This window comes from Desulfoluna sp. CLI2B, assembly GCF_056847375.1.
This window is the reverse complement of sequence record NZ_CP186557.1, coordinates 5,558,959-5,616,629: the sequence shown is the minus strand read 5'-3', so window position 1 is coordinate 5,616,629 and position 57,671 is coordinate 5,558,959. Positions and strand designations below refer to the sequence as shown.

Sequence of the window (57,671 nt, the reverse complement as noted above, 5' to 3'; positions counted from 1 at the left end):
ATGGACCCCGAGTCCGACGAGGTCACGAAAAAGCTCACCACCACGAGAACCCCCAGCACACAGGAGATGCCGGATAAAGGAAAGTGCTCAAGAAGGACAAACAGAGAGACCGGCACGTTCTTGGCCACAGCCTCGGCAATGCCGCCGCCACCGAACATCTCGATGAACAGCGCGGAGTTCCCGAACACCGTCAGCCACACAAAGGTGACAAAGGCCGGAATGCAGAGGACCCCCATGATAAACTCACGAACGGTGCGCCCCTTGGAGACTCGGGCGATAAACATCCCCACGAAGGGAGACCAGGCAATCCACCACCCCCAGTAAAAAACGGTCCAGCCGTTCTGCCAGTTGGTGTTCTCAAAGGTTTCGCTCCAGGTGGCCAGCTTGGGAAAGTTCTGAATGTAGGATCCGATGTTTTCGAGGAGACCGTTGAAAATAAAGAGCGTGGGACCGCACACCAGAACAAAGAGCAACAGCCCCGTGGCCAGCCAGACATTGAGCTCCGAGAGCCTTCGGATCCCCGCATCCAGCCCCTTCACCACAGATGTCGTTGCAATGGCCGTGATCCCTGCGATGAGCCATAGCTGGGTGGTGGCACTCTGCTCCCACCCGAAAAGGTGTGCCAGACCGGCGTTGATCTGCTGAACACCGAACCCCAGAGAAGACGCCACACCAAAAAGGGTGGCCACCGTGGCCAGGATGTCGATGAGTGACTGCTTCAGAGCTGTGGGGCATCCCGAGAGAAGGGGGTAAAACACCGCGCGGATGGAGAGGGGAAGCCCTTTGTTAAAGCTGAAAAAGGCCAGGGCCAGTCCCACGATGGAGTAGACGGCCCAGGGGTGGAATCCCCAATGGAGAAAGGTAATGGCCATGGCGGTTCGCGCTGCTTCCGTGGGGCCATCTGAAGGAAACGGGCTGGCACCGAAGTGGTACATGGGCTCTGCCACCCCGTAAAAAAGAAGGCCGATGCCCATGCCCGCTGAAAAGAGCATGGCAAACCAGCTGAGGGTGCTGAAGTCAGGTTCGGCGTCTTCCCCTCCCAGCCGGATGTCTCCGTATCGGCTGAACATCAGGTAGAGGGCAAAGAAGAGGATGATGTTCATGGTCCAGATAAAAAACCAGCCGGCATTGGAGGAAATCGCCGCCTGAAGCGGCCCAAAAAAATCGCCAACCTTCTGATGAAAAAAGATGGTAAACACCACAAAGCCAACAATAATGGCTGCTGAGGTGAAAAAAACCTGGGGATGGACATCAAAGCGGGGAGACGCACCCGAAGGCGCAGAAGAGGCATCGGAAGACCCCTGAGGGTTTAACTCGCTGTCTGTCATAAGAAAAATCCACTGAGTGTTTCAAGAAACCCGAAGGGCGATGAAGATCCCTGGCCGCCGACCCTGTTTAACAGGGCCTTCAGAGCATCATGAAACCCTGCAGCACACCCGAGGAAATCAAGCCATAAACCTGATTTCCTCGGGTGTTGCTGCCGGAAAGCTGCCGTGCGGGTCCCATGCAAAATATGCCTGCAGATCCTTCTCGCCTCTCCGGAACAACCGGAATCCGCCCCACGGACATTAAGGACAACCTTACCGGGGGCCGGGAAAACATGCGGGATGATCACTCACTTCATACCTTACACGAGCAGCATACCACCCGAAATTTAAAATACTAAGAAAGCAATAAAGCAACAATTTGTTTTCAAATAACTTTTCAAAACTTGATCGCACATAAAAAGCGCGGCAAAGTCAGTCATCTCGCAAAAACCGAAACAGGCTAACATAAATAAAGGAACTTTAAAACCCTTGTAATTATGATGCTAACAGCGCCCCATCCCCGCCTTATGGCGCAGACGTACGCCCATCAAGGGAATCTCGCCATACACGTAACCCTCTGTTTCACAGTTTTAAATTTTCGGACAACGGGACATTTGCAACACAAGGATTCCTAATATTAGATGGGAATTCAGCGCCATACCGTATTCGGCCTGCCGCCCCTGAAAATCTCGCGTGATACCCGACCCTTGCCCCGGATCTCCCCACTCTTTTCTTGACTTTTGATATGAATTATATTTTTATTCTGAATATCATTCAATTCTGGAATTGCGTTTTATCCAAGCTTCCCGCCGGCCCTGCCTTTTCGCCGGATCCATCCATCCCACCCCTGGAGGCCTTATGGAATTCGCGTTTACCAAAGACCAACTGATGTTCAAAAAAGAGGTGATCCGATTCGCCCGGAAAGAGATCGTCCCCCGCGTGGAAGAGAACGATCGGAACCACACCTTCGACTTTGACGCCTTTCGAAAGATGGGAGAATTCGGCCTTCTGGGCCTCCACCTCCCGGAAACCTACGGCGGCTCCGGCGCCGACGTGGTCACCACGGTACTGGCAGGAGAAGCCCTGGGAGAAGCAGGAGTGGACGGAGGGCTCACCCTCTCCTACGGCGCCCACTCCTTCCTCTGCGCTGACACCCTCTGCTGCCACGGCACCGAAGCCCAGAGGCAAACATACCTGCCGGACCTCATCTCCGGCGCAAAAATCGGCTGCATGGGACTCACCGAGCCCAGCGCCGGCTCCGACGTCGCCTCCATGAAAACCACGGCCACCAGAAAGGGCGACACCTATGTGTTGAACGGCAGCAAAACCTTCATCACCAACGGCCCTGATTGCCCGACGCCGGCCCTCATCTACGCCAAAACCGACCCGACCAAAGCCCACGACGGCATCTCTGCCTTTATCGTGGAGAAAGGCACCCCCGGCTTTGAGGCAGGGCCGCCCATGAACAAACTGGGCTGCAGAAGCTCCCAGACATCGGAACTCTTCTTCTCGGACTGCGCCATCCCTGCAGAAAACCTGGTGGGCGCCGAAGGCACGGGCTTTCTCATGGCCATGCAGACCGTGGAGTGGGACCGCAGCGCCCTGCTCTCCCCCATGGTGGGCGGCATCAACCACGCCCTTGCCCGGTCTGTGACCTATGCCAAAGGACGGGAACAGTTCGGGCGCCCCATCGGCGCGTTCTACGCCACCAAAGAGAAACTCGCCTCCATGAAGATTTTTGCTGAAGCGGCCAACTTGTCTACCGCATCGCCTGGTGCAAGGAACAGGGCAAGCCCGTCAACCACCTGGAAGCAGCCGTGGCCAAACTCTTTGTGGGCGACTGGCTCCTTGGCCCCAGCAACGACGCTCTCCTGCTCCACGGCGGCTACGGCTACTGCCACGAATACGGCATGGAACGCATCTTCCGGGACGGACGCCTCGCCCCCATCGGCGGCGGCACCTCCGATGTCCAAAACGCACCCTCGATGATATAGGGGGACCTGCCCATGAATTTCGACCACACCCGGGAATAAATGCTAACCTGTTCCTCTCCCTTGAAACCATCCTCGGCACCCACCCCGACGAGCACCCCAAAGCCCTCATTACCCTGCTCTCGGACACCGGCTACACCACCCTGAACGCCCCGGGCCTCGCCACGGCCCTTCCCGGCGCACAGGAACGCCTGGCCCGAAGCCTAACCCCACCGCCTACCGCACGATTGAATACGGCCTGCGCATTCCAGCGCCCCCTTCCAGAGCGGTTTGGCCAAAAATCCTGGCACGACAGACTGGCGGACCCTGTCCAAAACGGAACGTCTTGGCCACCGAGCCCTTCCACACCCCTCCGGGCGCCGAAGGCCTCACCGGAACATCCCACAAAAACGAGACCCTCATATCCGGAACCTTAACGGGCATCCCCGGTGCCGACATCGCCGACCTTATCGTGGCCGCAGGCACCGTGGACGAAGCCCCGGCCCTGTTTCTCATCGAGCAGGGAACCCAGGACATCTCCCTCACCCGGGGAGCCACCGGCCTGTTTACCCTGACGGCCCGCAGCGCAAGCCTTGCCCACACGCACGTATCCGTCCTTGAGCCGGGGGCCCCCATGGCCCCGCTTCTCACCCTCCTGAAAACCCAGCTCCAAGCCTCCGAAGCCACCGGACACGCCGCCGCCCTTTTCGAGCAGGCCAAAAAAGCGGCCAAAACCAAACCCGACGGTGGCAAGCCCCCCATCGCACGCCAGGAAGTGGGCTTCACCCTGGCCACCATGTACACCCTGCTCCAGACCAGCCGCCTCATGAACGCCAACGCCTCAGCCCTCATCGCCACCGAAGAGAGCGACGCCGCCATGGCCGCCCACTGCGCCCGGGTCTTCTGCAGCGACGCCGCCGAAGAGATCGTCTCCTCCGCCCTCTCCGTCATGGGCGAACAAGGCTTTGAAAAAGGAGGCCCCGCCGACCGCCTGGCAACCATCCAGGCCCTGCGCGTGGAAGGCGCCTCCGTGGGCCAGACCAAAGAGGCCATCGGCAACATGCTGCTGAAATATTAGCGGGATAAAGCGCTTCGGCGGCCAGGCTGGGCACCTGGAAACCCTATGGCGAATGCATGGAGGCAGCCAGGTAAAAACGCCTCCGGCGGCCCTGCCGGGGGCCAAGCTTTTGAAAAGCTTGACAAACAGGTTTTGAAGTTTCCCGACTCCTTTGGAGATAGGCCGGTTTAAGCCAAATAGTCAACGAGTTACGATAACGAATCTTAGCCCTTTAAGGCTTGTTGCATCGCTCTATACAAACCACCAACACAGACGTTTGGGTGAAGCCCGAGCCCAAGGCCCTTGTGCTTTGACCCGAGGAACGAGGGACAAAGCGCAAGGGCAATCAGCTTTCGAGGTGTTTTTCGCTATAGTGGCTTCGCCACCCTCGCCGCCGGAGACAGGCTTTTCCTTGCACTTTAACCATAGAAGGCACGCTTTTGTTTTTTTCCTGTGCCCTAAAAAATGATTCCAAATACGGAGGATATATGGCTGTTATCAGATCTGCGGTGGATACGACGTCTGAGACCTACCGGAAGAATGTGGAGGCGATGTCCGAGCGGGTAGGGATGTTGAAGGAACGGCTCAAGGAGGCACGGGAGGCCCGGTCGGACAAGGCAAAATCCCGGCTGGCCCAGCAGAACAAGCTGTCGGTGCGGGAGCGGCTCGACCTTCTCTTGGATCGCAACACGCCTTTTCTGGTGGAGTTGGGAGCCCTGGCAGCCTACGGCCAGTACGACGGCAAGGTCCACGGTGCGGGCAGCGTCATGGGCATCGGGGTGATCCACGGCCGGGAGGTGATGGTCCACGCCAACGACCCCACCATCAAGGGGGGCACGGTCTATCCCATGGGGGGTGAAAAATACCTTCGGCGCCAGGTGTGGCCATGGAGACCGCCTGCCCACGGTCTACCTCATTGATCGGCGGCCTCTGACCCCTGCAGTCCGAGGTGTTTCCCGACATCGACGACGGAGGCCGGGTCTTCTACAACCAGGCCATGATGTCCAAGATGGGCATCCCTCAGATCACCTCGGTCATGGGGCTTTGCACGGCCGGGGCCGCCTATATCCCGGCCATGAGCGACGAGGTGGTCCATGTGAAGGGCACCGGCGCCGACCTCCCTGGCTATGCCCTGGTCAAGGCCGCCACCGGCGAAGAGGTCACCGCCGAAGAGCTTGGAGGGGCAGACCTCCACTGCCGGGAATCCGGGGTCTCGGACTACCAGGCCCAGGACGATGCCCAGGCCCTTGCCATGGTCCGCGAATCCGTCCGGCAGCTTCCCGGAAACGGCAAAAGCACCATGCCCATGGCCGAGCCCACCGAGCCCCTCTACGACCCCGAAGAGCTCTACGGCATTGTCAGCCATGAACTGAAAATACCCTACGACGTCCGGGAGATCATCGCCCGCCTGGTGGACGGCAGCGACTTCCACGAGTTCAAGCCCCTCTACGGCCCCACCCTGGTGTGCGGCTTCGCCCATATCCACGGCTACCCCGTGGGCATCCTGGGCAACAACGGCATCCTCTTCTCCGAGAGCGCCCTCAAAGCCACCCAGTTCATCCAGCTCTGCGACCGGCGCGGCATCCCCCTGGTCTTTCTCCAGAACATCAACGGCTACATCATCGGCAAAGCCTACGAGGCCCAGGGCATCACCAAGGACGGCCACAAGATGGTCAACGCCGTGGCCACCGCCTCGGTACCCAAGTTCACCGTCATGGTGGGGGCCTCCTTCGGTGCCGGAAACTACGGCATGTGCGGCAGGGCTTACAGCCCCCGACTCCTCTGGACCTGGCCCTGCCACGAGATCGGTGTCATGGGCGGCGAGCAGGCCGCCGACGTCCTGGTCACCGTCAAAAACGACCAACTCACTCGGGAAGGGCAGCCCCCCCTCACCGACGAGATGGTCGATCAGATCAAGGTCCCGGTCATGGCCGCCGCCCGAAAGGAAGGCGACGCCTACTACAGCACCTCCCACCTCTGGGACGACGGCATCATCGACCCCAAAGACACCCGCACCGTCCTGGCCCTCTCCATCTCCGCAGCCCTCAATGCCCCCCTGCGCGACGACAAAGAGGGGTTTGGAGTATTTCGCATGTAAGGGGAAAAGCCTCCGGCGGCGAGGTGTGCCACCTCGAAAGCGGGTGGCGAATGCTCCCGCCCCTCGTTCCTCGGGTCGATCACATTCGCTGACGGGCTGCGCCCGTGGGTAAAGAAACTGAGAAACAAAACGTATCGAAAACGCTAAAACAGCCTTAAAAAAAGTAAGAGACCTCACCAAAGGCACCAATATTAAATCCTATTTGCGGCAAAAATATAACACCGTGACCACACTCTTACGAAGCTTGTGAGTCAGCCCGCATAAACCATCGGCGTTTATGTCGGGCGAAGCCCGAGCCGAAGGCCCTTGCGCTTTGGCCCGAGGAACGAGGGACAAAGCGCAAGGGCAATCAGCTTTCGAGGTGGCTCACCTCGCCGCCGGAGGCACGCTTTTTAACCCGATGTTAACGACGAGGCAAAAATGACTCAAACCATTGGTAAGGTATTGATCGCCAATCGAGGGGAAATTGCAGTTCGGATTATGCGCACCTGCCGTGAGATGGGGATTGAGACGGTGGCGGTGTATTCGGAGGTGGACCGCAAGGCGGCCCATGTGCTGGCAGCGGATGAGGTGGTGTGTATCGGGCCTGCCGAGGCGGCGCAGAGTTATCTCAACATGGACGCCATTGTTGGGGCGGCACGTAGCACTGGGGCTCAAGCGATCCACCCGGGGTACGGATTCCTGGCGGAGAACGCCGAGTTTGCGGAACGATGCAGGGCCGAGGGGTTTCTCTTTATTGGGCCTGATCCCGAGGTGATCCGCCTGCTGGGTAACAAGACGGCGGCAAGAAAAAGACTGTCTGCCGAAGGGCTTCCCATCATCCCGGGGACCTTGGGGGGTGAGGCCTCCCTGGAAGAGCTGGAGAAGACGGCCCTTGCCATGGGGTATCCTGTGGTGGTGAAGGCGGCTGCCGGGGGCGGGGGCAAAGGGATGCGAACCGTCATGCGGCCTGCGGAGCTGGAGGCAGCACTGGCGGCAGCTGCGGCCGAAGCATTGGCTGCCTTCGGAAGCGGCGAGGTCTACATCGAGAAATACTTAGAAGGGCCCCGCCACATCGAGGTACAGATCCTGGCCGATACCCACGGCAACGCCATTCACCTTATTGAGCGGGAGTGCTCGGCCCAGCGCCGCCACCAAAAGATCGTGGAGGAGTGCCCCTCGCCTGTGGTGGACGAAACGCTCAGGCACACCATGGGCATGGCGGCGGTCAACGCGGCCAAAGCCGTGGGCTACACCAACGCTGGCACCTTTGAGTTCCTGGTGGACCAGGAGATGAACTTTTACTTTCTGGAGGTCAACACCCGCCTCCAGGTGGAGCACCCCGTCACCGAGATGGTCACCGGCGTGGACCTGGTGAGAGAGCAGATCCGCATTGCAGCGGGCGAGCCCCTGGCCTTGTCCCAGGAGGAGATCATCCCACGGGGCCACGCCGTGGAGTGCCGCATCTACGCCGAAGACCCGGCAAACAACTTCATGCCCTGCCCCGGCACACTACAGAACCTGGAGGAACCCTCAGGGCCCGGCGTCCGCGTGGACAGCGGGGTCTACCAGGGGTGGACCGTGCCCATGGAGTACGACCCCATCCTCTCCAAGCTCATCACCTTCGGCCAGGACCGACAGGCCGCAACCCAGCGCATGGTCCAGGCCTTGAAACAAACCGTCATCACCGGAATTGCAACCCCCGTGCCCTTTCTCATCGACCTCCTGGAATCCGAGACCTTCCGGAACGGCCAGGTCAAAACCGACACCATCGACACCACCCTCTCGGGCTGGTCCCCGACCCGCCCGGAGGTGGAAGCCCTCCTCGCCTACGTTGCCCACGACCTCTTCGGCCAGGCAAAGGCAGCGCAGCCCCAAGGCCCCTCTGCCCACCCGTCCCCCTGGACCCGGCTCGGGCCTTTTCGAATATAAGCAGGGGATAAATCCCTTGCACCGCAGGCTCGCGAATGCTCCCGGCCTTCGTTCCTCAGGCCGATCCCATTCGCTGACGGGCTTCGCCCGTAATCATCATAAAAGGCAAAGCGCTTCACCAAAAGCCATCAAACGAAGGTTCATTCCACATGGAGAAGCCCATGGACTACCGATGCAAAACAGGAGACACCGAAACAACTCTTACCTGCGCCGCCCATAAGGACAGATTCACAACTGAAATCGACGGAACCCCCTACACCGTCTCGGCTGTACCCGTGGATAAGACAAAACTCCATCTGTTTATCAACGACCGAAGCCTCCTTGCCCATGTCGAGGAGATCGAAGGCGGCAAACGCGTCACCATAGGCGGCGTTCCCGTGGAAATCTTCGACGCGGACCGGCTTGCCCACGCACCAAGCCCCCCCGACGAGCTGCCCGGAGACGTCACCCCGCCCATGCCCTCGGTGGTGGTGGCCGTCCTCGTGGCCCCAGGCGACCAAGGTGGAAGGTCTCCTTCCGCCACCGTCTCCGCCATGAAGATGGAGACCACACTGGCAGCCCCCTTTGACGCCAGGGTCTCGGCCATCAACACCAACCCGGGCGATCAGGTGATGCCGGGTGAGATCCTTGTAAGCCTTGAAGCCAAAGGGCAGGAGGAAGAAAAAACAGGAACCGGCGGCTAAACCGGACAATCAGCAATGTTAAAACCACGACTCATGCGACGTCGACGCTTGCGACCCTGTCCAAAGAGACCGTGTATCTATTCAGCTCAAAAAGCAGCCTCCGGCGGCAAGGTGTGCCACCTTGAAATCAGGTTGCGGATGCGCTTTGCCCCTCGTTCCTCGGGTCAAATCACATCCGCCTTTAAAGTGACATTCATAAAAATGTTTATTTATGACCTGTTTGTTAAACTTTTTAAAAGTTTAGCCCCCGGCAGGGCCGCCGGAGGCATAAGCTGAATAGTTACGGCGGTTTTTCCCAGCGTTGATCATCAGAAGGTATCGCTTTCCACACCAAAGGAGATTGCCATGACAGACGCACCCCACCTGCTTTACACGGTCACGGATGCCGCGGCCTGCATCACCATCAACCGCGAGGCCCGTAAAAACGCTTTGAGCCCGGAGGCCATCGCCCTTTTCCACGATCATCTGGATGCTGCTGAGGCGGACTCCTCGATACGGTGCGTCCTCATCCGGGGTGCGGGATCCCGGGCTTTCTGCACCGGGGCGGACCTGGGTTCGGCCATCAAGACTGACGGGGACGCCCTACCCACGGCCCTGGCCTACGCCCGGCTGCTCCACAGGCTCCACACCTTTCCCAAGCCCACGGTGGCCATGGTCCAGGGGTACTGCCTGGCCGGGGGCATGGGCCTGATGCTCGCCTGCGACATGGTCCTGGCCGACGACAAGAGCCGCTTCGGCACCCCGGAGGTCAACGTGGGGCTCTTCCCCATGATGATCGGCGCCCTCATCTTCCGCAACGTCCCCCGCAAGAAAGCCATGGAAATGATCCTCACCGGGCGCATGATCGAAGCGTCCGAGGCCATGGCCATGGGTCTTGTCACGGCCCTCCATCCCGCAGAAGACCTTGAGACCGAGACCCGTGATCTTCTCTCCCTGCTGGCGTGCAAAAGCCCCATCGGCCTGCGTCTGGGCAAGGAGGCCTTCGCGTCCGTGGAGGCCCTTCCCTTTGACAAAGCCGTTGACAGCCTCGCCCAGGCCCTCACCCGCGTCATCGCCACACAAGACGCCGCCGAAGGCCTCAAAGCCTTTATGGAAAAACGGACACCGGAGTTTACCGGAACATAATAATAAAAAAGCCTCCGGCGGCAAGGTGTGCCACCTTGAAAGCAGGTCGCGAATGCGCTTTGCCCCTCGTTCCTCGGGTCAAATCACATTCGCCTTTAAACGAGATCTCTTCAAAAATGAGTTTTTAAGACCTAATTTGTTCAACTTTTTAAAAGTTTAGCCCCCGGCAGGGCCGCCGGAGGCATAAGCTAGCAGGAGGCCTCATGCCACACGAACATGCTGACAAAAACTTGATCATCGCCAATTGCAGCGGATTTTACGGGGATCGGTTCACGGCCATGAAGGAGATGGTGGAAGGCGGGGAAATCCATGTGCTCACCGGGGATTACCTGGCAGAGCTGACCATGGCCCTGTTGTTCAAGGCCCGGCGCAAGGACCCGTCCCTGGGGTATGCGGGAACTTTTTTAAAGCAGATGGAAGAGGTCATGGGCACCTGCCTGGAGCGCGGAATCCGCGTGGTGGCCAACGCAGGAGGGCTCAACCCCAGGGGGCTTTGCGCGGCCCTTGAAAAGGTGGCGGCGGCATTGGGGCTTTCGCCGGTTATTGCCTGCATCGAAGGAGACGACCTCATGCCCAACCTTGCAGGCCTTCAGAAGGGCGGAGAAAGCTTTTGCCACCTTGACCGGGGCACGCCCCTGTCCGAGGGCGGGGTCTTTCCCATCACGGCCAACGCATATCTGGGGGGTTGGGGAATTGCCGAGGCCCTGGGTCAAGGGGCGGATATCGTTATCGGCGGGCGCCTTGCCGACGCATCCCTTGTGTCCGGTCCCTGCGCCTGGCATTTCGGCTGGAAACGGGATAACTGGGACGCCCTGGCAGGGGCGGTGGCGGCCGGCCACGTCATTGAGTGCGGCACCCAGGCCACCGGGGGCAACTACTCCCATTTCGAAGAGGTCCCCTCCTGGACAAAGGTGGGCTTTCCTCTGGCCGTCATGGAGCGCGACGGCTCGTCGGTCATCACCAAGCACAAGGACACCGGAGGCCTGGTCTCCGTGGGTACCGTCACGGCCCAGCTCCTCTATGAAATCGAATCTCCAGCCTACCTGAACCCGGACGTCACAGCCCGCTTCGACACCCTGCGCATTACCGGTGACGGAAAAGACCGGGTGCGGCTCTCGGGCTGCAAGGGGTCATCGCCCCCTGCCACGGCCAAGGTGTGCATCAACACCATCGGAGGCTACCGGAACACGGTCTCGGTGCTCCTCACGGGCCTTGACCCGGACGGAAAGGCCCGCATCGTGGAAGAGATGCTCTTTGACGGCCCCGAAGGGCGGAAGCGGTTTGCCTCGGTGGAGACCCAGCTCTTGCGCAGCGCCCACCCGTACCCCCGATGCATGGAAGAGGCCATGAACCTCCTGCGCATCACTGTGCGGGACCCGGACGAGAAAAAAGTGGGCCGCGCCTTCACCGCAAAGGTGGTGGAGCTCGCCCTCTCCTCCATCCCTGGCTTCAACCTCACGGCCCCTCCGGCACCTGCCGTTCCGGAGATCATCCACTGGCCCGCCCTCATCCACAAAGGCAACCTCTGCGAAGCTGTCCACATCCATAACACCACCACCCTCGTGGACCCCGTAGAGGGCAATGGCGCAGGAGCCCTGCCCCCGGATACGCCCGGGAATGAAGCGCCAACGACAGGTGCCACCATCACCCTGCCCATGGGCCACCTGTTCGCCACCCGCTCCGGGGACAAAGGAGGCAACGCCAACCTGGGCGTCTGGGCCAGGACCCCCGAGGCCTTTCACTTCTTGCAGGAGACCCTAACCCCGGCGCGCCTCAAAGAGCTCCTGCCCGACCTGGCGCCCTTTGCCGTGGACCGCTGGTCCCTGCCCAACCTGAACGCCGTCAATTTTTACATCCGGGGCCTCCTGGGCGACGGCGTGGCCGCCTCCTCCCGCATCGACGCCCAGGCCAAAACCCTGGGGGAATACCTCCGGTGCCAGCCCATGGAGGTGCCGAAGGCGTTGGGAGACGGAGTGAGATAAGTCGGCTCAAAAAGCGTGCCTCCGGCGGCGAGGTGAGCCACCTCGAAAGCTGATTGCCCTTGCGCTTTGTCCCTCGTTCCTCGGGCCAAAGCGCAAGGGCCTTCGGCTCGGGCTTCGCCCGATACAAACGCCGGTGGTATAGGCGGACATGCTCTCTCCCATCGACGGTATGGGATACGCTATCGTAACTTGTCCATTATCGGTTTTACCGGAAGAACTCCGGTGGGATGCTGTGCCATCTTGAAAACAGCTTGCGGGTGTGCCGTATGCACTACTTGATTTACGAGGCACGATGACGGCTCGCGTTGCGCTAATCGGTGCGGGAGCCACACCCTACAGGCCACGGATACTCCGATGCGGCTCGAGCAAAACGTAAGAATACGCCGTGCGTACCGCGTGACGCACGATGCACGCTGGCGGATCGCGTTGCGCTAATCGGTGCGGGAACCTCGCCCGACGGGCCACGGCGACTCTGATGCGGCTCGAGCAAAGCATAGGATACGCCTACGCCGTGCGCACCGCTTAACGTACTATGCACGCTGGCGGCTCGCGTTACGCAAAGTGGACCGAGAACCACCCATACTTTGCCTTGGCCCGCGTTGTGGGGTTTGCTATGGAATGTGGATGGATTGCGCGGAAATACAGACTTTGGAGAGCTTGATGCAGGAAAACACGGACACCACCAGACAAGAAAAACCCTCAACGGCCAGGCGCAGGCGGGAAAAAGCCCACCGGGAGCGCACCATTCTTGATGCGGCTTTAAATCTCTTTGTGGCAAAGGGCTTTCACAAAACCAGCGCCAATGAAATCGCCAACGCCGCCGAAGTGTCCGTGGGCACGGTTTACTTCTACTTCAAAAACAAAGAGGCCCTTCTCATCCGCCTCACCGAAGAGATCTCTTATGAACTCAGGAAACTGGTGGGCTCGGAGTTCACCAACTCCGACGGCACCCTGGACGGGTTCAGGCGGGCCGGGATCTCCTTCTTTAAAGGTTTCTGCATTCCTCACCCTGAAAAGGTCACCCTCCTCTTCCGGGAAGCGGTGGGACACAGCCAGGCCGTGGAAAAAGCCAGGAAAAAAGGCTTTACCCAGCTCACCGAGGATGTGCGCAAAGCGATTCTATTCATGGCGGAAAACATGGACCGGCCCCTCACCGACCCGGAGTCGGCGGACGTCATGGCCGTCAGCATCGTCGGTATCTACGAACGAGTGGCTTACAACTATCTCTTCTGGAACGATGACAAGGCGGATATCCTCAAGGTAGGTGACGACGCGGTGACCTTTCTCATGGCCGGAGTGGAGCGGTTTATCAACCCGTAAGGGCATGCACCTTTTTTTACGACTCCGGAGCAGGTGATTCCGCTTTCCGGGCAAGCTCCTCATGGAGCCAGCTGGGGATCGGCTCATTGAAGTAGGCCCTCACCACGGCGTGGCCGATTTCATGGCGCAGGATGCGGATCTCACACTCCATGGGGATCACGATAAGATTCTCCACGGCAGCATAAAAGGCGGGCACCTTCGTGGGGCGTCCGAAGATACGGTTGTGCTCCTTGGACACGGCCTCTCTGTCCGGAACGATCAGGATGCTGTAATCTGTCTGGGAGGGATAAAGCTGGAGGGTGTTTGATACCTCACGCTCCAGCTCCACCGTGTTCACTTTCCATTCCGAGGTAGACGCACAACCCATGATACTCAGCACACAGGTAAAAACCATCAAATATTTCATAGCCGACTCCTGTTTTTAGTAGAACATGATGCCCCATGTCTAAAACGGACACTTGACCGATAGAGTCGGATGCAAAAAGAAGAGCTGAGCCTTTGGTACACGAATCGCGAAAACTTGGGGGTTGCTTATTCATTTTGCACGTTGTGTTCCACTATTGGTAAAAAACAGATCGGTTCAATCAAAATATCAATAATTATTAAAATTCAGAGACTTACACAGAACAAAGAAATATCTTCACTTTCCACAGCAGAAGCACGGCCCTTACACACTGTTTTTCCACGACCACTATCGTGGATGAATACCTGTTGTTCAACATGATGAATCACACCTCGTTCAATAAATTGTACATTTTAGACAAAAAAAGCCGTAATCGATCCAGCGAAGGATCAATCACGGCCATTAATATATTATTCGAAAACATCTGCTTTAGATTTTTTATGACACTTCGTAATCCACCACCACCCTGTCGGAAATGACAGATCGGATATAGGCCAGAACCTCCAGGTGCTCGGGATGGCCCGCGTAGACGCTCAGGGCCTCTTTGCTGACATGGGTGGTGGTGAGAACCACGTCAAAAGCCGCTTCCGTGGGGTTGAAGTTGATGCCCACCTCCACGGTCTCCAGCTCGGCTATCTTCGGAGGAAGGGCCTCCAGAAGGGTTTTCATTTTATGCATCGCGTCGTTTTTGTCCTCTGCGCTCAGGTCCTTGTTTATTCGAAATGCGACGACATGCTTGATCATCTGATCCTCCTTTTGGTGTTGTCCCGGCGCCACGGCCGGGCTCGTGGTTGCCCACCCCCCGTCTGTCCTGACACTCCTTGATCCGGCCACTGCACCGCAGCGCCCATCGGGGGAAAGTGTACCAGCCGCCATGCAACCTGTCAGCCCATTTTCATGCTCATTGTCCCCCTACCACACACACCCATACCACCACACAACCCATTGATACATCCCCTATTGCCTAATATTTGATACGGGTCGTCGCCCTTGGGAAAGCCCACGAAACGCTTCCCTCACACACAGGCATGTCTCTTTCTTAATCGGTTTTCCGGCTTATCGGACAACATTCCGATATACCGGGCAAAACGGCCAAGCCGTATTATTTTATCAGTCAAATTAGTTGATTTAAATTCCATGGACGTAAAATCAGACAAAAAAATTGACAGGGCCTACCTATTAATGAGAATCAAAGTTCATCTTATTTTTTATAATCACTGGAGGTTTTCAATGAATCGAACGCTCTCGTTCAGCCGTCTGGCCAAGGGCGGCCTGGTGGCCCTGCTCGCCTGTCTGATTGCAGCGCCCAACGCCCTTGCCCGTACGTCCAAGCACCCCGATACCCTTGTTGTCGCCACCACCTACGACGCAAAAACCCTTGATCCCTATATGACCAACGACGTGGCCTCGTCCAACGCCATGCGCCAGATCTATGAGACCCTGGTGGCCATCGACGCCGAAGGAAACGTGATTCCCTCCCTGGCCGAAAAAATCGACCGCGTTGACGGTAAGACCTATCGCTTCACCCTGAAAAAAGGGGTCACATTCCACAACGGCGAGACCCTCACCGCAGACGATGCCCTCTACAGCCTAAAGCGTGCCTACGAAAGAGGCGCTTCTGTCCGCCACATCCTGGGTGTCATCGACCCCGCAGGCTTCAAAAAAATCGACGACCTCACCTTTGAAGTGAAGACCAAGGAGGCCATGAGCTCCTTCCTGGCCGCCCTCACCCACTTCGGCGGTGGTGTCATCATCAACCAGAAAGCAGTGGAAGCAGCCGGCGACGACTACGGCTTCAAGCCCGTGGGCACCGGCCCCTACAAGCTTGCCTCCTGGAAAAAAGGTGACCGCATGGAGCTTGAGCGCTTCGAAGCCTACCACGGCACCAAGCCCGAGTTCCCCAAGATGGTCCTGCGCGTGATCCCCGAGGCATCCAACCGCACCATCGAGCTGGAGAGCGGCGATGTGGACATCTCCTTTGAGGTCTCTTCCCTGGACGTCTCCCGCGTAAAGGCCAACAAAAACCTGGAGCTCCTCACCCTGGTGGACACCGCCACCACCTACATGGGCTTCAACTGCAGCAAGGCCCCTTACGACAATGAAAAGCTCCGTCAGGCCCTGACCCTTGCCATCAACATCCCCGGCAGCGTCAAAGCCGTGTTCCGTGGCAACGCCTTCCCCGCATACGGTCCCATCGCTCCCAACGTCAAGTACTCCAACAACGACCTTCAGCCCTCCAAGACCGACATCAAAAAGGCCAAAAAGCTCCTTGCCGAAGCCGGTTACCCCAACGGCCTGACCACCACCCTCTGGACCAACTCCAAGAAGGTGCGCGTGGACATGGCCACCATCATCCAGGCCCAGCTCAAAAAGATCGGCGTCACCGTCAAGATCCAGGTTCTGGAGTGGGGTGCCTACCTCCAGGGTCTGAAGGACAACAAACACGAGCTCTTCATCGTGGGCTGGACCTGCCAGACCCCTGACCCGGACATGGCCGTATTCCCCACCTTTCACTCCTCGCAGATCGGCGGCAACAACTTTGCAGCCTTCGGCGATGCTGAGGTGGACGCCCTGCTGGACAAGGCCCGCATCACCCCCGACGGTGCCGAGCGTAAGGCCCTCTACTTCGACATCCAGGACAAGCTCCGTGAAAAAGCGCCCTGGGTCTTCCTGGCCAACAAGAAGATCGCCTACGGCATGCAGAACTATCTGGAAGGGTTCACCCCCAGCCCCTACGGCTTCCACGCCCTCTACGAAGTAAAAATGAAGAAGTAAGCAGAAAGAAGCATGCTCTTCAGGGTGCAGCTTGCACACCATGTGGTGCCAGGCTGCACCCACGCTTTTTTGTAAGAAACATGGTAACTATTCAGCTTATGCCTCCGGCGGCCCTGCCGGGGGCTAAACTTTTAGAAAGTTTAACAAACAGGTTTTAAAAAATCTTTTTGAGTGAATTTTTACTTTAAAGGCGGATGTGATTTGACCCGAGAAACGAGGGGCAAAACGCATCCGCAACCTGCTTTCAAGGGCGGCAACACGCCGTTAGGCTGTTTTTTTTGAGCTGAATAGTTACGAACATGTCCATTTTCAGGAAAAGGCCTTCTGAAGAGTCACTTTGGAGGGCCGCCTTGCTTTTCCCTGAGAAACAAAGGGAAAAGCAAGGCGGCAACCAAAAGTTTTTTGCGGAGCTTTTTTTCAAAAAAGCGACCCGCCGGAGGCGTTTTTTTTAAACGAAGGAGGTCGAATTGCTCGGCTATATTTTGAGACGATGCGCCATGCTGATCCCCGTGATCCTTGGCGTTGTCTTTATTGTTTTTGTCATGATGTACGTCACGCCCGGCGATCCGGCCCGTATGGTGTTGGGGGAGCAGGCGCCCCAGGAGGATGTGGACAACCTGAGGGCGGAGATGGGCCTTGACGACCCCTTTCTCTTTCAATTCGGACGCTATGTCTACAAAGCCGTGGTGCACGGGGACATTGGCCGTTCCTACATCACCAAGCGCCCCGTGTGGGACGAGCTGATGACGGCCTTTCCCATCACCTTGAAGCTCTCGGCACTTGCCATGGGCATCGCCCTTCTCGTGGGGATTCCCTGCGGCATTGTCACGGCCGTGAAGCAGTACTCCATCTTCGACAACATCGTCACCCTCTTTGCCCTCATCGGCATCTCCATGCCAGTGTTTTGGCTGGGGCTTCTATTAATACTGCTCTTTACGGTAAAACTCGCCTGGCTGCCGCCATCGGGTTTTGACTCCCTTGCCGCCATGATCATGCCCGCCGTGACCCTGGGCCTCCAGAGTGTTGCCATCATCACCCGAATGACCCGCTCCAGCATGCTGGAAGTGGTTCGCCAGGACTACATCCGCACGGCCCGCTCCAAGGGCCAAAAAGAGAGCGTGGTGATCCGCAAGCACGCCCTGCCCAACGCACTGGTCCCGGTTGTCACCATCGCCGGTATCCAGTTCGGCATCCTCCTGGGCGGAGCGGTCTTAACCGAAATCATCTTCTCCATCCCGGGGCTGGGACGCCTCATGGTGAGCTCCATTGAAATGAGGGATTACCCCATGGTCCAGGGAGGCGTTCTCTTCATTGCCCTGGCCTTCTGCCTGGTGAACCTGGGAGTGGACCTGCTCTACGCCTGGCTCGACCCCCGTATCAAATCCCAGTACACGTAAAGGAGCCTCCGTGCAGACCAAGAAAAATTCTCTCTGGGGCCAGGTCTTCGGCCGCCTCAAAAAAAACCGCATGGCCATGATGGGCCTTTTTATCCTCTTTGCCCTGCTGCTCACGGCCCTCTTTGCCAATGTCATCGCCCCCTTTCCCTTTGACGAGCAGGACCTCTTCGCCACCCTGGAAGGGCCCTCTGCCGCCCACTGGTTCGGCACCGACGAGTTTGGACGGGACATCTTCAGCCGCATCATCTACGGCAGCCGCATCTCCCTGCAGGTGGGCTTCGTGGCCGTGGGATTTTCTGTCATGGCCGGGGGCTTCATCGGCGCCGTGGCCGGATACTACGGAGGCCGCACCGACAACATCCTCATGCGCCTTATGGACATCCTGCTCTCCATTCCCCAGCTGCTGCTGGCCATCTCCGTGGCCGCTTCCCTGGGGCCGGGCCTCTTAAACCTCATGCTGGCCGTGGGCATCGCAGCCATTCCGCAGTACGCCCGCCTTGTCCGGGCTTCGGTGCTCTCTATCCGGGACCAGGAGTTTGTGGAGGCTGCCGTCTCCGTAGGATCCAGCGACCTGCGCATCATCTGTCGCCACATCCTGCCCAACTGCATGGCACCCATCATCGTCCAGGCCACCCTGGGCGTGGCCTTTGCCATTCTCATTGCAGCGGGCTTAAGCTTCATCGGCCTCGGCCTGGAGCCCCCCACACCTGAGTGGGGCGCCATGCTCTCCGGCGGACGCGAGTTCATCCGGGACTACCCCTACATGACCGTCTTCCCCGGCCTGGCCATCATGATCACCATCCTGGGCCTCAACTTCCTGGGCGACGGCCTTAGGGACGCCCTGGACCCGAAACTCAAGAACTAAGTTTGAAACCAGCTCTGATTTGGAGTCACGATATATGTCCGACACACCTTTGCTATCCATCCGGGACTTAAGCGTCCGGTACAGCACCGACAACGGTGCGGTGAAAGCCATCTCCGACTTTCACCTCGCCATCGACAAGGGCGAAACCTTAGGGCTCGTGGGAGAGACCGGCGCAGGCAAGACCACCATGGCCCTGTCCGTCATGCAGCTCATTGCCGACCCTCCCGGCCGCATCACCGGAGGGGAAATCCTCTTTGAGGGCCAGGACCTCACCAAGACCTCCGAGGCCGACATGCGCAAGATCCGGGGCGGCAAGATCGCCATGATCTTCCAGGACCCCATGACCTCTCTGAACCCCATCATCCCCGTGGATGAGCAGGTGGCCGAGATGATCGCCCTGCACAACAAGGTCTCCAAGGAAGAGGCCCTGAAGCGGGCCCTTGCCATGCTGGAGACCGTGGGCATCCAGCCCGACCGTGCCGGGGAGTACCCCCACCAGTTCAGCGGAGGCATGAAACAGCGGGTCATCATCGCCATTGCCCTGGCGTGCAACCCGGCCCTGCTCATCGCCGACGAGCCCACCACGGCCCTGGACGTCACCATCCAGGCCCAGGTGCTGGAGCTCATGAAGGCCCTGAAGAAAAAATTCGACACCGCCATGATCATGATCACCCACGACCTGGGCATCGTTGCCGAGACCTGCGACCGGGTGGCCATCATGTACGCGGGCCGCATCGTGGAAGAGGCCACCACCGAGCTGCTCTACGCCGACCCCAGCCACCCCTACACACAGGGGCTGTTTGCCTCCATCCCCAACGTGGAAGAGGAGCGCGAGAGCCTGGCCGTGATCCCGGGCCTTCCCCCGGACCCCACGGACATGCCCAAAGGGTGCCCCTTTCACCCCCGGTGCGACAAGGCCATGCCCCGCTGCAGCACCGAGATCCCGCAACCCGTCGTCCGCGAAGACGGCCACATGGTGGCCTGCTTCCTGGAAGGAGGTGACGCATGAGCGCCCCGTTTATCCAGGTCAAAAACCTGAAAAAGTACTTTGACACCAAAAAAGGCCCCCTCCACGCCGTGGATGATGTCACCTTCGACATCAACAAAGGGGAGACCCTGGGCCTCGTGGGCGAGTCCGGCTGCGGCAAGTCCACCACGGGCCGGGCCGTCATCCGGCTCCTGGAGCCCTCCTCCGGGGAGGTCCTCTTCAACGGCAGCGACATCCTGCCCCTGCCCAAAAAAGAGATGAAGGCCATGCGCGCCAAGATGCAGATGGTCTTCCAGGACCCCTACTCCAGCCTCAACCCGCGCCTCTCGGTCTCGGAGATCATCTCCGAGCCCTTAGACGTCAAAGGCCTCGGCTCCGGCGCAGACCGCACCAAGCGCGTGGCCAAGCTCATGGACATCGTGGGGCTTGGCTCTCGGCTCGCCAACGCCTACCCCCACGAGCTTGACGGCGGCCGCCGCCAGCGCGTGGGCATTGCACGGGCCCTGGCCCTGAACCCCGAGTTCCTCGTCCTGGACGAGCCGGTGTCCGCCCTGGACGTCTGCATCCAGGCCCAGGTCCTAAACCTTCTGGACACCCTCCAGAAAGAGATGGGCCTCACCTATCTCTTCATCTCCCACGACCTCTCCGTGGTCCATCACGTCTCTGATCGCATCGCCGTGATGTACCTGGGCCGCATCGTGGAGATGGCCGACTACAAGACCATTTTCAACGCACCGGTCCACGCCTACACCAAGGCGCTCCTTTCGGCCATCACCATTCCCAAGCCCAACCTCGACCGGGAACGGATCATCCTCGAAGGCGACGTGCCCAGCCCCATCAACCCACCCCCGGGTTGCCGCTTTGCGGGCCGCTGCTACTACGAGAAGATCGGCGCCTGCACCAGCGAAACCCCGGCCCTCAACGAGGTGTCCCCCGGACACTTCGTGGCCTGCCACCTGGCCGAACAGGTCATGGCGGACCAGGTGCAGGGTGAAGCCAAGGCAGTGTAAGGAAAAAGCCAAAAGCCTGCCTCCGGCGGCGAGGTGAGCCACCTCGAAAGCTGATTGCCCCTGCGCTTTCCCCTTCGTTCCTCAGGGAAAAGCGCAGGGGCGTTCGCCGCGGGCTCCGCCCGAAGACAACTTTAACGCTTTGGAGCGCCGCACTCCCGTGCGGCATTGCGATGACGGACCAAAAACGCGTCAACATTTGCCGCACCTGCAAACGTTTGGCTCAAGAGTTTAACCATTGAGCTCGCGCCACAAGGCAAATTGGCCTGAAACTGCTTATAAAAACCTGTTTGTTAGACTTTTTGAAAGTTTAGCCCCCGGCAGGGCCGCCGGAGGCATAAACTGAATAGTTACAGAGAATTTCCGGTCTTTTTAGGAAGGGGACAAGTGCCTGCTCCCTGAAAGCCCATAGAATGACACCAGTGAAACGAGGACCACGCAATTGGGTATTCGTTAAAACCATCGGTGACCGGGCGTGGAATCGCTATGCTCCTGCCGTTACAACAAACGACTCGCCAGCTCCCCCTTTTCATCCCAGCCTTTCCCGTGGCATGATCGAATCAGCCCGCCATTGCATGTGTAAGGACTCGCGCAAAAAATAGATGCCCACTTTTTATGAAAGAGGCCGCAGTGATTTGACCCGAGGAACGAGGGGCAAAGTGCTGCGGCAAACCGCTTTCAAGGTGACTCACCTTGCCGCCGGAGGCACGTTTTTTGTCCCTTTCTCTATGCATCGAATCAAAGGAGACACCATGTCTGAAGCACGCATCAACACACTTGAAGAACGATTTGTCCGATACTGCAAAGTCGACACCCAGAGCGACTCAACCTCCCCCACTGCTCCCAGCACGGCCTGCCAGCTCGACCTCTCCCGGATGATGGTGGAAGAGCTGAAAAACGTGGGCATCGAAGACGCCTATCTTACGGACTACGGCGCCGTGTTCGGCACCCTTCCGGGCAATGTAAAAGACAAAAAAATCCCCACCATCGCCTTTGTGGCCCATGTGGACACCGCCCCCTCCTTCCACGCCAAAGGGGTCAAACCCATCGTGCATCACAACTGGGACGGCACCACCATCGTGCTGCCCGATGACCCGGCCGTGGTCATCGCCCCGGATGAGAACCCGCACCTGAACGGCAAAAAAGGCGAAGACATCGTCACGGCAAGCGGCACAACCCTTTTGGGGGCTGACGACAAGGCGGGCATTGCCATCATCATGGGCCTCATCGACTATTTGAACGAACACCCGGAGATCCCCCGGGGCGATGTGCGCATCTGCTTTACCCCGGACGAAGAGATCGGCCGGGGCGTCAGCGACGCCCTCATGGAAGACATCCACGCCGACTTTGCCTACACCCTGGACGGAGAAAATCCCGGCGACCTTGTGGCCGAGACCTTCTCCGCCGACCAGGCCGAGATCAACATCAAGGGCGTCTCCATCCACACCTGCTGCGCCAAAGACCGCCTGGTCAACGCCCTCTACCTCGCCTCCAAGATCATCGAACTCCTGCCCAAGCACCGCCTGAGCCCCGAGTCCACCGAAGGCCGGGAAGGGTTCATCTTTACCGAAAGCATCTCCGGCAACGCAGCCGAAGTCACCCTGAAACTCAACCTCCGGGACTTTGAGCTGGATGGCCTTGAAGAGCAGGCCACCCTCCTGCAGGAGACTTGCGCCCTGGTGGCCAAAACCGAGCCCCGCGCCCGCATCACCTGCAGCATCCGACCCGAATACCGCAACATGCGCTACTGGTTGGAAAACGACATGCGACCGGCCGACATCGCCAAGAAAGCCTACGTCGATGAAGGGTTCATCCCCAACATGCTCGCCTTCAGGGGCGGCACGGACGGCTCCCTCATGACCGAAAAAGGAATCCCCACCCCCAACATCTTCTGCGGCATGCAGAACCCCCACGGCCCCATGGAATGGGTCAGCCTTCAGGACATGGATAAAGCCCTGCGGATCTGCGCGCGTGTTGTGGGATACTGGGCGGAATAAAGAAGGATAAAAAAAGCCTCCGGCGGCCCTGCCGGGGGCCAAACTTTTGAAAAGTTTGACAAACAGGTTTTTAAAAACAGATTCAGGCCAATCCATATCAAAGGCGAATGTGATTTTCCCCGAAGAATGAGGGGTAAAGCGCATTCGCAACCAGTGATGTCCGGTTAGGTCTTTGCACGTGGCTTTTTACGCTTTTTTGACCGTTTTTTTTTGACCACTATACATCCTTTTCTATGATGAAGACCCGAGTTGAAACGTAGGGTGCGCTTGCGCACCATCGAAGCACAGTATCTCCCACCGAAGCCGAGGTGACAGAGGCCGCGTATTGCTTGGATATGACGATGGGTGGCGGTCTTTCAGGCAAATGGTGCGCAAGCACACCCTACGGTCCTCGGTTCCCGGAACGTAAGACATGACAAGCGGCCTTCAAGAACGATGGTGGGCTGAATAGTTACGATTAATTTAATGCAAAAAGCTAACCGGACACTACTGATTCGCAACCTGCTTTCGAGGTGCCTCACCTCGCCGCCGGAGGCAGATTTTTCCATGCTCTTTAACCATAGAAGTCATCGCTTTTTCTCGCTCCCAGGCGAAGCCTGGAAACGAAGGCGAAAGAGCATTCCCGAACCTGGGGTCCAAGGGATGTATCCCCTGGTTTTTTGAACTGGCTTTGACTTTTGAAGGCAAACTGAACGGGTTTATGACGCCTTGAACAAACAGGACACACGCCCATGATTTTAAAAGGTTCCTTTTATTCACAGACCCTTGAGATGGAAACGGGATTGTCCGTTCTGGTTCCCAACAGCTCTCTCACAACGGGTAACCACAGCGTGGTCTACCTGCTCCATGGGCTCTGCGGCAGAAACGACGACTGGCTCCATTATTCCATGCTGCCGGTGTACGCGGAGCGGTTCGACTGCGTCTTTGTCATGCCGGAGGTGGCGCGAAGCTTTTACACGGACATGGCCTACGGCCAGCAGTTCTTCCGCTACATCACGCAGGAGCTGCCTGCCGTCTGCGCCTCGGTGTTTCAGATATCATCACGCCGCGAGGAGACCTATGTCATGGGCACCTCCATGGGCGGGTACGGTGCGCTAAAATGTGCCCTGAAGGACCTGGATACCTACGCCCGCGCGGCGTTCTCCTCTCCCTGCCTCTTTCTCAAGGAAGGTCTGGATGCCCAGAGAGACCCTGCCAACCGGCCTTATTTGGAGAAAACTTACGGTCGCCAGCTCCTCAACGATTTCGAGGCCGCCTTTGGCCCCGACCTCACCTGGAAGCCGGAGCACGATATCCTTGCCCTGGCCGCAGCGGCGGCCCAACGAGGGACCACACCACGGATCTACGCCGCATGCGGCGCCCAGGATCCCATGTATCAGGAGAACAAACGATTTGAAGGCGAAATGAAAAGGCTGGACCTTGATTTTTCCTTTGAGGCGTGGGGCGGGGAACACAATTGGGTGTTCTTTAACAGCGCCCTGGAAAGAGCGCTGGGTTGGTTTTTCATCGAAACGCAGCACGAAGAAGCCGAAGACTAATCGGCCTTTCCATCATCTTGCAAGGCTGTCGGCCAGTTGGCGGATAACCGGAGCGGTATCACGGCCTGCGGAGTAACACAGGCCGATACGCCGGAACATCCGGGGCCCGTCAAAGGGACGGGTCACGATCTGGCGACCATATTCGGCCACGCCGTCCGGCAAAAAAGAGATCCCGAAGCCAGCCTGGATCAGGTGGAGAACCTGCCCCTTGTGCTCGGCCCTGCAGGCGATATTCAGGCTGATGCCCTCCCCTGCAAGGATACCCATGGTCTGCTGATGGGCCTCACAGGGTGGGCATTCCACAAAGGGATAGGTGTGAAGCAACTCGGAGGTGATGAGGCTCTCTTGTTCCAGGGGATGCCCCTCGGGCATACAGACCCTGTAATCCTCTTCCCACAAGGGGATAAACAGCTCATCCTCCCGTTTAAAGACGTCCAGAGTAATGCGTCCGTCAGCTTCGGCATCATGGTCCACGATCTCCGGCTGGATACCGGGTATCGATTGGCGCGCGTGGGACAACACAGCCTTGAGATGGGTGGGGCTCAGGTCCGGAAAGAGCCCCAGCCTCACCTTCAGGGGCGCCCCGCCTTTTGAAAAAAGGGAGGCTATCTCAGCGGCGTCCCGAACCAGCTTCTTGGCAGACGGGTAGAGATGATGGGCCGCATCGGTAAGGCGCACCCCTTTTTTGTGGCGCTGGAAAAAGGTAACGCCCAGAGTTTCCTCAAACTGTTTGATCGCCGTGGACAAAGAGGGCTGAGAGATGTTGCACCGCCGGGACGCCCCGGTGATACTCTTCTCCTCGTACACGGCGATAAAGTAGCGCACCAAGCGAAGGTCCATGGATCAGGGCTCCTGCTTGGTCGTGGCAATAACAATTTCCCGAATGCACACGGACTGGGGCTGGGCATAGGCAAAGCCAATGGACCGGGCGATGTCGTCGGCGGACAAGACCCCTCCCATCTCCTCTTTCCAGCTCTGGTAGCCGTCGACAATCTCCTCGGAGGTGGTGTGGCCCAGCAGCTCGGTTTCGACCGCACCCGGCGCGATGGTGGTCATGCGGACATTGCTTGAGGCCACTTCTTCCCGAATGTTTTCCGTCATGGCATGCACGGCAAATTTGGTTCCGCAGTACACGGCGTGATTGGGGAAGGTCTTGCGGCCTGCCACGGAGCTGATGTTGATGACCGTGCCGGAATTTCTCTCCTTCATGCCCTTGAGAATCACGTGAATCCCGTTCAAAAGTCCCATCACGTTCACATCGAACATGGTTTTCCACTCTGCAGGGTCCTGAACATCTGCCTGGCCCAGGAGCATCACACCGGCGTTGTTCACCAGGCAATCACAGGGACCGTACTGTGCTTCTGCCTTTTCCACGGCCTTCTTCAAGGCGTCCAGATCCGTTACATCCACGGCCTCACACAGGGTGTTGGGAAGATCCAGGGCCTTGAGGCGATCAACGCGACGTGCCACCAGGAGAAGGGGATGCCCAAGGGCAGAAAAATGGCGTGCGGTTGCCGCACCGATACCAGAGCTTGCGCCCGTCACAATGACAAGAGGTTTCATAGCTTATCCTTTTTTCAATTACGTTTACAAAGGGTTAACGTGTTTTTAAAGCCATTATCAACGGAGCTTCTGAGAAAGTAAAATACCGTTTCAATATGTGAAGCATAGCCGAAAACTATGACACCAGAAAAAAATCAGTAAACGCCCTTGGCCTTTGCCGAAACAACCCCGACACCATCCTCAACATTTATTTTTGTATGCTCCCCTTGATCTTTTTCCCAGTTTCCCGGTGGCCCACCTCGGAAACAAACCTATAGTATTTTTAAATAACAACAAAATAAGATTGTAACTATGAAATACATAATAATTTAAATTTATGTTAAGCAAAAAACATCGACATAGCTCACTGGTTTCATACCCAAACGGAGATAAAAAGCCTGGCACCAGGACAGCCCTTGAATGCCCCGATTTAGGTAAAACCATGGACATTCAAGGTTAGCTTACCCCCCTTAATGCTTCAGCCCCCCACACGGAGTATTCCTATGAAAATAACTGACTCCTCCTTGCTTTTCTCCTCATCCCGCTGGCCTTTGCCGCCTGCGACGACAACGACTCCAAGTCGGTGGTGGACCCGGACAAAGCCGCGCATTTCGACTATATTCTTGAACAAAGTTCCGACATGATAGCCGTATACGGTTCCAAAACCATAAGCAAAGCTCAGTATGATCGTGTCGTCACAGACGTTCGACACGTTCTTTCCACCTTGGACAGCCAAATCAAAAACGGGCTTTTCGCCTCCCATGCCAAATTGCTTGTGGTGAAAGATGAAGCCGAAGTGGAAGGGGATATCAGCTATTACACCAAACTGCTCCCTCTTGAAGCCATTTTCGCCGACAACGGGGGCACGGACGAGACGCTTCCCTCCTCCACCGATGTGGGGTTATCCAATACAAAACTCGAAATGATGTACCTGTGCGTCTACTACTCTCTCCTCACAGACCCCGGCCTCTCCTCCATTTACGAAGAGCTCAAGGCAGCCTACAAAGAGGCCAGCGACAAGGGGATTTTCACACCGGGGGATGCATACAAAGACGGCTATGTGGACGAAATCCATCAAAATGCATCGGACCAAAACGCCTTGAAGTACGGAAGTTACCTGTATAATCTTTACAAAATCTATTTTGGAAACCAGTCTGGGGCCCCTGGAGAGTTTACCATCACCACCAAGGCACAACTGAAGGCCCAGAACGTGAAGGGCCACGACTTCATCCGAAACTACTTTGAATAAGACCATAAAATAGCGCCGAAGCGTAAACGCGTTCTTTCCCCTAAGAGCGCGTTTTGCTTGGACCTGATCAGCGACGGTGGTATATTGGGTAACAAGATACGACCGCAAACGTGCGGATACCCACGACCCTGAAACAGCGTTTTTTCGCTCCATCCTTTTTTCACCTCCCGAACCATCCGACACATGGCAACGACCCGTAATCATGGCAGCAGCTGGCTTGGCTTCGTCATGACCTGACACCTCGAGTTGGTCTGCTTCTACGCAAGGAGACACCATGGCAAAAGGATTTTCGATCAATGAATTGCTTGAGGCGATCCAGTATGCGGTGGTTGAGGCCCAGGAAGTCGCTGAAACTCAGCATGCACGGCAAATCGCAGAGTATTTCACGGACACCGGGGAACCCGTCACCATTCCTCTGAAGCTCCCCAACCCCCACCCCGAGGCAGGAAAACTCGACGACAACGGCAACGAAATCGCCCCGGCCATGGTGTCGGTGGACGTCCCCAAGATCACCCTGGTGCCTCAGAATTCCATTGTTCTTAAAGAGCTTGAAGTGGAAATGGAAGTCCCCATCGGCAGCCTTGATATCACGGAAGAGGACCCCGACGCCGAAGAGGCCACAGCTCCCTTAAGCGAGGAGGAGTGGGAAAAAAAGAAGATGAGCCTGAGGCTGGCAAGCCGAAAGTCCAAACGGGCCATGGTGGATCGGATGAAACGGCGGCTTCAGGTGGCCGGAGGCGGCTCCTTTTTTGGGGGGCGTAACAAGAAAACCGCCAGAATACGCATCACCTTTGAAGGAGGGGAGCCCCCCGAGGTGGTGGCACGCATCGAACAGAGCCTTGCAAAGTTTGTGGAGACATAAGGGGGGCAAGGGATGAGGGTCTGGATGATTGGATGATGGACACACATAAACGCAATCAGTCAAGGAGGTTGGTTATGGGTGACATGGCAAATCAATTCAGCGGACTTCCCATGGAGTCCCTCATCGGCGGGCCGCTTCAGGCGGCATGCAACGCACAGGTGCAGCTGGCCAAGGCCGAAACGCAATTCATCAACGAGGTGGGCCTGATTAAAAACGGTAGCGACGACTCGCTGACGACTCGCACAGTGGATTTCGAGGCCACCCGGCCGGTGAACCTTCCCGACGGAACCATTACGTCCGAAACCATGAACATCAAAGCCCCGGTGCTTTCCATCGTACCGATTCCCGCTCTGTTAATCGACGAAGTGGATGTCAAATTCAACATGGAAGTCAAGACCAGCGCGGAGTCCTCGTCCCAAACGGACGCAAGCGCCTCTTTGTCGGGCAAGGCGGGGTGGGGACCTTTTTCCGTAAAAATCAGCGGATCGGTCAGTACCCACCGTGAAAACACCCGCAAGACAGACAACAGCGCCAAGTACGAGGTGCATGTTCACGCCAGCCAGTCCGAGCCCCCAGAAGGCCTCATGCGGGTGCTGGATCACCTCATCACTGCCTGCGAACCGCGCTCTGTCACAGAAGCCAAAACCGAAAGCAAATAGAGCGGTTCTCTGCGAGAACACACAAGGGGCGGTGGCGGTCCAATCCGGACCGCCACCGCTTGCGCTCCCCTTTTGCCATGCTGCCCGTTTCCCTTGATGCGGCAGCCTTCAAAGGGAGACGTCCTGCATGCCCCCCAACGGAATCATGCACCATGATTTTAAATCCATCAACCTCTCCGGAATGACGCGGGACAAGGAGGCACACACCCCATGGGACGCAAATTTGGTCTTGATGAAGTCACGCATATCGAGCGTATCGTGGTGGGCCCAACCCGGGTAGACAGGCTTCCCTCCCAGGATGAAATCAATGCCCAGATGGACTTTGTGAATCGCTGCCTCTCCGAAGGCCGCGGGCAACTGGTGGGCACGGAAAAAGGGGTCATGGTCATCCAGGCCGGGGACCAGCAGCTGATGGTCCAGCATACGGTCTACCATATCGGATTCAGGCGATCTCCCATCTGGCTTGCGCACCGTCGCCCTGCCAGGGGCCCAGGCCCGTCCCATCCCACCGGAACCCTGCCCTGACAAGAAGGGGCGCATACCGTCCCCAGGCACTCCCTCACACAATCAAAAACCGCCTTGAAACAGAGCGGTTTTTTGATTTCATGCGAGTTCCGTGGACCCTCCGAACGTTATCGTCCAGCCAACTATTTCAAGCGTACCGAACACGCACATTTGACAAAATTACCACAACCCCGAAAATCAATTCTCTACGACACCAAAACCAACACAAATCCACAGGCAATCTTTTCACCATACGCCCAAAAGGAGCCCCATAACTCTACCTGTTAAACTGAGCGACGTCATCGAGCAGCTGGAACTACAGCCCGAGGAATTTGAAGCGTTTTTTAACAAAAAAACCGGGGACTTTATTCTGGTAAACACAGATTACATCTGCATTGTGGAAGACGGCGAAGACACCTCAGACCACCCGGCCTGGGAACAAGAAGCCATTGACGAGGTCCGGGAATTTCTGGACACCCAGAAGGACCACATTGCCCTGCCCACAAAGTTTGAGATCCACGAGTACCGGATCATGGAGCGATTCTGCCAAACGCTCCCGCAGGAAAACATTCGAGAGGCCATGTGCAACGGTCTACAGGAAAGAGGTGCCTTCAGGAGGTTTCGGGACAACCTCCGCCGCTACGGTATAGAAGACGATTGGTATCGTTATTTAGGGGAAGCCCACAAAGAGATTGCTGTGGCCTGGTGCGAGGACAATGGTATCACGTACACACCGTGAGCCGCCCCGCAACCCCTCGCCTTTAAAAGGGGTTTTAAAACCTATTTATCAAGCTTTTCAAAAGCTTGGCCCCCGGCAGGGCCGCCGGAGGCTTAAAGTGAATAGTTACGTTACTTTTTCCCGACATAAACCCCATTTTCAGCGGTGTTCCCCTGGATGGGATTCTCAAACTCAACCACATGCCCGTGGACCTCATCGAAGACACTCGCTAACGTATCCAGAAATCCCTTCTCCGGGGCATCGTTGGACCACATGGCAAAGATGCCGCCAGGCTTGAGGAAGGTGCGGAGGCGCGTCAGCCCCTCTACGGAATAAAGGTCTGCGTGGGACGGGTTCAGCAGGGCATCCGGGGTATGGTCGATATCAAGAAGGATGGCGTCAAACTGGTTCCCCGGCTCATCCGGATCAAAGCCATCGCCCCGTGCAAGGGCGAAAAAGTCTGCGTTGAGGTAGCGACACCTGTCATCGTTGGAGAGCAGTGCGCCGTTGGGTACCAACTCCCGCTGGTGCCATTCAATGACCGGGGCCAGCGCCTCAACCACCGTCATGCGGGCCACCTGGCTGTATTTCAATGCGGCTGCAGCTGTGTACCCCAGGCCCAGGCCTCCGACCACGATATCCCATGCATCACCTGCAAGGCCTGCCAGCCCCAGATCCGTAAGCGCCACTTCGGCGTCATGAAACAGAGAAGACATCAAAAACTCTTCATTGAGTTTCACCTCGTATACCTCACGCCCGCCCATTTCCAGCGCTCGCCGCCGCCTTAGGATCAATTCACCAAGGGCCGTCTGCTGATAATCCAGTTCTTCAAAAAACGCACTCATCGTATCTCTCCTGTTCAATAAAGCCGCGACACAGCATATCGTTTTTCCACCTTATTCAAAAATGCAGGCAGCCTTTATAGTTGATTCTCTACAGTATCGATTTTCTACAGGAAAGACACAAAAAAATTACCCCCAGCCAGGCGCCAATAGGCATGGACTCACCGATGAGCCCTTTCGCTATATAGGTCATAACGAATGTGAACACCCTGAGGAACGAAGGGTGAGAGCATTCGCAACCTGGAGAGCTGGGGATGTATCCTCTGCCCGCCGGAGGCAGTGCGGTTAAAGGTGCCTCCGGCGGCCCTGCCGGGGGCTAAACTTTTAAAAAGTTTAATAAACAGGTTTTAAAAACAGATTCGGTTTAATTTGAGTCAATAGCGAATGTGATTTTCCCTGAGGAACGAAGGGGAAAGCTCATTCGCAACCTGCTTTCGAGGTGGCACACCTCGCCGCCGGAGGCATTGCTTTTATTTTTTCCTGAGCTCTCTTGCCCCTGTGATTCATCAGACTTTAACCATAGAAGGCACGCTTTTTAGCCCTTTAATCGTTCTTCCACCTCAGACAAACACCTCCGCCTCTTTACGATCAGCAAATTCAACCTCCAGCTCATGCTTATGCCGAAGGTAGTTCTCGTCGTCGTAGTACTTGGCCTGAACCGGACATGCTTTGATGCAGGCCCCGCATTTGATGCAGATGCCGTTGATGGTCGAGACGTCCTCAGGATCGATGGAGCCCATGGGGCAGACGGTGACGCACAGCTTGCAATCGGTGCAGTCGGAGCTGGTTTTGGGGACGACTTTTCGGATGTCCACGGGCACCCCGTCCGGATTTTTTGGCTTGTAATAGGGCCGGTAGGGGCGATGGCCCTTGAGGGGGACCGGGGCGGCTGGGTCAGGGCCTGACAGCTTTGCTGCAATCTTGTCCGCAAAGTCGGCCACGAGGGCATTGTCCTTGTCATCGGGGCGTCCTTTTCCCAGGGTTTTGGAAAAGGAGTGCTCACCCACAAAAGCGCCTCCGGCAAGGATGGAAAAGCCCTTTGCCTCCAGGATATCGGCCAGCTCCACAAGGGCATCGTCGTAGTGCCGGTTACCGAAAAGTACCACAGGCACGACCCTTGCCCCCCGGCCTTCGATGGTATCCAGGTATTTCAGCAGGACATTGGAAACCCGCCCGGCATAGACCGGAACCCCGAAGACCACAAGGTCCTGGGGACCAAAGGAGACAACGTCTTTCCTTGCGCTCGGCAGGGTAAAGTCCTTCTGTTCCACCTCTGCGCTGCCGAGCACCTTTTCTGCAAGGGCCGTTGCCAGCCCGCACACCACGTGCCGGGTTGTGCCCGTGGGGCTGAAGTACATGGCCTGGATCCTTGATATTGTCATATCGTCCGCCTTTCATGCATTACAAAGGCCTCCGGCGGCCCTGCCGGGGGCTAAACGTTTAAAAAGTTTAACAAATAGGTCATAAAGAATAGTTACATGAATGCCGTTATAAATGCGGATGTGATTTGACCCGAGGAACGAGGGGCAAATCACATCCGCTATCTGCTTTCAAGGTGGCACACCTTGCCGCCGGAGGCTGTTTTTTGGAGCTGAATAGTTACCAGTTATTAAGCATTCCACTATTCCTACGACCAACGCCAGAAGAATAGCCACCGTCACTGGCAAAAAGCAAAAAAAAAGCGATTCCGGCAATGAGCCGAAACCGCTTTTCACAGACTTTTTTTTAAAGCCAACCCACCGGCAGATCGGCCGGGTTCTTTACCCGGATACTCCGGGAGCGGCCACCACAGTATTGGGGGTGGGTTCTTTTTTTACGGGAAGGTATCCCTTGCCCTTGAGTCCAAGCACCAGGGAGTTGATATAATTTTTGGAGATCTCTTTTTCTGCGGTTGAAAGATTTTTGAAGAGGCCCACGGGCAGCAGGGGGAGCCACCACACCTGGGTAACCTCCTCCCGGGAGAAAAAGGATTCGGCCTTTTGCCCGTGCTCATACAAGGTGGCCACCCATTCGCAGTTGTGGGAGTACCACACGGGAAGAAGGAGCTAAACCCGGCAAGAGTGTAGGACCCGCTGGCTTCATTGGGGCTGGGGTTCATGGTCACGTCGAAGCGAATATGAAAGTCCCCCGGGTCCCGCACCTCTTTGACGCTATTGAAGTAGCCGTTCTCGGCAAAAGCCTGCTATGCCCCTGCTAATTTCAGATTCCGTGGCCATCCACTCCGATCCCGCTCAGTGTCACCCCATGCATAGAGACGCTTGCGCTCCCGCAGTGGTCCGTCAGTTCACCAACGCGCGTCATGTCCCCCCTGGCATCCGCACTCAATGACACCGGCTGGCACTCAGTGACCGGAATGTCGTGTTTGACAATGGATGCGCACCCGCTGAGTAAAAACGAAGGGCCATCACCAGGCCCGCCTTCATATACCTCATCCCTCTTTTCCTTTCACCTGCAATATCAGATACCACCTGCGGCACGGATATCTTATTTCTCAATACATCGCCCATCAGGCCACAAAAGGATCAGGTTTCATCGATGCCCAATGCGACCGAACCGACCCTTTTTTTGGCCGATTCTTCAGTAATTGTCTACTTATTTTTGTAAAAGTTGATTCAGTTGCCTCCTGGTGTGTAGGCTTAAAAGGCTTGCTTCAAACCTGTTTGTCAAACTTTTTAAAGTTTGGCCCCCGGCAGGGCCGCCGTGAAAGGCTTCTTTGAACTGAATAGGTACCCTTAGTTTTTTGTATTTGATCACTTTCCTATACCCTGCCTCATTCCTCCTCCCCATCCAACCGATCCTGCCACTCCACCACGTACTTTTTAACGGTCCTGCGGTCGAGGCTGGTGCGCCGGGCCACCTCTTCGAATTTGCCGTATTTCTGGTAGAGCATGTGGCAGTAGGCGGTGACGAGTTCGTGGGCAGAGAGTTCGCCCCGTTCCAGGTCACCGAAGCCTTCGGGGACCTGTCCGGTGTGGCGGGCGGTCTGGGAGGCGTCTCCGTGGTAGCTGCGGTTGAGGAAGACGCGCCGGATACACTGCTCCAGCTCCCGGACATTGCCGGGCCAGGGGTAGCCTTTGGGCAGGTCGGTTTCGATGACGTCCAGAACCATGTCCGTGAGGTTGGCTGAGCGCTTGCCCACGGTGCGGGCCACGAGGAGTTCCACAAGGTCCACCAGCTCCCGCTTATCCTCTTCGATGCGCTGGCGCAGCGGAGGCACGGTGATGACATCCGAGCAGAGGCGGTAGTAGAAATCATCCCTGAACCGGCCTTCGCTCCTCAGCTGCTCCACGGGCTTGTTGGTGGCTGCGATGACCCGGCCTTTGAAGCGCACCTCGTTGTGGCTCCCCACCGGGGAGAAGACGCGCTCCTGGAGCACCTGGAGAAGTTTGATCTGCACGGGACTGGACAGACCTCCCCACTGTCGCAAAAAGATGGCCCCCCAGGGGCTGCACCGGGACATGGAAGTCGTCGATGCCGGTAAAGGAGCCTTTGCGGTGGCCGAAGAGCTCGCTTTCGATGAGGGCTTCGGAAGCCTGAAGTTGATGGAGAGAAAGGAGCGGGTAAAGCTCTCCTTGAAGCAACCCCGTTTGCGGTCGTAGTCAAAAGTGCTGCAGCGTCACGGCGGGTGCGCCTGCCTGCTGCGGCCGGTTTCGCCTAATATCAGGGTGGAAAAATCCTCCATGCGGTTCCAGAGGATCCCGCTGTAGAGCTCCATGTCATGGGTGAAGACGTTGTTCCAGAGCCGGTAGCGCAGGGCCACCATGGACTCGCTGGGCCCCACCAGGGAGTAGTGGATAAAATGATAGGCGCGGCGGAGCTGGTAGCACCCCTCCACGGTTCGGATGGCTTCGTCGCGATCCAGGCCTGCGGCCTCCAGGCCGCTGATGGCTTCCCGCAGGAAGCTGGCGCGGATCTGGTGCTCTCCGGCCCTTGCCTGGGCCTTAATGAGGCGGTCGAACTCTTTTCTGTATCGGTAAAAAAAGACAAAGGTCACCACGCCGGTAAGGAGCTTGCGATCTTCGCCTTTGTACATTCGAAGGTCCAGGCGGTTCTCTTTTTCCATGCGATCCCTGTTTTTACTCTCCACACGCTTCACCGCCGCCTCCACGGCGCGGGACGGGGAGGTGGATTCCGGGACCCCGGCGATCTTCCGGTCCAGGACGATCCGCTCTTCCCCAAAGGGGTTGACCCGGGGGGCGCGGCCCACCAGGGTAAACAATTCGCGTTCTTCCGGGGTGAGTTCTCCGACTCGCGTACTTCGTTTGAGCATCACTGGCATATTCCTTTCCCCACACTGTTCCTTTCATGCACACCGAGTGCACGGGGTGTCGACTTTTTACCATAGCACCCTCCCAAGGTACCCGGCAAGCATGGGCATCAAAGGTCGGCAAATCGAGAGCTTACCCCAGTTTAAAATAAATGGCACGCCTTTTGCATCCGTTTGGGACTCAAAATTTATGAATGCTATTCATTTTTTTCTGCATCAGGGCCATATTCAACGGCCCGCATAACGGGCGCCGAGTCTGCCCGGCCAAGACAGCATGTATTCACGACCGCCTCACGTAAACGTAATTATTGTAAGATTATTGGCCCCAAGACCCCATGGCGCTCAAACACGATGCAGAAGATGACACAACCCCGGCCCCTACGAGCACTCTAGCCCCTTCGGGTCCGGACTACAGAAGCTTCAAACCATCAAACGAAGTCTCAGGATCCACTGCCTGCACACCCGGCCACAAACCCCACAGGCGCTTTCGACATCGGCTATTTCCGCGCGCTCTCCAGGGCCGGCGTGCTCCCTGTGTTCGACACCGAAATGATGGACGAAAAAACTGCCATTGAAGGCGTGAAAACCCTTTCCAAGGAAGGATTCCCCTTCGGCGTCCGGCTCCGCACCTCCATGGGCGGGCTGATTCACTTCCTCGACACCAGCAGCATCCCCACCCTGGACCTGGTGGTTGTGGCGGCTGCGGCTGCCAAACACTTCTCCGCCATCTCCAAGAGCCGCCTGGGCTGCAAGGTGGTGGTGGAAGCCGTGAACCTGGGCACCACCTTTCCCCTGGCCGACGGCAAGCCCGACGCCGTGGTGGTCCGCGGTTCGGAAGCGGGCGGATGCATCTCCCGCTACACCTCTTTTATCCTGCTCCAGTGGTACCTGGAAAAGAGCGAGTTCCCTGTCTTTGTCCACGGCGGTGTCGGTTTCCATACCGCTGCTGGCCTCTTCGGTGCCGGTGCCTCGGGCGTCGTCCTCGACTCCCAGCTCTACCTCACCGACGAAGCGCCGGTGGCCCCGGCCTTTAAAGAGCAGCTCAAAAAACTCGAAGAGTTCGACTCCATCTCCATCGGACGCACCCTGCCCTTCCGCTTCCGTTTCTTCTGCAAGCTCGCCACCAAGGTGGTCAAGGAGCTCGGGGAGATGGAATCCGCGCTCCTCAATCACGCGGACGAAGCCGAGGTGCTGCGCCGCGAAATCGAAAAGCGGTTCACACCCATCAACACCGAAGGGGCCAACCCGGTCCAGAGCCTCTTCTTCCTGGGGCAGGACGGGGTCTTTGCCAAGCGCTTTGTGGCCGAAGGCACGGATGTGGCCTCGGTCATCGACCGCTTTTTCACCCGCGTGGGTGAACTCACCGCCCTGGTGGATGCCCACGATCCGTTAAAAGAGAACTCTCCCCTGGCCCAGGAGCTCGGCACCCGCTACCCCATCATGCAGGGCCCCATGGCCAACATCAGCGACAACGCCGACTTCGCCGAGACCGTCTTCCGCGAAGGGGGCCTTCCCTACTTTGCCATGGGCAGCCTCCCGGCCGACCTCGCCGAGAAGATCATCGAAGAGGGCTCCCGCAAGGTGCCTCGCTTCGGTGCGGGCCTCATCGGCATCGAAGCCCTGAACAAGGCCGTTGCCGGTCACATCGAGACCGTGAAAAAATACAAGGTTCCCTTTGCCCTGTTTGCCGGGGGCATCCCCTCCCAGGCCATTGAGCTGGAAGCAGCAGGCACCAAGACCTTTTTGCACACCCCTGCCTCGGGGATGCTTAAAAACGCTCTCTCCTCGGGCTGCAAGCGCTTCATCTTCGAAGGCACCGAAGCGGGCGGCCACGTCGGGCGCCTGAGCAGCCTGGTCCTCTGGGAGATGGGCATCACCCACCTCCTGGCCCAGCCTGAAGGGGCCCTTGCAAACCAGACCGCCATCTTTGCAGGGGGCATCGCCACCCGCACCGGCTCCTGGTTCATTTCCGCCATGTCCGCGGTCCTGGCCGAAAAAGGGGCCAAGGTGGGCATCCAGCTGGGCACCCCCTACCTCTTCACCGACGAGATCGTTGAAACCGGCGCCCTGATGAAAAAATACCAGGACGTGGCTCGGGAAGAGATCACCACCCTGCGTATCGGTACCACCGTGGGCCTTGCCTGCCGTACCATCAAGACCCCCTTCTCCATGGAGATCGTGGCCAACGAATACCAGCGCATCGTGGAAGATCTTTCCTCTCGCACCCGTCAAGTGTGCCTTCTCAAGAAGGACAACATCGGCTCGCTTCTCATCGCGGCCAAGGGCTTCTCCCCGGATTTTGACAAGCTCAAGAAGGGCGAGCCCCTCTCCTACATCACGTACAACGACGACGAGGCCTTCCACAAGGGCAACTACTCCGTGGGCAACAGCCTCGCTTTCTTTGCTGAGACCACCTCGGTCAAGGCGGTTCACGACGGCCAGATGCAGAGCAAGGAAGGCCTCTCCGCCAACTTAAACGAGCTGGAAGTCATGACCGCCAAGTGCGGGATGATGAACGATGAGATCGCCATCATCGGCATGGGCTGTGTCTATCCCGACGCCCATGACACCGACGACTTCTGGAAAAACATCGAGTCCAAGCGCTACTCCATCAAAGAGGTGGACCCGGCCCGCGTGGACCTTGCGCCGTTCTACAACGAAAACCGCAAGGCCATGGACAGCACCTACACCAAGATCGCCGCCACCGTGGACGACTTCGTCTTCGACCCGGCTGCCTACGGCCAGGATCCCAAGGCCGGGCAGCAGATCTCCCGAAGCCAGAAGATGGCCCTCACCGCCACTTTCGAGGCCCTGGAAAAAGCAGGGTACCCCCAGGGCAAGGGCCTTCCCCTGGCCACCACCGCGGTGATCATGGGCAGCTGCCTCGGCAACGAGACCAGCCACCATCTCAACCTCAAGTACTACTACCCGGAGCTGCGCTGGCACTTAGAGCAGAGCGACGCCTTCAAGGCCCTCACCGAGGATGAAAAGGTAAAGGTCCTGGCCCACCTCAAGGACCGCATGGCCGGTGACTACCGCAACGAGTCCCCGGACTGCGCCACCCTGAACATCGAAGCCTCCCGCGTGGCAGCCGCCATCGGCGCTTTGGGCGCCAACTACGTGGTGGACGCGGCCTGCGCCACAAGCTTTGCCGCCCTGGACTCCGGTATCAAGGAGCTCCTCTCCGGCAGCCACGACGTGGTCATCACCGGCGGCATCAACACCAGCATCAACCCCGAGACCTTCATCGGCTTTGCCAAGATGGGGGCCCTCTCAGCCAAGGGTTCCTGGCCCTTTGACGAACGTTCCGACGGCTTTGTCCTGGGCGAAGGCGCCGGTGTGGTGGTCCTCAAGCGTGCCAAGGACGCCCTGCGGGACGGAGACACCATCCTGGGTATCGTCAAGGGCGTGGGCGGCAGCTCCGACGGCAAGGGCAAGGCCATTGCCGCACCCAACCCCGACGGACAGGAGTACGCCCTGAGGCGCTGCTTCGACCAGGCCCGTGGCCTCACCTTCGACGACGTGGACTTCATCGAAGCCCACGGCACCTCCACCATCCTGGGGGACATCACCGAGATCAAGACCCTGAAGCGGGTCTACGACACGGGCAGGCCCAAGGGGATCAGCTCCGTGAAATCCCAGATCGGCCACCTCCTGGGCGGTGCGGGCGCAGCAGGCCTTATCAAGGTACTTCTGGCCATGAAACATGGCATCCTGCCCCCCAACGGCCAGTTTGAAAAAGCATCCCCCAAGCACGAGCTGGACGACAACTCCAAGCTCTACATCATCAAGGATGCCAAGCCCTGGACCACCGAAGCCGGAAAACCCAAGCGAGCGGCTGTCTCCGCCTACGGGTTCGGCGGCATCAACTACCATGCGGTGGTGGAAGAGTTCACCTCAGACTACCAGCCCCCGGCGCGAACCATCTTCCCGGACACGACCTGGGACTACAACGACGACCGCATCGTCATCAGCGGCATGGGCACCGTCCTTCCCGGCGGCCTCTCCACGGACCAGTTCTGGGAGACCCTGGTGGACGGCAAGAAGATCCTCTCCGAGATGCCGGAAAACCGCCTGCACCTCGACTACTTTGTGGATGAAGAGAACGACTTCAGCCTGCCCAGGGTCAAGGCCGGGGTGATCCCCGACTACACCTTCAACAACCTGAAGTACCGCATCCCGCCCAAGACGGCCAAGTCCATTGACCGCGCCCAGTTCTTCGCCCTGGACGCCGCCACCCAGGCCATTGACGAAGCCTGCGGCGGGGACCGCGAGAAGATGTTCGGCAAAGCCAACAAGACCGCCGTCATCATGGGCAGCATCAGCGGGGAGAAGCACGTGGAGAACATCGTGCGGACCCGCGCCCCCCTGGTTGCGAGCTTTATCGCCGAGACCCCGGGCGTGGACCCTGCCAAGGCAGCCAAAGCCGGTGAAGCCCTCATGGAGAGCATCCGCGAGCGGTTCATGGAGAACAACGAGGACACCACCCCGGGCCTTCTCACCAACATCATCACCGGACGCATCGCAAACTTCTTCGGCGCCAACGGGGCCAACTTCGTGGTGGACGCAGCCTGCGCCTCCGGCGGCATTGCAGCCGACCTTTCTGTAAAAGGCCTGAAGGCCGGGGACTTTGACATGGTCGTGGCAGGGGGCGTGGACGCCAGCTTCTACCCGGCCATCATGATGGTCTTCAAGCGCCTCGGGGTTCTCACCGACGCCGAGACCTTCATTTGCGACAAGCGGGCCAAGGGCATCCACCTGGGCGAAGGGGCCGCAGCCCTGGTGCTCACCACCTATAAAAAGGCCAAAGAGCTGAACATGCCCGTGTTCGCCGAACTCTCTGAGATCGGCTTCCGCTCCAACCCGGCCCGTAACCTCTACGCTCCCTCCGAGGCCCTGTTCCGCGAGGTGACCACCCGCCGCTTTGATCGCTGCGACGTTATCAAAGAGGACGTGGCCCATGTGGACCTCTTCGGCTTCTCTTCCCTGATGCTCGACCAGGTGGAGCTCCAGGCCGCTTCCAAGAGCTTCGGCCACAAGACGCGCCTGGGCAACATCAAGCCCGAGTTCGGCTACTACAAGGGCGCCAACCCGGCCATTGCCCTGGTGAAGCTGGCCCTCATGGCCAAGCACGGCAAGCTGCTGCCCCACCACAGCCACTCCTCGGAGCACTCCATTGTGGCGGACCGCTACAACCTGGTCCCCGGCCTCGACCTGGCAGACGCCCCCAAGGGGCATCGCCTGAGCCTCGGTGCCAACCTCTTCGGCTTCGGTGCCAACCACGGCCACGCCGTTGTCAGCACCCTGCCCCGGTGGATGTCCGAGGAGGCAGCCTCCTTTGCCGAAGAGGCAGCCACCGAAACCGTGGCTGCACCCATGCCCCACGGTGAGGTCCACGCCGGAGAATCCTGCGCCCTCCTCTGCGGCCAGGGTTCCCAGTACCCGAAGATGATGCAGCCCGTCTACGAGAGCAACGCCTACGTCAAGGAGATGTTCGACAAGGCCGACGCCCTCTTCCGAAAAGAGCGGGGCACCTCCCTTCTGGAGGTGATGTTTGCCGAGGAGGACGCGAGGATCCACTCCACGGACTTCACCCAGCCCGCGGTCTTCCTGGCCACGGCAGCGGTGTTCGACCTGCTCTCCGAAGCCGGGTTTGACACCGACTACCACATCGGCCACAGCGTGGGCGAGTACTCGGCCCTTTACACCAGCGGCATCCTCTCCTTTGACGACGCCTTCCGCCTGGTGATGAAGCGCTCCGAGCTCATGAAAAAAGCGGACCAGAACACCCCGGGCCGCATCCTGGTGCTCTTCAAGAACGCCGAAGAGGCCGCGGCCCTCATCGCGGAGTCCGGCATCGGCGACATTTACGTCACCAACAAGAACAGCACCAAGCAGACTGCTGTCTCCGGTCTCGAAGGGGCCATCGACACATTCTGCGGGTTCCTGACCCAAAAGGGTGCCATGTTCCGAAAGCTCCCCTTGACCGGAGCGTTCCACACCCCTATCCTCAGGGCCGCCGCCGACGAGCTGGCCCGGTTCATCGAAGGCATGGCCTTCAACCGGCAGGGCTTTTCCAAGGTGATCTCCAATGTCACCGGACTGCCCTACCCCAATGACGAGGCCGCGGTAAAACGCCTCCTCATCAACCAGATTATCTCTCCGGTGGAGTTCATAAAATCCGTGGAAACCGTCCACGCAGCCGGGGTTCGCACCTTCTACGAGGTGGGAACCGGCAAGATCCTCACCGGGCTTTTAAAATACATCCTGCCCGAGGGCTACACCGCTCACCTCTCCGTGGACAAAGGAAAGGGCGAGGCGGCCTCCCTTGAGGCACTTATCGAGACCATCAGACCCGTTATGACCGACACTGTTCAACAAGACACACCCGCTGCACACGCAGCCGCCGCCCCCAAGGCCCCGACACCCGCGGCCGTGCCCGTGGCCTCCGCCCCTTCCGAGGCCGAAGGCACCTTTTCCGGCGACCACGACGACTTCAACGCCTTTTTGCAGGACAACTCCGAGAGCCTGAAGGCCCTCATCGAAAAAGAATACATCAAATCCCGCCGCGAGAAGCGCCTGCGCGAGGTGGAGACCTTCGGGTTCTACACCGGTTCCATCTCCATCGCCGGTGTCTCCATCGGCCTGCCTGGTTCTTCCGGACGCGTTTTTGACGAGGCCAACTTCGACAAGATCATCGCAGGCCACAACTGCATCGAGAACCTCACCGAAGCAGAGCGCGGGTTCATGCTGGACAAGAACATCGTGCGGATCCACAAGGCGCCCAACGGCAACGCCCGCATGATGGCCATCAACTCCCCCGAGGAGGTGATCCAGCTGGCCGGTAAGCTGGGGTACTTCCACCACAGCGACTTCGGCATCAAGTACAACTACGACATCAGCATCAACTTAGGGATCGCAGCCGGCATCAACGCCCTGCGCGACGCAGGCATCCCCCTGGTGCGCAACTGGACCACCGGGCCCAGCGGCAAGCGCATCACCAACGGATTTGCCCTGCCCGAAGAGATGCAGGAGACCACCGGCGTCATCATGACCTCCCTGTTCCAGGGATGGGAGACCCTCCTCACCGAGGTGGAAAACTACTGCCGGGACAAGTTCTCCGTGAAGCCCTTCAAAGAGATGGAGAAGATCTACTACTATCTCATGGAGACCGTGAAGGACACCGAGCTCAAAGGGCGCCTCACCGACTGGTTCTTCGGCCTCAAGAAGGACCAGCCCGAGACCCCCTACCAGTTCAACCGGGAACTGATCATCAACGCCATCGCCCTGGGCTCCGCCCACTTTGCCCAGATGATCAAGGCCAAGGGTCCCAACCTCCTGCTCTCCGGCGCCTGCGCCTCCACCACCCAGGCCTGCGCCACGGCCGAGGACTGGATCCGCACGGGCCGCTGCGAGCGCGTCATCATCATCGGCGGCGAAGCAGCCACCAACAAGGCCCAGGTGCCCTGGATCGCCTCCAGCTTCCTCTCCATGGGAGCGGCAAGCATCAAGAAGACCGTGGCCGAAGCAGCCAAGCCCTTTGACACCAACCGCAACGGGACCATCCTGGGCGCCGGTGCCGTCTCCCTCATCGTGGAGCGAAAAGACTCCCTGGCAGGCAGGGGCCAGCGCGGCCAGGCCGATATCCTCGGCTCCTACATCGGCAACAGCGCCTTCCACTCCACCCGCATCGACCAGGAGCACCTGGCCCGGGAGCTGAGCCGCTTTGTTTCCCGCATCGAAGCACGCCACGGCCTCAAGCGTGACCAGTACGCCGAAAAGGCCCTGTTCATGTCCCACGAGACCTACACCCCGGCACGGGGCGGCAGCGCCGACGCCGAGATCAAGGCCCTGCGCGCCGCCTTTGGTGAGCACGCCTCCAAGGTGACCATCGCCAACACCAAGGGCTTCACCGGCCACACCCTGGGCGCGGCCATTGAAGACGCCGTGATGGTCAAGGCCCTGGCCAAGAACCAGGCGCCCCCCATCGCCAACCTCACGGACCTGGCCGAAGAGTTCTCCGACCTGACCTTTTCCCGAGGCGAGGAGAAAGACCTGGAGTACGGCATCCACTTTGCCGCAGGCTTCGGCTCCCACTTCGCCTTCCTCTTTATCCGGGAGGAAGCCGAGCTCAGCCGTGAGAACAACGCCGACTACTTCAACTGGCTCAAGCACATCTCCGGCGAGGAGTACCCCGTTCTGGAGGTGGTGGACCACACCTTGAGGGTTCAGTCCGACACCACCCCCGGGGGCCGCAAGACCATCGAAGCCCCAGTGAACGTCAAGGCCCAGGCCGCACCCGCTGAAAAGCCCGCGCCCGCGCCTGCCGCCCAGACCGCAGCCCAGGTTCAGGAGCAGAAACCTGCTCCGGCTGAAGCAGCGCCCGCCGCAGCCGCCTCCGGTGCCGTGGAGACAGTGAAGAAAATCATCGCAGAGGAGACCGGGTACACCACCGACATGCTCGAAGACGACCTCGACCTTGAGGCCGACCTTGGCATCGACACGGTGAAGCAGGTGGAAGTCTTCGGCAAGATCTCCGCTGAGTTCGGCCTGGACGTCCCCGAAGACCTTCAACTCCGGGACTTGAACACCATCGCCAAGCTGGCTGGCTACATCTCTGCTCAAGGAGGTGCGGCTGCCGCTCCGGCTGAGGCAGCTCCCGCAGCACCGGCAGCAACCACCTCCGGCGCCGTGGACGCGATTAAGAAAATCATCGCTGAAGAAACCGGCTACACCACGGACATGCTGGAAGACGACCTCGACCTGGAAGCCGACCTCGGCATCGACACAGTGAAGCAGGTGGAAGTCTTCGGCAAGATCTCCGCTGAGTTCGGCCTGGATGTCCCCGAAGACCTTCAGCTCCGCGACCTCAACACCATCGCCAAGCTGGCTGGCTACATCTCTGCTCAAGGAGGTGCGGCTGCCGCTCCGGCTGAGGCAGCTCCCGCAGCACCGGCAGCAACCACCTCCGGCGCCGTGGACGCGATTAAGAAAATCATCGCTGAAGAAACCGGCTACACCACGGACATGCTGGAAGACGACCTCGACCTGGAAGCCGACCTCGGCATCGACACAGTGAAGCAGGTGGAAGTCTTCGGCAAGATCTCCGCTGAGTTCGGCCTGGATGTCCCCGAAGACCTTCAGCTCCGCGACCTCAACACCATCGCCAAGCTGGCTGGCTATATTTCTGCACAGGGCGGCGCAGCAGCTGCCGCCCCTGCTGAAGCAGCTCCCGCAGCCCCGGCAGTAAACGCCTCAGGCGCGGTGGAGACAGTGAAGAACATCATTGCTGAAGAAACCGGCTACACCACGGACATGCTCGAAGACGACCTCGACCTGGAGGCGGACCTCGGCATCGACACAGTGAAGCAGGTGGAAGTCTTCGGCAAGATCTCCGCTGAGTTCGGCCTGGACGTCCCCGAAGATCTTCAGCTCCGGGACCTCAACACCATCGCCAAGCTGGCTGGCTATATTTCAGCACAGGGCGGCGCAGCAGCTGCCGCCCCTGCTGAAGCTGCCCCCGCAGCCCCGACAGTAAACGCCTCCGGCGCCGTGGACACTGTGAAGAACATCATCGCAGAAGAAACCGGTTACACCACGGACATGCTTGAAGACGACCTCGACCTTGAGGCGGATCTCGGTATCGACACGGTGAAGCAGGTGGAGGTCTTCGGTAAGATCTCCGCTGAATTCGGCCTGGACGTTCCCGAAGACCTTCAGCTCAGGGATTTGAACACCATCGCCAAGCTGGCAGGGTATATTTCAGCACAGGGCGGCGCAGCAGCTGCCGCCCCTGCTGAAGCAGCTCCCGCAGCCCCGGCAGCAAACGCCTCCGGCGCGGTGGAGACTGTGAAGAACATCATCGCAGAGGAGACCGGCTACACCACGGACATGCTCGACGAGGACCTCGATCTTGAGGCGGACCTCGGCATCGACACGGTGAAGCAGGTGGAAGTCTTCGGTAAGATCTCCGCTGAGTTCGGCCTGGACGTTCCCGAAGACCTTCAGCTCCGGGATTTGAACACCATCGCCAAGCTGGCTGGCTATATTTCAGCACAGGGCGGCGCAGCAGCTGCCGCCCCTGCTGAAGCAGCTCCCGCAGCCCCGGCAGCAAACGCCTCCGGCGCCGTGGAGACAGTTAAGAACATCATCGCTGAGGAAACCGGCTACACCACGGACATGCTCGACGAAGACCTCGACCTTGAGGCCGACCTCGGCATCGACACGGTGAAGCAGGTGGAAGTCTTCGGCAAGATCTCCGCTGAGTTCGGCTTGGACGTCCCCGAAGACCTTCAGCTCCGCGACCTCAACACCATCGCCAAGCTGGCTGGCTATATTTCAGCACAGGGCGGCGCAGCAGCTGCCGCTCCTGCTGAAGCAGCTCCCGCAGCCCCGGCAGCAAACGCCTCCGGCGCCGTGGACACGGTGAAGAACATCATCGCGGAAGAGACCGGCTACACCACGGACATGCTCGACGAAGGCCTCGACCTTGAGGCCGACCTCGGCATCGACACGGTGAAGCAGGTGGAGGTCTTCGGTAAGATCTCCGCTGAATTCGGCCTGGACGTCCCCGAAGACCTTCAGCTCCGGGATTTGAACACCATCGCCAAGCTGGCAGGGTACATTGCCGCTCAAGGGGGAGCAGCACCTGCTGAAGCCGCCGCTCCCGCAGTTGAGGCTGCCCCGGCAGCTTCCGGCGCGGCGCCAGCCGCCACCGGCGTTGTCTCCGCCATTAAGGGCATCATCGCCGATGAGACCGGCTACACCGTGGACATGCTGGACGACGGCCTGGACCTGGAAGCCGACCTCGGTATCGACACCGTCAAGCAGGTGGAAGTCTTCGGCAAGATCTCGGCCCACTTCGGCCTGGACGTACCCGAAGACCTGCAGCTCCGGGACTTAAACTCCATCGAGAGCCTGGCAGGCTACGTCACCGAAAGGGCCCACATCGAGGCGCCGGAGAGTGGTTCTCCTTCCGCTCCCGCCGCCCCTGCAGGATCCGGGGTCACGGATTTAGGCGTCCCTGCCTTTGAAGAGGGCGGGGTCAACCGCTACGCCATCCGCGTCAAGCAGCTGGGAGAGCGATCAGGCGTCCATGTGGACCTTGCCAAAAAGACCATCCTTGTCACCCAGGACCGTCACGGCTTTGCCGAGCAGGTCAAGCTGGTGGTGGAAGCCTGGGGCGGCCGCGTCATCACCATCGGGTCTAAGGACAGCACCTACGCCTGTGATCTCGCCGACCACGAAGCCCTTGTCGCCACCCTGGCCGAGATGAAGAAACGGGAACCTTCGGTGGACGGCCTCCTGCACCTGTCTGCCATGGACGGCTACCTGGAGAACTGCCCCAACGGGGTTGCCGCGGACGCTGAAGGCGCCATCAAAGGTTTTTTCCTTATCCTGCGGGAGCTCCAAGAGTCCCTGAACCGCGAAGGGGCCCTCATCGGCGCCCTCTCCGTGGGCTCTGTGGTCTTCCCTTACGGAGACGCGGGCGGCGCCAAGAGCCACCCCGCCTTTGCCGGGCTTTCCGGGATGCTCAAGACCATCAGGTCGAAAACGCCCTCATCCGTATCATCGACCTGGCCCCCGGCATCACCGCAGCAGATGCCCGCATGGCAGCCGCCGCCTTCATGGGTGAGCTGACCAACGGCAGCCGCCGCGTGGAGACCGGCCTTGAGAGCGGAAAACGCTTAGGGCTCCGGCTGGTGGCCGAGTCCTCCGCCAAGGGCACCCCGCTCATGAAGGCAGGGGACACCGTGGTGGTTACCGGCGGCGCCCGGGGCATCACCTACGACATCCTGAAAAAAGTCGTGGCCCACGCCCCCTGCAACCTGGTGATCCTGGGTCGATCGGACATCGAGGGCCTGGCCCCCGAGTTCGCCACGGGCGACCTCTCCGAAGGGGCGGTCATGGCCAAGCTCCGCGCCACCATGAAAGGGGCCAAACCCCTGGAGCTGAAGCGCGCGGCAAGCAAGATCGTCAAGATCCGCGAAACCCGGGACAACCTCGACACCCTGAGGCAGGCCGCCCAGAGCGTGGCCTACCACGCCGTGGACGCGGCAGACACCCAGGCCGTCACCCAGGCCATGGCGGGCTACGCCAAGATCGACGGGGTCATCCACGCCGCAGGCCTGGAAGAGAGCGCCATGATCGAGAAGAAAGAGCTCTCCTCCTTCAACCGGGTCTTCAACACCAAGATCAAGGGAGCGGAGAACCTCTTCAAAGGCCTTGAAGGCAAAACACCGCGTTTTGTCATCACCTTCTCCTCGGTAACCGCACGCTTCGGCAACGAGGCCCAGGTGGATTACACCTGCGCCAACGACATGCTGGGCCGCATGGTCCAGCGATTCGGAGCGGAAAAAGGCTGCATCGCCAAAGTCATGGACTGGACCGCCTGGAGCGGCAGCGGCATGGCCGCCACCAACGACACCGTGAAGAAGGTCCTCGAATCCCGAGGGCTCACCTTCCTGCCCCTGGACCGGGGCGTGGACTTCTTCATGGGCGAGCTGGCAGGCACCGAAAGCTGCGAGAGCCTCTTCACCGGACCGGACATCGCCTTTGACCGGGACTTCATGTTCGAAGAGGTGGACGCCGCCGAGTTTGACCGGCAGACCCCCTTCATCGACGAGGTCAAGGCCGAGAGCGACGACAAGATGGTCTTCACCCGGGTCCTGGACCTGAAGCGTGACCTTTTCCTGAAAGACCACAGCATGAAGGACGTGCCCATCTTCCTGGGCGCCACCGGCATCGAGACCATGGCCGAAGCGGCTTCCCGCCTCTTCCCCCGGTCCGGCGCACGGCTTGAGAGCGTGACGGACTTCTCCATCCCCTACGGCATCAAGATCCTCAAGGAGCGCCCCAAGGAGCTGGAGATTGAAACGGAGAAGAGCGACAAGGGTGAGGACGCCCTCAACTGCCGCATCACCTCCACCTTCCGCAAAGGGAAGATTACCGGCAAGACCACCCTGCACTACGAAGGGACCTTCCACTTCACGGACAAGCCCGTGGAGGACCGCGTCATGGCCCTGCCCGAATTCACGAAAGTGAAACTTGACGGCACCGTGGACGAGCTGGTCTACCATCCGGAGCGCCTTTTCATGCACGGATCCTTCCGCACCATCCGGGACATCGCCTCCTTTGACGGCGAGACCCTGGTGACCAAGGTGATCCACAATGGTGAACGTGAATTCTTCAAGGGCGAGACCCGCCCCGAGTTCTTCACCGACGTCATTATGGTGGACGCCATGTTCCAGACCGGCGGCCTCTTCGAGTTCTTCACCACCAGCGAGCTGGTGCTGCCCTACGGGCTGGAGAAATTCGAGTTCGTCCGCCCCGTGGAGCGCGGCAAGGAGTACTACTGCATCACCCAGCGTGTGGCCTCCGACGACCGGACCAACACCTACCGCATGGTCCTCACCGACCTCACCGGAAAGGTCTATCTGGATCTGACCAACTTCCGCATGGTGAAGCTGTCCCGGCTCGACGACAAGCACAAAATCAGCGGCAAAGTGTCCGCCGCCTGATCAGGATAAACACCCCGGAGTCGCACCATGCGGCTCCGCTTTATGAAGCCGCTGTTTCCACCGGAAAGGGCGGCTTAGTTGTTTTGTCCGCAGAGCCTCCGGCGGCAAGGTGTGCCACCTTGAAAGCAGATAGCAGATGTGTTTTGCCCTCGTTCCTCGGTCAGAATTACCTTAATTCAAAAATTCACTCAAAAAGCTATCCGGCAACTAGCCGCCCAGGCCCCCGGAGGCATCGATTCTGAGTTATTGCATCAAGGGCGTTGATGTTACCAGCGGCTTGCGAGTATACTATAGACCTGTTCAGGAACGTTTTTCCGGATCGGCGTCTCAGCACACCTGCAGGCACTGAATCGATCCCCGCACATTGCAGCCACTGCGACTATTCTTCACACCCCTCCTCAGACTCCGGCCCTTTCCCCTGCCCGGCATGAACACGATCTGGTTTTGCGTCTCAAGAAACGTATAACCCTTGCACCTCTCCGACCCGATTCCCGTCGAGCCATTTTTTTATTGTGCCCGGATTTACATTGGCACGTAATATGCTTACTTTTACCTGTGACCTCACAAAAGGCCTGATCACCTCCAGGATAACGGACGGACCCCCTCAATGATACATCACAGATACAGGATGTTACCCCAGCGAGAGACCCGCCACGAGGCATAGGCCCCTGGAATCCACGCATCAACACCCGATGCACATCATGTGCTCTCATATGCATGAGGCGCCTCGGGACCAACATTTTCGGAGAGTAACAGATGCAGATTGCGACACTTATTGAACAGGTTTCTGCACACAACGGCTGGAACATGGCCCTGGCAGGCATCATTATCGTCTTTTCCTGTCTCGTCATCCTGGCCCTGGCCATTTCCCGCATCCATAAAATTCTTGAGTTTATCGAGAACCGGGACCAATTGCGCCTCAACATACGTCAATTCTTTGTGGGCCGCGAAAAAGAGAAACAGGTGGCGTCCCTCCTGACCCCCAGCCTGGAGCTGGAGGCGGCCCGCTACAAGCGTCTCACCCCCTTCTTAGGGGAGAGCTTCAGCCTCAAAGGGCTCATCCGTTTTGCCGAAGGCCGGGGCATCACCAACCCGCCCCCGGAAAAGATGGTTCGCCAGTTCCTTGAGGTGGGCCTGCTGAAAAAAGAGGTGCGCAACCTCTTTACCTGGGAAGAATCTGCGGCCAAGTAGCCCGGGCCACTGAAGGGCCCTTTGCCCGCACCGCCCGACCCGAGACCAATCCCGCAACGCACGGCCCCTGCCGGTCGCCGTTGCTAAAAAGCGAAGGATGAGAACGCGCCCGCCGACCGTCACGTTCAGGCGATCCGCCGCCTCATGAAGACATAGACAACTTATGGAAGATCTGTTTTTACAGTTTTTAAACAACACCGGGTTCGCCCTGGTGGACTACCGCCAGATCATCATGCTCTGCGTGGGCTCCCTCTTTATTTACCTCGGCATCGCCAAGCACTACGAGCCCCTGCTCCTGGTGCCCATCGGTTTCGGGATCCTCATGGGCAACATCCCCGTCATCCACGGTATGGGGCTCAGTATCTACGAAGAGGGCAGTGTCCTCAGCTACCTCTACTACGGGGTAACCAAGGGCATCTACCCGCCCCTGATCTTCATGGGCATCGGCGCCATGACCGACTTTTCCACCATGCTGGCCCGGCCCTCCCTCATGCTGCTGGGAGCCGCGGCCCAGGCGGGTATCTTCATCACCTTCCTGGGAGCCCTCATGCTCGGGTTCGGTCCCGGTGAGGCCGCTTCCATCGGCATCATCGGCGGTGCGGACGGCCCCACGGCCATCTTCCTCACCTCCAAGCTGGCGCCCAAGCTCATCGGCCCCATTGCCATCGCGGCCTACTCCTACATGGCCCTGGTTCCGGTGATCCAGCCCCCCATCATGAAGCTCCTCACCACCAAGAAGGAACGCCTCGTGAAGATGCGGGAGCCCCGAAAGGTCTCCAAAAAAGAGCGCATCATCTTTCCCATTGTCGGACTGATCTTAAGCTGCCTGCTGGCACCGGCCGCCCTGCCCCTTCTGGGCATGCTCTTCCTCGGGAACCTCCTGAAGGAGGCCACCGTCACCGAGCGCCTGGCCGAAGCCGCACGCAACACCGTCATCGACACGGTGACCATCCTGTTGGGTATCACCGTGGGCGCGAGCACCCAGGGGGACATCTTCCTCACCAAAGAGTCCATCGGCATCTTTGTTCTGGGGGCCCTCTCCTTTGGCGTTGCCACGGCCTGCGGCCTGCTCTTTGCCAAGGGCATGAACCTCTTCCTCAAAGAGAAGATCAACCCCCTCATCGGCGCTGCCGGTGTCTCGGCTGTGCCTGACTCAGCCCGGGTGGTCCACACCGTGGCCCAGCAGGAGGACCCCACGAACTTTCTCCTCATGCACGCCATGGCCCCCAACATCTCCGGGGTTATCGGCTCTGCCATCGGCGCAGGGGTTCTCTGGAGTTTTCTCAGTTAAAATAAAGCCCCCGGCGATCCTGCCGGGGGCTAAGCTTTTCCCCCATCTCTAACAGGGTTTGACACACAGGTTTTTGCAGGCGGCGCAGGCCGGCCTGCCTTCTGTTGGCTAACCACGGCTTTCGGCCCAGTTGAGCAAGTAAACCAGTTTACAGGGAGCTTTGTATTGACACAAGCGGCCCGCCGAAGGCCTACCGCAAGGAGCGAAAAGACGTTCTATTATGAAAAAAGTCAGCGATAAAATCCTCGATCTGAAACAACGAAAGCACCTCATCATGCAAATGGGGGGCAAAAAAGCGGTGGAAGCCCACAAAGCCAAGGGCAAATTCACAGCCCGAGAACGGTTGGACCTCTTTTTCGACCGGAACACCTTCCGTGAGGTGGACATGTTCGCCACCCACCGCTGCACCAACTACGGCATGGAGGAAGTGTCCATCGCCAGCGACGGCGTGGTCTGCGGCTACGGCCTGGTGGACGGTCGCCCGGTCTACGCCTATGCCCAGGACTTCACCTCCCGGGCGGGAAGCTTAGGGGAAGTCCAGGCCCGGAAGATCTGCAAGGTCATGGACATGGCCATGAAATCCGGGGTGCCCATTGTGGGTATCAACGACTCGGGCGGTGCCCGCATCCAGGAGGGCATCGACGCCCTGGCCGGTTTCGGGGAGATCTTCTTCCGAAACTCTGCCGCCTCAGGGGTCATCCCCCAGATCTCAGCCATCATGGGCCCCTCCGCGGGCGGCGCAGTCTACTCCCCTGCCATGACCGACTTCATCTTCATGGTGAAAAAAACCAGCCACATGTTCATCACCGGACCCGAAGTGATCAAGTCGGTCACCGGGGAAGACGTGGACTTCGAAACCCTGGGCGGAGCCGACACACACGCCACCAAGAGCGGGGTGTGTCACTTTGCCTGCGAAGACGAAACCGAGGCCATCAGCGACATCCGAAAGCTCCTCTCCTACCTGCCGTCCAACAACATGGAGGATCCCCCCCTGATCAAGGGCGAGGACTCCGGGCGCCGCTACATTCCCGAGCTGGACACCATCATCCCGGATTCGCCCTCGGCTCCCTACGACATGCGCGCGGTGATCCGCCACCTCGTGGACGACGGCTCCATCTTCGAGCCCCACATGACCTACGCCCCCAACATCATCACCTGCTTTGCGCGCTTAGGGGGACGAAGCATCGGCATCATCGCCAGCCAGCCCAACGTTCTGGCCGGCTGCCTGGATATCAACGCATCGGACAAAGCGGCCCGGTTTATCCGGTTCTGCGATGCCTTCAACATTCCCATCCTCACCATTGCCGACGTTCCCGGATTTCTCCCGGGCACCCAGCAGGAGTGGGGAGGCATCATCCGCCACGGCGCCAAGATGCTCTGGAGCTACGCCGAAGCCACCGTGCCCAAGCTCCTGCTCATCACCCGGAAAGACTACGGGGGTGCCTACATCGCCATGAGCTCCAAGCACCTGGGCACAGACTTCGCCTTTGCCTGGCCCTCGGCAGAGATCGCGGTCATGGGCGCCGAAGGCGCGGCCAACATCATCCACCGCCGGGAGATCAAGGACGCCCTGGATCCTGATGAAAAGCGCCGGGAGAAGGTGGAAGAGTATCAGGAGCTCTTTTCAAACCCGTACGTGGCAGCCCAGCGGGGCTATGTGGACTCGGTCATCGTCCCCTCGGAGAGCCGGGTACGGCTCATGGAGGCCCTGGAGATCTGCTCCACCAAACGTGAGATGCGGCCGCCCAAAAAACACGGCAACATCCCCCTTTAAGGAGCTGTCATGGAGACCCACGCACGAAAGCAACTCGAACTCAGGAAAAAAGCGGCCATCAGCGCTGTCCTCACCCTTTTGGCCACCGAACAGGCAGAGGAGACCGAGCCCGTCGTGGCTGAGCGGTCCAATGCCTGGGGCCTTTCCGGGCGCAGCCAGAGCATGGAGCTGAGAAACCTCATGCAGCTGCGTTCCCTGGGGCGCAGGTAAACGGTGGCCCCGTCACCGTGAGGCAGAACCCAACACCCACTCGTCACGCGGGCCCCGTCCGCCAGTGATATAAGGCCGGACCCTTCGCGAACCCTAGCGCCGGAAGACCCACACGTCATGGCGCAGGAGGAACCACAGGAGCACAACGATAAATATGAGCCAATCAACCATTCGAATATACGACACCTCGTTCACCGCCGGACAGGAGAGCCTCCTCTCCGGCCTCATGCGCACGTCTGAGATGGAACGCATTGCCCCCTTTCTCAACCGAGCCGGTCTCTACGCCGTGGAGGCAACCCGGGGGTTCTCCTTCAAACACACCCTGGCCGAACTCAACGAGAACCCCTTCGGCCGCATCCGGGCCATCAAACGGGCCATGGACGACACCCCCGTTGCCATGACCCTTTCCGCCCTTCACATGGCCGGGCGATCCGCCGCCCCTCTGGACCTGATGAAGGCCTTCCTGGGCAGCGCCTTTGAAGCCGGGGTCTCCATTTTCCGCATCTTCGATCCGGTGAACGACCTGAGGAACCTTTCCGCGCCCCTGGAAACCGTTAAGGAGCTGGGAGCCACGGCCGTTGCCGCCATCCTCATCCCCACCTCGGGAAAGCGCACCCCCTTTGACGAGATCGCCCAGATCGCCGTCCGCATCCAGGCGCTCGGCGCCGATGCCGTCTGCCTCATGGACACCGAAGGCTTCCTCTGCCCGGACAGCACCAGAAAGCTGGTGAGCCGTGTCAACGAAGCGGTCTCCATCCCCGTGCACCTCTCCATCGCCAACACCGCCATGTGCGGCACGGCCGCGGCCCACGCCGCCTTTGAGGCCGGGGCAGCCGTTGTGGAAGCCGCCCTCTCCCCCTTTGCCGACGGCGGGGTCACCATCCCCTCCGAAGGCCTCATCAACTCGCTCAACATGGCCCGCGAAGGCGCCCTGGAGCCCCTGTGCGAAGCCGCCGCCCTCTTTGAAGAGGAGATCCGCCCCCGGCACCTGAGCACCCTGATGAAGCGTTCCAACCTCCACCTGCGCAGCCTGGCCCTGAAATACCGCATCCCGGTGACCACCCTGCGCGTGGCCGTGAACCAGCTGGCCGAGATCGACAAATCCGATCTTATGGACAAGGTGGTGGCCGAGATCCTTGCCGTGCGAAACGACCTGGGCAACATCGCCCTGAAGTTCCCCCTGGATGAGATGGTGGTGACCCAGTCCATCAACAACGTGGTCTTCGACAACGTGGAAGCCCGCTACTCCATCGCCACCACAGCGGTGAAGGATCACTGCTACGGCATGAACGGCCGCCCGACCGCAGCCATTGACCCGGCCATCGTAAAAACCGTCCTGGAAGGCTACCCCAGGGGCGAGGCCCCCACCACCGAATTTCCCCCGGAGCTTCTCCCTGCCGCCCTCAAGGGTGAGGAAGGCCGCAACCCCCTGGCCAACGGCCTGGAGGACGAGGTGATCATGGCCCTCTTCCCCGTGGAAGGCAAACGCCACCTGGAGTGGCAGAAAGGGGTGAAGCGCGTTCCGGAAGGGGCCAAGTTCCTCTCCCTGGAAGAGGCCCTGGACCGCGCCGCCATCGCGGAAAAGATCCTCGACGGGGACATGGACGCCCTTGCCCGGAAGTCCAACGCCCCGGACCAGAGCCCCTATGCAAGGACCTTCAACGTCTTTGTGGGCGGTGACCACTTTGAAGTGGCCGTGGACGAGGTGGGAGGCCCAACCGTCCTGAGCCACGCCCCGGTGGCTGCCCCCGCGGCACCGGCCGCACCGGCCCCGGTTGCTCCGGCACCCGCCCCGGCCCAGCCTGCGGCTCCGGCCCCTGCACCCGCGCCCAAACCTGCGGCACCGGCCCCCAAGCCCGCCGCCCCCAAACCCTCTGCAGCACCTGCCGCAGGAGGAGGGGCCACCCTCACCGCCCCCATGCCCGGTGTGGTTCTCCGCTACGAGAAAAAGCCCGGTGACAAGGTGGAAAAAGGCGACGTGGTCGTGGTCCTGGAAGCCATGAAGATGGAGAACGTCCTCTCGGCTCCAGCCTCCGGCACCGTCGGGGACCTCCCCTGCCGTGAAGGAGACACCGTCTCCACCGGCGATGTCCTCTGCGTCATCGAGTAACCATCACCCGCAGCACACACGAAGCCCCCTGGCGCATGGCGCCAGGGCGTTGTTTGTACCCCGCCTCTTTCTTTGCCCAACCCGGATATTTGACGAGTCGAGTGCACCCATATTCAAGGCATCAGAGCTGCAGATGTAGTGGTTTACCTCAAAGCTCTGATAACGCAGAAGATGGGTGCACTCGGCTCGCCCGAAGGGTGAGAAAATCAAACAGCAAACGTCTATTTATATTTTGCACTTTCAAAATAGCTGACATTTTTATTCCAGCCATTCGAAATAATAGTGCTTTCCTTTTGGCTGGTTGCTTTCTCATGAAATATCCGGGCCAGGTGTCTCAATCATCTTTACTCCGCGAAGTGTACCCGTATATGGGTTTTCAAGACCGTTACGATTCTTCGGCGGTGCTCAAGCGCACCCTGCCCCATGGCCCTGATTTATCCCTCACCGGCTACACCATTCAACACCCTGAACTCACAGAACATTCGCCATTCATTTTCGCCTTTTTGCCGTACATGCCCGTCACCGGGTGCACACGCCATGGCCATACCTGCCCCAGGGGCATTTTTCTATCCAACTGATATCAATAGGTATTTCATTTTTGCGCATCCCTTGGCACGCCTTTTGACTCTATCCTTCCAACGAAAGCAAATGCTTATGGCCCCAACGCGGCGGCTTGCCGCATCCGGGACCGACATTCAACCAGAACCTACCTGGGCCAGATCTTCACAGCCCTGAGATCCGGAAGCCAAAGGCCCGGAAGGCGCGCCGGGCATGACAGCGTCCTGACCACGGCACGGAAGCTCACCCACAGACAAAGGAGGCACGCCAGTCACCATTGAAATCGGCAACACCGACCTGTCGGTGCTGAAGCAGTACCTCACCGACCTCAAAAAACGAAGCACCGTGCGAACCCATCGCAAGGCGCTCAAGAAGGTCAAGCATCAACTTGAGCGGATCTTCTCCACCAAGAACCCCACGCTCCCGGCCATCCCCTGGGGCTACTGATTCCACCCGGCCCGGGTGCGTTCCCACGTAAACAAAAAAGGCCCGGCACAAAACGGTATTTCCGTCTTTTGCCAGGCCTTCCCCCCACTCTCTGTACGTGAAACGCACCCGGGCCCTTACCCTGCGCCTTCCCCTTCCCTTGGCAACACCCCGTGCAGAATCTCAAAATGATCGAAGGGCGGCATGATGCACACGCCGTCATAGCATTTCCGGGCGGCGGCCAACAGGTCGCGGGCCAGGCGAATCCCCTCGGCCGTGGGGTTCCCGGCCGTTGCCATGGCGCTCCTCACCTCATCGGGCACCTCAATGCCCGAGACCTTGTGGTGAAGAAAGGCGGCATGGCGGAACGTTCGCAGGGGAAGGATTCCGAGCATGACTGGAATCCCCAGGGGGGTGAGGGCGCCTGCCAGGATCTCGGCATCCCCCGGGGTGTAGACGGGTTGCGTCACCACGAACTGTGCCCCGGCAGCAACCTTCTCCTTCAAGCGCTTGACCGCGATACCCAGGCGCAGCTCGTCGGTGAAGGGGTTCATCACCACCCCGACCTTTAACCCGGCCTGCCTGGCCATGCCGATGAGCTCCGTTAGGGAGATATCCCGAACCGAACTGGTCATGCCTTTTTCGGCCAGGGGCACAAAGTCCCCGGTCATGGCCAGCACCGTGGTAATGCCCAGGGCCTTTGCCCCCCAGAGGATCCCCTGGAGGCTCAACCGGTTGTGGTCCCGGGTGGTGACATGGAGGGTGGCGGGCCGCTTCAGTTCGTCCTGGAGGATCCGGCACAGGGAGAGGGCATCCATGCGGGGCTTGGCCACCGGATTGGTGGCCACGCTGAACCCGGTAAAGGAAAGGTCATTGATCCCCTCAAGGGCCGTAAGTAACGGTTCCACATCGGCCCCGGCCGGAGGCACCACCTCCACCACCACCTCAAACCTGTTGTGTGTCATGGGTCGGCTCCGTTTCGATCCTGTATGCGAGCCCTGCTCAGGCGGCAGGCGTCACCGAAAACCGACGGCTCAAAACCACCGCCGCCACTCCGGCCAGCCGAGTTCTTCCGCACAGGAGGGCTCCCGTGTGATGTCCTTTAAAAATGCCCAGGTCTCGCTCAGGTCCCGGATAAAACCCGGACCGGCTCCCCGGGGCTCCTGCTTCAACGGTTGAGACGTACGTGTCGACTTGTCCTGTTCCATGGCAAACCTCCTTATCGAAAGGCACTGCGCATGCTTTTTTTGTCCAGTTTCCCCACGCTGGTCTTGGGGATATCGTCTACAAACTCAAAGGCGTCTGGTACCCCGTATCGGGGGATGTCCCCCTTTTCCGCGGCACCCTGAAGATAGGCCTTCAGGTCTTCAGCTCCCACACTTCCCACGTACTCGGGCTTCAGGTGCACGATCATCATGGGCCTTTCTCCCCACGTTTCATGGGGCACCCCGATGGCCGCCGACTCCAGCACGGCCTCGTGGCGACTCAGGATGTTTTCCAGGTCCAGGGACGAGATCCACTCACC

Annotated in this window: 42 protein-coding genes and 2 pseudogenes (2 of these 44 only partly in view); 29 read left to right on the top strand and 15 right to left on the bottom strand. The window is 59.0% G+C overall.

Annotation, left to right across the window (positions count from 1 at the left end; genetic code table 11):
• Window positions 1-1,328: the 5' portion of a BCCT family transporter gene (locus ACOYW2_RS26060; protein WP_482768467.1), read on the bottom strand. The gene continues 322 nt to the left of window position 1, outside the view; only the first 1,328 of its 1,650 coding nucleotides appear in the window; its start codon is at window positions 1,326-1,328; its stop codon lies beyond the left edge, outside the window.
• Window positions 1,329-2,165: 837 nt separating this feature from the next.
• On the opposite strand from ACOYW2_RS26060, the pseudogene ACOYW2_RS26055 reads away from it, so the two are divergent.
• The 9 genes and pseudogenes from ACOYW2_RS26055 (at window position 2,166) to ACOYW2_RS26015 (ending at window position 13,453) form a co-directional block, all read left to right on the top strand.
• Window positions 2,166-3,301, top strand: a pseudogene (locus ACOYW2_RS26055) (acyl-CoA dehydrogenase family protein).
• 322 nt (window positions 3,302-3,623) lie between these two features.
• Window positions 3,624-4,355: an acyl-CoA dehydrogenase family protein gene (locus ACOYW2_RS26050; protein ID WP_482768466.1), complete on the top strand. Its 732-nt coding sequence runs from the start codon at window positions 3,624-3,626 to the stop codon at window positions 4,353-4,355.
• A 467-nt stretch (window positions 4,356-4,822) separates the two neighbouring features.
• Window positions 4,823-5,254, top strand: a complete 432-nt coding sequence (locus ACOYW2_RS26045) for a carboxyl transferase domain-containing protein (RefSeq protein WP_482768465.1) — start codon at window positions 4,823-4,825, stop codon at window positions 5,252-5,254.
• Between the two features lie 29 nt (window positions 5,255-5,283).
• Window positions 5,284-6,432, top strand: a complete 1,149-nt coding sequence (locus ACOYW2_RS26040; protein ID WP_482768464.1) for a carboxyl transferase domain-containing protein — start codon at window positions 5,284-5,286, stop codon at window positions 6,430-6,432.
• Window positions 6,433-6,852: 420 nt separating this feature from the next.
• Window positions 6,853-8,343: an acetyl-CoA carboxylase biotin carboxylase subunit gene (gene accC, locus ACOYW2_RS26035; protein WP_482768463.1), complete on the top strand. Its 1,491-nt coding sequence runs from the start codon at window positions 6,853-6,855 to the stop codon at window positions 8,341-8,343.
• A gap of 161 nt (window positions 8,344-8,504) precedes the next feature.
• Complete coding sequence (locus ACOYW2_RS26030) at window positions 8,505-9,026, top strand: acyl-CoA carboxylase biotin carboxyl carrier protein subunit (protein ID WP_482768462.1); 522 nt, start codon at window positions 8,505-8,507, stop codon at window positions 9,024-9,026.
• A 345-nt stretch (window positions 9,027-9,371) separates the two neighbouring features.
• Entirely contained in the window at window positions 9,372-10,151 is a 780-nt protein-coding gene (locus ACOYW2_RS26025; protein WP_482768461.1) for an enoyl-CoA hydratase/isomerase family protein, read from the top strand.
• A gap of 203 nt (window positions 10,152-10,354) precedes the next feature.
• Window positions 10,355-12,133, top strand: coding sequence for an acyclic terpene utilization AtuA family protein (locus ACOYW2_RS26020; protein WP_482768460.1), 1,779 nt, complete (start codon window positions 10,355-10,357; stop codon window positions 12,131-12,133).
• 660 nt (window positions 12,134-12,793) lie between these two features.
• The gene (locus tag ACOYW2_RS26015) at window positions 12,794-13,453 is read left to right on the top strand and encodes a TetR/AcrR family transcriptional regulator (RefSeq protein WP_482768459.1); all 660 of its coding nucleotides are present in this window, start codon (window positions 12,794-12,796) and stop codon (window positions 13,451-13,453) included.
• 16 nt (window positions 13,454-13,469) lie between these two features.
• Here ACOYW2_RS26015 and ACOYW2_RS26010 read toward each other — a convergent pair whose 3' ends face one another.
• Window positions 13,470-13,859 carry a hypothetical protein gene (locus ACOYW2_RS26010; RefSeq protein WP_482768458.1) on the bottom strand — a complete coding sequence of 130 codons (390 nt, stop codon included), beginning with the start codon at window positions 13,857-13,859 and terminating at the stop codon, window positions 13,470-13,472.
• Window positions 13,860-14,294: 435 nt separating this feature from the next.
• Complete coding sequence (locus ACOYW2_RS26005; protein ID WP_482768457.1) at window positions 14,295-14,600, bottom strand: Dabb family protein; 306 nt, start codon at window positions 14,598-14,600, stop codon at window positions 14,295-14,297.
• A 486-nt stretch (window positions 14,601-15,086) separates the two neighbouring features.
• Here ACOYW2_RS26005 and ACOYW2_RS26000 point away from each other — a divergent pair, with 486 nt between their 5' ends.
• The 7 genes from ACOYW2_RS26000 (at window position 15,087) to ACOYW2_RS25970 (ending at window position 24,423) form a co-directional block, all read left to right on the top strand.
• Window positions 15,087-16,631, top strand: coding sequence for an ABC transporter substrate-binding protein (locus tag ACOYW2_RS26000; protein ID WP_482768456.1), 1,545 nt, complete (start codon window positions 15,087-15,089; stop codon window positions 16,629-16,631).
• Window positions 16,632-17,098: 467 nt separating this feature from the next.
• Window positions 17,099-18,028: a nickel ABC transporter permease gene (gene nikB, locus ACOYW2_RS25995; protein WP_180138452.1), complete on the top strand. Its 930-nt coding sequence runs from the start codon at window positions 17,099-17,101 to the stop codon at window positions 18,026-18,028.
• 10 nt (window positions 18,029-18,038) lie between these two features.
• Window positions 18,039-18,893 (top strand): ABC transporter permease, encoded by an 855-nt coding sequence (locus ACOYW2_RS25990; RefSeq protein WP_482768455.1) that lies wholly within the window; start codon window positions 18,039-18,041, stop codon window positions 18,891-18,893.
• Between the two features lie 34 nt (window positions 18,894-18,927).
• A complete protein-coding gene (locus tag ACOYW2_RS25985; RefSeq protein ID WP_482768454.1) occupies window positions 18,928-19,902 on the top strand; it encodes an ABC transporter ATP-binding protein in 975 nt (324 codons plus the stop codon).
• A complete protein-coding gene (locus tag ACOYW2_RS25980) occupies window positions 19,899-20,891 on the top strand; it encodes an ABC transporter ATP-binding protein (RefSeq protein ID WP_482768453.1) in 993 nt (330 codons plus the stop codon). Before ACOYW2_RS25985 ends, ACOYW2_RS25980 begins: the two co-directional genes overlap by 4 nt.
• Before the next feature lie 749 nt (window positions 20,892-21,640).
• Window positions 21,641-22,885: a peptidase T gene (gene pepT / locus ACOYW2_RS25975; protein ID WP_482768452.1), complete on the top strand. Its 1,245-nt coding sequence runs from the start codon at window positions 21,641-21,643 to the stop codon at window positions 22,883-22,885.
• A 731-nt stretch (window positions 22,886-23,616) separates the two neighbouring features.
• Window positions 23,617-24,423, top strand: coding sequence for an alpha/beta hydrolase (locus ACOYW2_RS25970; RefSeq protein WP_482768451.1), 807 nt, complete (start codon window positions 23,617-23,619; stop codon window positions 24,421-24,423).
• A gap of 12 nt (window positions 24,424-24,435) precedes the next feature.
• Here ACOYW2_RS25970 and ACOYW2_RS25965 read toward each other — a convergent pair whose 3' ends face one another.
• The 3 genes from ACOYW2_RS25965 to ACOYW2_RS25955 form a co-directional block, all read right to left on the bottom strand.
• Window positions 24,436-25,263 carry a LysR family transcriptional regulator gene (locus ACOYW2_RS25965; RefSeq protein WP_482768450.1) on the bottom strand — a complete coding sequence of 276 codons (828 nt, stop codon included), beginning with the start codon at window positions 25,261-25,263 and terminating at the stop codon, window positions 24,436-24,438.
• Between the two features lie 3 nt (window positions 25,264-25,266).
• Complete coding sequence (locus ACOYW2_RS25960) at window positions 25,267-25,986, bottom strand: SDR family oxidoreductase (protein WP_482768449.1); 720 nt, start codon at window positions 25,984-25,986, stop codon at window positions 25,267-25,269.
• Window positions 25,987-26,443: 457 nt separating this feature from the next.
• Window positions 26,444-26,728: a hypothetical protein gene (locus ACOYW2_RS25955; RefSeq protein WP_482768448.1), complete on the bottom strand. Its 285-nt coding sequence runs from the start codon at window positions 26,726-26,728 to the stop codon at window positions 26,444-26,446.
• A 12-nt stretch (window positions 26,729-26,740) separates the two neighbouring features.
• On the opposite strand from ACOYW2_RS25955, the gene ACOYW2_RS25950 reads away from it, so the two are divergent.
• From ACOYW2_RS25950 to ACOYW2_RS25930, 5 genes are all read left to right on the top strand, one after another.
• Window positions 26,741-27,214 (top strand): hypothetical protein, encoded by a 474-nt coding sequence (locus tag ACOYW2_RS25950; protein WP_482768447.1) that lies wholly within the window; start codon window positions 26,741-26,743, stop codon window positions 27,212-27,214.
• 274 nt (window positions 27,215-27,488) lie between these two features.
• Complete coding sequence (locus ACOYW2_RS25945) at window positions 27,489-28,076, top strand: DUF2589 domain-containing protein (protein ID WP_482418683.1); 588 nt, start codon at window positions 27,489-27,491, stop codon at window positions 28,074-28,076.
• A gap of 74 nt (window positions 28,077-28,150) precedes the next feature.
• Window positions 28,151-28,735: a DUF2589 domain-containing protein gene (locus ACOYW2_RS25940; protein WP_482418682.1), complete on the top strand. Its 585-nt coding sequence runs from the start codon at window positions 28,151-28,153 to the stop codon at window positions 28,733-28,735.
• Between the two features lie 210 nt (window positions 28,736-28,945).
• The gene (locus ACOYW2_RS25935) at window positions 28,946-29,260 is read left to right on the top strand and encodes a hypothetical protein (RefSeq protein WP_482768446.1); all 315 of its coding nucleotides are present in this window, start codon (window positions 28,946-28,948) and stop codon (window positions 29,258-29,260) included.
• 376 nt (window positions 29,261-29,636) lie between these two features.
• Complete coding sequence (locus ACOYW2_RS25930; RefSeq protein WP_482768445.1) at window positions 29,637-29,978, top strand: UPF0158 family protein; 342 nt, start codon at window positions 29,637-29,639, stop codon at window positions 29,976-29,978.
• 110 nt (window positions 29,979-30,088) lie between these two features.
• On the opposite strand, the gene ACOYW2_RS25925 is transcribed toward ACOYW2_RS25930, so the two are convergent.
• The 6 genes and pseudogenes from ACOYW2_RS25925 to ACOYW2_RS25900 form a co-directional block, all read right to left on the bottom strand.
• Window positions 30,089-30,802: a polyamine aminopropyltransferase gene (locus tag ACOYW2_RS25925; RefSeq protein ID WP_482768444.1), complete on the bottom strand. Its 714-nt coding sequence runs from the start codon at window positions 30,800-30,802 to the stop codon at window positions 30,089-30,091.
• 557 nt (window positions 30,803-31,359) lie between these two features.
• Entirely contained in the window at window positions 31,360-32,181 is an 822-nt protein-coding gene (locus ACOYW2_RS25920) for a 4Fe-4S binding protein (RefSeq protein WP_482768443.1), read from the bottom strand.
• Window positions 32,182-32,559: 378 nt separating this feature from the next.
• On the bottom strand, window positions 32,560-32,796 hold the full coding sequence (locus ACOYW2_RS25915; protein WP_482768442.1) for a hypothetical protein: 237 nt from the start codon (window positions 32,794-32,796) through the stop codon (window positions 32,560-32,562).
• Between the two features lie 773 nt (window positions 32,797-33,569).
• Window positions 33,570-34,196 carry a sigma 54-interacting transcriptional regulator gene (locus tag ACOYW2_RS25910; RefSeq protein ID WP_482420583.1) on the bottom strand — a complete coding sequence of 209 codons (627 nt, stop codon included), beginning with the start codon at window positions 34,194-34,196 and terminating at the stop codon, window positions 33,570-33,572.
• Window positions 34,197-34,305: 109 nt separating this feature from the next.
• Window positions 34,306-34,380 (bottom strand): annotated as a pseudogene (locus ACOYW2_RS25905) (hypothetical protein); the annotation flags it as partial.
• A gap of 35 nt (window positions 34,381-34,415) precedes the next feature.
• Window positions 34,416-35,069, bottom strand: coding sequence for a hypothetical protein (locus tag ACOYW2_RS25900; RefSeq protein ID WP_482420582.1), 654 nt, complete (start codon window positions 35,067-35,069; stop codon window positions 34,416-34,418).
• A 546-nt stretch (window positions 35,070-35,615) separates the two neighbouring features.
• Here ACOYW2_RS25900 and ACOYW2_RS25895 point away from each other — a divergent pair.
• The 8 genes from ACOYW2_RS25895 to ACOYW2_RS25860 all read left to right on the top strand — a co-directional run bounded on the left by ACOYW2_RS25895 (window position 35,616) and on the right by ACOYW2_RS25860 (window position 56,167).
• Window positions 35,616-46,706: a beta-ketoacyl synthase N-terminal-like domain-containing protein gene (locus ACOYW2_RS25895; RefSeq protein ID WP_482768441.1), complete on the top strand. Its 11,091-nt coding sequence runs from the start codon at window positions 35,616-35,618 to the stop codon at window positions 46,704-46,706.
• A complete protein-coding gene (locus ACOYW2_RS25890) occupies window positions 46,676-48,586 on the top strand; it encodes an SDR family NAD(P)-dependent oxidoreductase (protein WP_482768440.1) in 1,911 nt (636 codons plus the stop codon). The genes ACOYW2_RS25895 and ACOYW2_RS25890 overlap by 31 nt, the downstream gene beginning before the upstream one ends.
• A gap of 756 nt (window positions 48,587-49,342) precedes the next feature.
• On the top strand, window positions 49,343-49,777 hold the full coding sequence (locus tag ACOYW2_RS25885) for a hypothetical protein (RefSeq protein WP_482768439.1): 435 nt from the start codon (window positions 49,343-49,345) through the stop codon (window positions 49,775-49,777).
• Window positions 49,778-49,940: 163 nt separating this feature from the next.
• Window positions 49,941-51,068 (top strand): sodium ion-translocating decarboxylase subunit beta, encoded by a 1,128-nt coding sequence (locus ACOYW2_RS25880; protein WP_180138428.1) that lies wholly within the window; start codon window positions 49,941-49,943, stop codon window positions 51,066-51,068.
• A 220-nt stretch (window positions 51,069-51,288) separates the two neighbouring features.
• Entirely contained in the window at window positions 51,289-52,842 is a 1,554-nt protein-coding gene (locus ACOYW2_RS25875) for an acyl-CoA carboxylase subunit beta (protein ID WP_482418663.1), read from the top strand.
• A gap of 9 nt (window positions 52,843-52,851) precedes the next feature.
• Complete coding sequence (locus tag ACOYW2_RS25870) at window positions 52,852-53,052, top strand: hypothetical protein (RefSeq protein ID WP_180138425.1); 201 nt, start codon at window positions 52,852-52,854, stop codon at window positions 53,050-53,052.
• Window positions 53,053-53,206: 154 nt separating this feature from the next.
• Window positions 53,207-55,162 carry a biotin/lipoyl-containing protein gene (locus tag ACOYW2_RS25865; protein WP_482768438.1) on the top strand — a complete coding sequence of 652 codons (1,956 nt, stop codon included), beginning with the start codon at window positions 53,207-53,209 and terminating at the stop codon, window positions 55,160-55,162.
• 861 nt (window positions 55,163-56,023) lie between these two features.
• The gene (locus ACOYW2_RS25860; protein ID WP_482768437.1) at window positions 56,024-56,167 is read left to right on the top strand and encodes a hypothetical protein; all 144 of its coding nucleotides are present in this window, start codon (window positions 56,024-56,026) and stop codon (window positions 56,165-56,167) included.
• A gap of 116 nt (window positions 56,168-56,283) precedes the next feature.
• On the opposite strand, the gene ACOYW2_RS25855 is transcribed toward ACOYW2_RS25860, so the two are convergent.
• From ACOYW2_RS25855 to ACOYW2_RS25845, 3 genes are all read right to left on the bottom strand, one after another.
• Window positions 56,284-57,111, bottom strand: a complete 828-nt coding sequence (locus ACOYW2_RS25855) for a methylenetetrahydrofolate reductase (RefSeq protein WP_482768436.1) — start codon at window positions 57,109-57,111, stop codon at window positions 56,284-56,286.
• Window positions 57,112-57,180: 69 nt separating this feature from the next.
• Window positions 57,181-57,354: a hypothetical protein gene (locus ACOYW2_RS25850; RefSeq protein WP_482420576.1), complete on the bottom strand. Its 174-nt coding sequence runs from the start codon at window positions 57,352-57,354 to the stop codon at window positions 57,181-57,183.
• Between the two features lie 11 nt (window positions 57,355-57,365).
• Window positions 57,366-57,671, bottom strand: the end of a protein-coding gene (locus tag ACOYW2_RS25845) for a long-chain-fatty-acid--CoA ligase (RefSeq protein WP_482768435.1). 1,329 nt of this gene lie beyond the right edge of the window; the window shows 306 of its 1,635 coding nt (coding positions 1,330-1,635); its start codon lies beyond the right edge, outside the window; its stop codon occupies window positions 57,366-57,368.

What these genes read in the sequence shown, in the direction of transcription:
- ACOYW2_RS26045 (WP_482768465.1), top strand. Translation starts at nt 4,823, where the DNA reads ATGGCTGTTATCAGATCTGCGGTGGATACGACGTCTGAGACCTACCGG.
- accC (WP_482768463.1), top strand. Translation starts at nt 6,853, where the DNA reads ATGACTCAAACCATTGGTAAGGTATTGATCGCCAATCGAGGGGAAATT.
- ACOYW2_RS26030 (WP_482768462.1), top strand. Translation starts at nt 8,505, where the DNA reads ATGGACTACCGATGCAAAACAGGAGACACCGAAACAACTCTTACCTGC.
- ACOYW2_RS26025 (WP_482768461.1), top strand. Translation starts at nt 9,372, where the DNA reads ATGACAGACGCACCCCACCTGCTTTACACGGTCACGGATGCCGCGGCC.
- ACOYW2_RS26020 (WP_482768460.1), top strand. Translation starts at nt 10,355, where the DNA reads ATGCCACACGAACATGCTGACAAAAACTTGATCATCGCCAATTGCAGC.
- ACOYW2_RS26015 (WP_482768459.1), top strand. Translation starts at nt 12,794, where the DNA reads ATGCAGGAAAACACGGACACCACCAGACAAGAAAAACCCTCAACGGCC.
- ACOYW2_RS26010 (WP_482768458.1), bottom strand. Translation starts at nt 13,859, where the DNA reads ATGAAATATTTGATGGTTTTTACCTGTGTGCTGAGTATCATGGGTTGT.
- ACOYW2_RS26005 (WP_482768457.1), bottom strand. Translation starts at nt 14,600, where the DNA reads ATGATCAAGCATGTCGTCGCATTTCGAATAAACAAGGACCTGAGCGCA.
- ACOYW2_RS26000 (WP_482768456.1), top strand. Translation starts at nt 15,087, where the DNA reads ATGAATCGAACGCTCTCGTTCAGCCGTCTGGCCAAGGGCGGCCTGGTG.
- ACOYW2_RS25985 (WP_482768454.1), top strand. Translation starts at nt 18,928, where the DNA reads ATGTCCGACACACCTTTGCTATCCATCCGGGACTTAAGCGTCCGGTAC.
- ACOYW2_RS25980 (WP_482768453.1), top strand. Translation starts at nt 19,899, where the DNA reads ATGAGCGCCCCGTTTATCCAGGTCAAAAACCTGAAAAAGTACTTTGAC.
- pepT (WP_482768452.1), top strand. Translation starts at nt 21,641, where the DNA reads ATGTCTGAAGCACGCATCAACACACTTGAAGAACGATTTGTCCGATAC.
- ACOYW2_RS25970 (WP_482768451.1), top strand. Translation starts at nt 23,617, where the DNA reads ATGATTTTAAAAGGTTCCTTTTATTCACAGACCCTTGAGATGGAAACG.
- ACOYW2_RS25965 (WP_482768450.1), bottom strand. Translation starts at nt 25,263, where the DNA reads ATGGACCTTCGCTTGGTGCGCTACTTTATCGCCGTGTACGAGGAGAAG.
- ACOYW2_RS25960 (WP_482768449.1), bottom strand. Translation starts at nt 25,986, where the DNA reads ATGAAACCTCTTGTCATTGTGACGGGCGCAAGCTCTGGTATCGGTGCG.
- ACOYW2_RS25955 (WP_482768448.1), bottom strand. Translation starts at nt 26,728, where the DNA reads ATGGGAGGCGAAAAGCCCGTTTTTGATTTGGCTGTCCAAGGTGGAAAG.
- ACOYW2_RS25945 (WP_482418683.1), top strand. Translation starts at nt 27,489, where the DNA reads ATGGCAAAAGGATTTTCGATCAATGAATTGCTTGAGGCGATCCAGTAT.
- ACOYW2_RS25940 (WP_482418682.1), top strand. Translation starts at nt 28,151, where the DNA reads ATGGGTGACATGGCAAATCAATTCAGCGGACTTCCCATGGAGTCCCTC.
- ACOYW2_RS25935 (WP_482768446.1), top strand. Translation starts at nt 28,946, where the DNA reads ATGGGACGCAAATTTGGTCTTGATGAAGTCACGCATATCGAGCGTATC.
- ACOYW2_RS25925 (WP_482768444.1), bottom strand. Translation starts at nt 30,802, where the DNA reads ATGAGTGCGTTTTTTGAAGAACTGGATTATCAGCAGACGGCCCTTGGT.
- ACOYW2_RS25920 (WP_482768443.1), bottom strand. Translation starts at nt 32,181, where the DNA reads ATGACAATATCAAGGATCCAGGCCATGTACTTCAGCCCCACGGGCACA.
- ACOYW2_RS25900 (WP_482420582.1), bottom strand. Translation starts at nt 35,069, where the DNA reads ATGCTCAAACGAAGTACGCGAGTCGGAGAACTCACCCCGGAAGAACGC.
- ACOYW2_RS25895 (WP_482768441.1), top strand. Translation starts at nt 35,616, where the DNA reads ATGATGGACGAAAAAACTGCCATTGAAGGCGTGAAAACCCTTTCCAAG.
- ACOYW2_RS25890 (WP_482768440.1), top strand. Translation starts at nt 46,676, where the DNA reads ATGGCAGCCGCCGCCTTCATGGGTGAGCTGACCAACGGCAGCCGCCGC.
- ACOYW2_RS25885 (WP_482768439.1), top strand. Translation starts at nt 49,343, where the DNA reads ATGCAGATTGCGACACTTATTGAACAGGTTTCTGCACACAACGGCTGG.
- ACOYW2_RS25880 (WP_180138428.1), top strand. Translation starts at nt 49,941, where the DNA reads ATGGAAGATCTGTTTTTACAGTTTTTAAACAACACCGGGTTCGCCCTG.
- ACOYW2_RS25875 (WP_482418663.1), top strand. Translation starts at nt 51,289, where the DNA reads ATGAAAAAAGTCAGCGATAAAATCCTCGATCTGAAACAACGAAAGCAC.
- ACOYW2_RS25870 (WP_180138425.1), top strand. Translation starts at nt 52,852, where the DNA reads ATGGAGACCCACGCACGAAAGCAACTCGAACTCAGGAAAAAAGCGGCC.
- ACOYW2_RS25865 (WP_482768438.1), top strand. Translation starts at nt 53,207, where the DNA reads ATGAGCCAATCAACCATTCGAATATACGACACCTCGTTCACCGCCGGA.
- ACOYW2_RS25855 (WP_482768436.1), bottom strand. Translation starts at nt 57,111, where the DNA reads ATGACACACAACAGGTTTGAGGTGGTGGTGGAGGTGGTGCCTCCGGCC.
- ACOYW2_RS25850 (WP_482420576.1), bottom strand. Translation starts at nt 57,354, where the DNA reads ATGGAACAGGACAAGTCGACACGTACGTCTCAACCGTTGAAGCAGGAG.